Annotated in this window: 51 protein-coding genes and 6 tRNA genes (1 of these 57 only partly in view); 41 read left to right on the top strand and 16 right to left on the bottom strand. The window is 39.9% G+C overall.

All coding sequences use genetic code 11. The annotated features are described in order from the left end of the window. Positions 1-28: 28 nt before the first annotated feature. The 13 genes from ACT4_RS04585 to ACT4_RS04525 all read left to right on the top strand — a co-directional run bounded on the left by ACT4_RS04585 (position 29) and on the right by ACT4_RS04525 (position 14,404). Positions 29-104 (top strand) — tRNA-Gly (locus ACT4_RS04585). Between the two features lie 13 nt (positions 105-117). Continuing rightward, positions 118-192 (top strand) — tRNA-Thr (locus tag ACT4_RS04580). A gap of 164 nt (positions 193-356) precedes the next feature. After that, complete coding sequence (gene tuf, locus ACT4_RS04575; protein ID WP_004876408.1) at positions 357-1,547, top strand: elongation factor Tu; 1,191 nt, start codon at positions 357-359, stop codon at positions 1,545-1,547. A gap of 54 nt (positions 1,548-1,601) precedes the next feature. Beyond that, positions 1,602-1,677: transfer RNA gene (locus ACT4_RS04570), tRNA-Trp, on the top strand. A gap of 75 nt (positions 1,678-1,752) precedes the next feature. Then, positions 1,753-2,193 carry a preprotein translocase subunit SecE gene (gene secE / locus ACT4_RS04565; protein ID WP_004876411.1) on the top strand — a complete coding sequence of 147 codons (441 nt, stop codon included), beginning with the start codon at positions 1,753-1,755 and terminating at the stop codon, positions 2,191-2,193. 7 nt (positions 2,194-2,200) lie between these two features. Further along, positions 2,201-2,734: a transcription termination/antitermination protein NusG gene (nusG, locus tag ACT4_RS04560; protein ID WP_004876413.1), complete on the top strand. Its 534-nt coding sequence runs from the start codon at positions 2,201-2,203 to the stop codon at positions 2,732-2,734. Positions 2,735-2,846: 112 nt separating this feature from the next. Then, on the top strand, positions 2,847-3,275 hold the full coding sequence (gene rplK, locus ACT4_RS04555) for a 50S ribosomal protein L11 (protein WP_004637639.1): 429 nt from the start codon (positions 2,847-2,849) through the stop codon (positions 3,273-3,275). 3 nt (positions 3,276-3,278) lie between these two features. After that, entirely contained in the window at positions 3,279-3,974 is a 696-nt protein-coding gene (gene rplA / locus ACT4_RS04550; protein ID WP_004876415.1) for a 50S ribosomal protein L1, read from the top strand. Between the two features lie 245 nt (positions 3,975-4,219). Continuing rightward, positions 4,220-4,726: a 50S ribosomal protein L10 gene (rplJ, locus tag ACT4_RS04545; protein WP_004876417.1), complete on the top strand. Its 507-nt coding sequence runs from the start codon at positions 4,220-4,222 to the stop codon at positions 4,724-4,726. Between the two features lie 42 nt (positions 4,727-4,768). After that, positions 4,769-5,140, top strand: a complete 372-nt coding sequence (gene rplL, locus ACT4_RS04540) for a 50S ribosomal protein L7/L12 (RefSeq protein ID WP_004774018.1) — start codon at positions 4,769-4,771, stop codon at positions 5,138-5,140. A 309-nt stretch (positions 5,141-5,449) separates the two neighbouring features. After that, positions 5,450-9,538, top strand: coding sequence for a DNA-directed RNA polymerase subunit beta (gene rpoB, locus ACT4_RS04535; protein WP_007480163.1), 4,089 nt, complete (start codon positions 5,450-5,452; stop codon positions 9,536-9,538). A 142-nt stretch (positions 9,539-9,680) separates the two neighbouring features. Continuing rightward, positions 9,681-13,874: a DNA-directed RNA polymerase subunit beta' gene (gene rpoC, locus ACT4_RS04530; protein ID WP_007480162.1), complete on the top strand. Its 4,194-nt coding sequence runs from the start codon at positions 9,681-9,683 to the stop codon at positions 13,872-13,874. 173 nt (positions 13,875-14,047) lie between these two features. Next, the gene (locus tag ACT4_RS04525; RefSeq protein WP_007480161.1) at positions 14,048-14,404 is read left to right on the top strand and encodes a hypothetical protein; all 357 of its coding nucleotides are present in this window, start codon (positions 14,048-14,050) and stop codon (positions 14,402-14,404) included. Between the two features lie 45 nt (positions 14,405-14,449). Here ACT4_RS04525 and ACT4_RS04520 read toward each other — a convergent pair whose 3' ends face one another. Beyond that, positions 14,450-14,956: a DUF4442 domain-containing protein gene (locus ACT4_RS04520; protein WP_007480159.1), complete on the bottom strand. Its 507-nt coding sequence runs from the start codon at positions 14,954-14,956 to the stop codon at positions 14,450-14,452. A 92-nt stretch (positions 14,957-15,048) separates the two neighbouring features. Here ACT4_RS04520 and ACT4_RS04515 point away from each other — a divergent pair, with 92 nt between their 5' ends. From ACT4_RS04515 to htpG, 5 genes are all read left to right on the top strand, one after another. Continuing rightward, positions 15,049-15,921, top strand: a complete 873-nt coding sequence (locus ACT4_RS04515) for an alpha/beta fold hydrolase (protein WP_007480158.1) — start codon at positions 15,049-15,051, stop codon at positions 15,919-15,921. A gap of 76 nt (positions 15,922-15,997) precedes the next feature. Continuing rightward, the gene (locus ACT4_RS04510) at positions 15,998-17,362 is read left to right on the top strand and encodes a Na+/H+ antiporter family protein (RefSeq protein WP_007480157.1); all 1,365 of its coding nucleotides are present in this window, start codon (positions 15,998-16,000) and stop codon (positions 17,360-17,362) included. 458 nt (positions 17,363-17,820) lie between these two features. After that, positions 17,821-18,405 carry an OmpW family protein gene (locus ACT4_RS04505; protein ID WP_004876427.1) on the top strand — a complete coding sequence of 195 codons (585 nt, stop codon included), beginning with the start codon at positions 17,821-17,823 and terminating at the stop codon, positions 18,403-18,405. 127 nt (positions 18,406-18,532) lie between these two features. Continuing rightward, positions 18,533-18,886, top strand: coding sequence for a lysozyme inhibitor LprI family protein (locus ACT4_RS04500; RefSeq protein ID WP_007480156.1), 354 nt, complete (start codon positions 18,533-18,535; stop codon positions 18,884-18,886). A 112-nt stretch (positions 18,887-18,998) separates the two neighbouring features. Then, on the top strand, positions 18,999-20,918 hold the full coding sequence (gene htpG, locus ACT4_RS04495) for a molecular chaperone HtpG (RefSeq protein ID WP_007480155.1): 1,920 nt from the start codon (positions 18,999-19,001) through the stop codon (positions 20,916-20,918). An 82-nt stretch (positions 20,919-21,000) separates the two neighbouring features. On the opposite strand, the gene ACT4_RS04490 is transcribed toward htpG, so the two are convergent. From ACT4_RS04490 to ACT4_RS04470, 4 genes are all read right to left on the bottom strand, one after another. Then, positions 21,001-22,131: a hypothetical protein gene (locus ACT4_RS04490; RefSeq protein WP_007480154.1), complete on the bottom strand. Its 1,131-nt coding sequence runs from the start codon at positions 22,129-22,131 to the stop codon at positions 21,001-21,003. A 177-nt stretch (positions 22,132-22,308) separates the two neighbouring features. Next, complete coding sequence (locus tag ACT4_RS04480; RefSeq protein WP_007480152.1) at positions 22,309-23,724, bottom strand: hypothetical protein; 1,416 nt, start codon at positions 23,722-23,724, stop codon at positions 22,309-22,311. Between the two features lie 11 nt (positions 23,725-23,735). Beyond that, positions 23,736-23,921 carry a hypothetical protein gene (locus tag ACT4_RS04475; RefSeq protein ID WP_004876437.1) on the bottom strand — a complete coding sequence of 62 codons (186 nt, stop codon included), beginning with the start codon at positions 23,919-23,921 and terminating at the stop codon, positions 23,736-23,738. A 383-nt stretch (positions 23,922-24,304) separates the two neighbouring features. Next, positions 24,305-24,997: a DsbA family oxidoreductase gene (locus ACT4_RS04470; protein ID WP_007480151.1), complete on the bottom strand. Its 693-nt coding sequence runs from the start codon at positions 24,995-24,997 to the stop codon at positions 24,305-24,307. 175 nt (positions 24,998-25,172) lie between these two features. On the opposite strand from ACT4_RS04470, the gene ACT4_RS04465 reads away from it, so the two are divergent. Further along, positions 25,173-25,922, top strand: coding sequence for a hypothetical protein (locus ACT4_RS04465; protein WP_007480150.1), 750 nt, complete (start codon positions 25,173-25,175; stop codon positions 25,920-25,922). A 53-nt stretch (positions 25,923-25,975) separates the two neighbouring features. Here ACT4_RS04465 and ACT4_RS04460 read toward each other — a convergent pair whose 3' ends face one another. Beyond that, positions 25,976-26,674, bottom strand: coding sequence for a hypothetical protein (locus ACT4_RS04460; RefSeq protein ID WP_007480148.1), 699 nt, complete (start codon positions 26,672-26,674; stop codon positions 25,976-25,978). Positions 26,675-26,985: 311 nt separating this feature from the next. On the opposite strand from ACT4_RS04460, the gene ACT4_RS04455 reads away from it, so the two are divergent. Then, the gene (locus tag ACT4_RS04455) at positions 26,986-27,504 is read left to right on the top strand and encodes a hypothetical protein (RefSeq protein ID WP_007480146.1); all 519 of its coding nucleotides are present in this window, start codon (positions 26,986-26,988) and stop codon (positions 27,502-27,504) included. A gap of 62 nt (positions 27,505-27,566) precedes the next feature. Here the strand turns inward: ACT4_RS04455 and fadA are convergent, their stop codons facing one another. Continuing rightward, complete coding sequence (fadA, locus tag ACT4_RS04450) at positions 27,567-28,739, bottom strand: acetyl-CoA C-acyltransferase FadA (RefSeq protein WP_004876444.1); 1,173 nt, start codon at positions 28,737-28,739, stop codon at positions 27,567-27,569. 12 nt (positions 28,740-28,751) lie between these two features. After that, a complete protein-coding gene (fadB, locus tag ACT4_RS04445) occupies positions 28,752-30,905 on the bottom strand; it encodes a fatty acid oxidation complex subunit alpha FadB (RefSeq protein ID WP_004876445.1) in 2,154 nt (717 codons plus the stop codon). Positions 30,906-31,554: 649 nt separating this feature from the next. Between fadB and ACT4_RS04440 the strand changes: the two genes are divergently transcribed. The 8 genes from ACT4_RS04440 to ACT4_RS04405 all read left to right on the top strand — a co-directional run bounded on the left by ACT4_RS04440 (position 31,555) and on the right by ACT4_RS04405 (position 39,937). After that, a complete protein-coding gene (locus ACT4_RS04440; RefSeq protein WP_007480143.1) occupies positions 31,555-32,613 on the top strand; it encodes a diguanylate cyclase domain-containing protein in 1,059 nt (352 codons plus the stop codon). A gap of 150 nt (positions 32,614-32,763) precedes the next feature. Continuing rightward, positions 32,764-33,681 (top strand): lipid A hydroxylase LpxO, encoded by a 918-nt coding sequence (lpxO, locus tag ACT4_RS04435; protein WP_004876448.1) that lies wholly within the window; start codon positions 32,764-32,766, stop codon positions 33,679-33,681. A gap of 88 nt (positions 33,682-33,769) precedes the next feature. Further along, complete coding sequence (locus ACT4_RS04430) at positions 33,770-34,186, top strand: PH domain-containing protein (protein ID WP_004876449.1); 417 nt, start codon at positions 33,770-33,772, stop codon at positions 34,184-34,186. A 108-nt stretch (positions 34,187-34,294) separates the two neighbouring features. Further along, positions 34,295-35,158, top strand: coding sequence for a hypothetical protein (locus ACT4_RS04425; RefSeq protein WP_007480138.1), 864 nt, complete (start codon positions 34,295-34,297; stop codon positions 35,156-35,158). Positions 35,159-35,266: 108 nt separating this feature from the next. Continuing rightward, positions 35,267-37,066 (top strand): excinuclease ABC subunit UvrC, encoded by a 1,800-nt coding sequence (uvrC, locus tag ACT4_RS04420; protein WP_007480137.1) that lies wholly within the window; start codon positions 35,267-35,269, stop codon positions 37,064-37,066. A 104-nt stretch (positions 37,067-37,170) separates the two neighbouring features. Beyond that, the gene (locus ACT4_RS04415) at positions 37,171-37,968 is read left to right on the top strand and encodes a thioesterase family protein (protein WP_007480136.1); all 798 of its coding nucleotides are present in this window, start codon (positions 37,171-37,173) and stop codon (positions 37,966-37,968) included. 105 nt (positions 37,969-38,073) lie between these two features. After that, positions 38,074-38,661, top strand: a complete 588-nt coding sequence (pgsA, locus tag ACT4_RS04410) for a CDP-diacylglycerol--glycerol-3-phosphate 3-phosphatidyltransferase (RefSeq protein ID WP_004876453.1) — start codon at positions 38,074-38,076, stop codon at positions 38,659-38,661. A 115-nt stretch (positions 38,662-38,776) separates the two neighbouring features. Next, complete coding sequence (locus tag ACT4_RS04405; protein WP_007480132.1) at positions 38,777-39,937, top strand: hypothetical protein; 1,161 nt, start codon at positions 38,777-38,779, stop codon at positions 39,935-39,937. A 201-nt stretch (positions 39,938-40,138) separates the two neighbouring features. Here the strand turns inward: ACT4_RS04405 and ACT4_RS04400 are convergent, their stop codons facing one another. Continuing rightward, positions 40,139-40,918: an IclR family transcriptional regulator gene (locus ACT4_RS04400; RefSeq protein ID WP_007480130.1), complete on the bottom strand. Its 780-nt coding sequence runs from the start codon at positions 40,916-40,918 to the stop codon at positions 40,139-40,141. Between the two features lie 411 nt (positions 40,919-41,329). On the opposite strand from ACT4_RS04400, the gene ACT4_RS04395 reads away from it, so the two are divergent. The 3 genes from ACT4_RS04395 to ACT4_RS04385 all read left to right on the top strand — a co-directional run bounded on the left by ACT4_RS04395 (position 41,330) and on the right by ACT4_RS04385 (position 44,686). Then, positions 41,330-43,423 carry an FUSC family protein gene (locus tag ACT4_RS04395; protein WP_007480128.1) on the top strand — a complete coding sequence of 698 codons (2,094 nt, stop codon included), beginning with the start codon at positions 41,330-41,332 and terminating at the stop codon, positions 43,421-43,423. Beyond that, a complete protein-coding gene (locus ACT4_RS04390) occupies positions 43,416-43,622 on the top strand; it encodes a DUF1656 domain-containing protein (RefSeq protein ID WP_004876464.1) in 207 nt (68 codons plus the stop codon). The genes ACT4_RS04395 and ACT4_RS04390 overlap by 8 nt, the downstream gene beginning before the upstream one ends. 62 nt (positions 43,623-43,684) lie before the next feature. Further along, entirely contained in the window at positions 43,685-44,686 is a 1,002-nt protein-coding gene (locus ACT4_RS04385; protein ID WP_007480127.1) for an HlyD family secretion protein, read from the top strand. A 96-nt stretch (positions 44,687-44,782) separates the two neighbouring features. Here ACT4_RS04385 and ruvX read toward each other — a convergent pair whose 3' ends face one another. From ruvX to recN, 3 genes are all read right to left on the bottom strand, one after another. Next, positions 44,783-45,226, bottom strand: coding sequence for a Holliday junction resolvase RuvX (ruvX, locus tag ACT4_RS04380; protein ID WP_004876467.1), 444 nt, complete (start codon positions 45,224-45,226; stop codon positions 44,783-44,785). Next, complete coding sequence (locus ACT4_RS04375; protein WP_004876469.1) at positions 45,219-45,773, bottom strand: YqgE/AlgH family protein; 555 nt, start codon at positions 45,771-45,773, stop codon at positions 45,219-45,221. Before ACT4_RS04375 ends, ruvX begins: the two co-directional genes overlap by 8 nt. A gap of 114 nt (positions 45,774-45,887) precedes the next feature. After that, complete coding sequence (gene recN, locus ACT4_RS04370; protein WP_007480124.1) at positions 45,888-47,549, bottom strand: DNA repair protein RecN; 1,662 nt, start codon at positions 47,547-47,549, stop codon at positions 45,888-45,890. 587 nt (positions 47,550-48,136) lie between these two features. Between recN and ACT4_RS04365 the strand changes: the two genes are divergently transcribed. The 3 genes from ACT4_RS04365 to ACT4_RS04355 all read left to right on the top strand — a co-directional run bounded on the left by ACT4_RS04365 (position 48,137) and on the right by ACT4_RS04355 (position 50,324). Then, positions 48,137-48,463, top strand: coding sequence for a pyrimidine/purine nucleoside phosphorylase (locus ACT4_RS04365; RefSeq protein ID WP_004876475.1), 327 nt, complete (start codon positions 48,137-48,139; stop codon positions 48,461-48,463). 168 nt (positions 48,464-48,631) lie between these two features. After that, positions 48,632-49,381: a 23S rRNA (guanosine(2251)-2'-O)-methyltransferase RlmB gene (gene rlmB / locus ACT4_RS04360; RefSeq protein ID WP_004876476.1), complete on the top strand. Its 750-nt coding sequence runs from the start codon at positions 48,632-48,634 to the stop codon at positions 49,379-49,381. A 31-nt stretch (positions 49,382-49,412) separates the two neighbouring features. Then, the gene (locus tag ACT4_RS04355) at positions 49,413-50,324 is read left to right on the top strand and encodes a DMT family transporter (RefSeq protein WP_007480121.1); all 912 of its coding nucleotides are present in this window, start codon (positions 49,413-49,415) and stop codon (positions 50,322-50,324) included. Here the strand turns inward: ACT4_RS04355 and coaE are convergent. From coaE to pilB, 4 genes are read right to left on the bottom strand one after another with little or no spacing between them, the layout of a single operon-like run. Beyond that, complete coding sequence (coaE, locus tag ACT4_RS04350) at positions 50,321-50,926, bottom strand: dephospho-CoA kinase (RefSeq protein ID WP_007480119.1); 606 nt, start codon at positions 50,924-50,926, stop codon at positions 50,321-50,323. The two genes, ACT4_RS04355 and coaE, sit on opposite strands and share 4 nt — an antisense overlap. A 1-nt stretch (position 50,927) precedes the next feature. Then, a complete protein-coding gene (locus ACT4_RS17625; RefSeq protein ID WP_007480117.1) occupies positions 50,928-51,788 on the bottom strand; it encodes an A24 family peptidase in 861 nt (286 codons plus the stop codon). Between the two features lie 12 nt (positions 51,789-51,800). Continuing rightward, on the bottom strand, positions 51,801-53,030 hold the full coding sequence (locus ACT4_RS04340; RefSeq protein ID WP_004876482.1) for a type II secretion system F family protein: 1,230 nt from the start codon (positions 53,028-53,030) through the stop codon (positions 51,801-51,803). Between the two features lie 24 nt (positions 53,031-53,054). Next, positions 53,055-54,776 (bottom strand): type IV-A pilus assembly ATPase PilB, encoded by a 1,722-nt coding sequence (gene pilB / locus ACT4_RS04335; RefSeq protein ID WP_007480114.1) that lies wholly within the window; start codon positions 54,774-54,776, stop codon positions 53,055-53,057. Positions 54,777-55,132: 356 nt separating this feature from the next. On the opposite strand from pilB, the gene tpiA reads away from it, so the two are divergent. The 7 genes from tpiA to nusA all read left to right on the top strand — a co-directional run. Further along, positions 55,133-55,924 carry a triose-phosphate isomerase gene (tpiA, locus tag ACT4_RS04330; protein ID WP_007480112.1) on the top strand — a complete coding sequence of 264 codons (792 nt, stop codon included), beginning with the start codon at positions 55,133-55,135 and terminating at the stop codon, positions 55,922-55,924. Positions 55,925-55,936: 12 nt separating this feature from the next. Then, complete coding sequence (gene secG / locus ACT4_RS04325; RefSeq protein WP_004876490.1) at positions 55,937-56,266, top strand: preprotein translocase subunit SecG; 330 nt, start codon at positions 55,937-55,939, stop codon at positions 56,264-56,266. A 57-nt stretch (positions 56,267-56,323) separates the two neighbouring features. Continuing rightward, positions 56,324-56,408 (top strand) — tRNA-Leu (locus ACT4_RS04320). Positions 56,409-56,450: 42 nt separating this feature from the next. Next, positions 56,451-56,527, top strand: a tRNA-Met gene (locus ACT4_RS04315). Between the two features lie 85 nt (positions 56,528-56,612). Further along, a tRNA-Met gene (locus tag ACT4_RS04310) sits at positions 56,613-56,689 on the top strand. 197 nt (positions 56,690-56,886) lie between these two features. Then, complete coding sequence (rimP, locus tag ACT4_RS04305) at positions 56,887-57,411, top strand: ribosome maturation factor RimP (RefSeq protein ID WP_007480111.1); 525 nt, start codon at positions 56,887-56,889, stop codon at positions 57,409-57,411. Positions 57,412-57,448: 37 nt separating this feature from the next. Next, a protein-coding gene (gene nusA / locus ACT4_RS04300) for a transcription termination factor NusA (RefSeq protein WP_004876494.1) crosses the window boundary here: on the top strand, positions 57,449-57,671 show its beginning. The gene runs 1,262 nt beyond the window's last position; 223 of the gene's 1,485 nt are visible here — the first part of the coding sequence; its start codon is at positions 57,449-57,451; the stop codon falls past the right edge of the window.

Raw genomic sequence — 57,671 nt, 5'->3', positions numbered from 1 at the left:
CGAATGAAGTGGTTAATACCAATGTCGTGCGGGAGTAACTCAGTTGGTAGAGTGGCAGCCTTCCAAGCTGCATGTCGCGAGTTCGATCCTCGTCTCCCGCTCCATCGAAGGATAATCGCTCTTATAGCTCAGTGGTAGAGCACTCCCTTGGTAAGGGAGAGGTCTCGAGTTCAAATCTCGATAAGAGCTCCAGATATACAGCTTAGTAGAGTTTTCTACAGAATTTTAAAGAAGCAGGCTTTTATAGTCTGCTTTTCAAGTATTAGGTGTCTAGTTTTTTAGGCAAATGTCGATAAAGAAGGTTTTTCAGGGTTGTTTTTCTCTAAACTGGTGTCGACGTAAACGAGGAAAATCAAATGGCTAAGGCTAAGTTTGAACGTAATAAACCACACGTAAACGTGGGTACAATTGGTCACGTTGACCATGGTAAAACAACTTTAACTGCTGCGATTGCAACGATCTGTGCAAAAACTTACGGCGGTGAAGCTAAAGATTACGCAGCTATCGACTCTGCACCAGAAGAAAAAGCACGTGGTATTACAATTAATACTTCACACGTAGAATACGACTCTCCAACTCGTCACTACGCTCACGTAGACTGCCCGGGCCACGCCGATTATGTTAAAAACATGATTACTGGTGCTGCTCAGATGGACGGCGCGATCCTTGTATGTGCTGCGACTGATGGTCCAATGCCACAAACTCGTGAACACATCCTTCTTTCTCGTCAGGTTGGTGTACCTTACATTCTTGTATTCCTTAACAAGTGTGACCTTGTTGACGATGAAGAATTACTTGAATTAGTAGAAATGGAAGTTCGTGAACTTCTTTCTACTTACGACTTCCCAGGTGATGACACTCCAGTTATCCGTGGTTCTGCTCTTGCTGCGCTTAATGGCGACGCTGGTCAGTATGGTGAGTCTTCAGTTCTTGCTCTTGTTGAAGCGCTTGACTCTTACATCCCAGAACCAGAACGTGCTATCGACAAAGCATTCTTAATGCCAATCGAAGACGTATTCTCAATCTCTGGTCGTGGTACTGTTGTAACAGGCCGTGTAGAGTCTGGTATCGTTAAAGTAGGCGAAGAAGTTGAAATCGTTGGTATCAAAGATACAGTTAAAACAACTGTAACTGGCGTAGAAATGTTCCGTAAACTTCTAGACGAAGGTCGTGCGGGCGAGAACTGTGGTGTTCTTCTACGTGGTACTAAGCGTGAAGACGTACAACGTGGTCAAGTACTTGCTAAACCAGGTTCAATCAAGCCACACACTAAATTCGACGCAGAAGTATACGTACTTTCTAAAGAAGAAGGTGGTCGTCATACTCCATTCCTTAACGGTTACCGTCCACAGTTCTACTTCCGTACAACTGACGTAACTGGCGCAATCAAGTTACAAGACGGCGTTGAAATGGTAATGCCAGGTGACAACGTTGAAATGTCAGTAGAATTAATCCACCCAATCGCAATGGACCCAGGTCTACGTTTTGCGATCCGTGAAGGTGGTCGTACTGTAGGTGCTGGTGTTGTTGCTAAAGTAACTGCATAAGCCCAATACTGTGTTACACTCAAATCGGAAGCTTCGGCTTTCGATTTGCATAATAGGCTAGTAGTTCAATTGGTAGAGCGTCGGTCTCCAAAACCGAATGTTGGGGGTTCGAGTCCCTCCTGGCCTGCCACTTTTTTTTATAAAAAAGCTTAATTCTGGCTGAGTTGTCATATAATAAGTCGCGAATTCTACGACGAGTAAAAAAATGTCGAATGATAAATCGCGTGACGCATTAAGCGACGCGCCAATCCCTCAAAGAAATAATGCTGCGGAAGTTGTAAGTTCAGGTTCTCCACTTGATGCTGTTTTGTGGTTGATTGCTATAGCTTTATTCATCGGTTCAGCATTGGTAAATCAGCATTTACCAGCCTATTGGGCGCCTGCAAATGATATTTGGGTGCGCATTGGGGTAATTTTGGCTTGTATCGTCGTCGCTTTAGGTTTATTATACGCCACCCATCAAGGTAAAGGCTTTGTGCGCTTGTTGCAAGATGCACGAATTGAACTGCGTCGAGTGACTTGGCCTACAAAACAAGAGACGATCACGACATCGTGGCAGGTTCTTTTGGTTGTGGTTGTAGCATCATTAGTGTTGTGGTGCTTCGATTACGGGTTAGGTTGGTTTATTAAGTTAATTATCGGGTAAGAGCGCCATGAAACGTTGGTATATTATTCATGCCTATTCAGGTTTTGAAAAACAAGTGATGCGTTCACTTAATGAACGAATTCAACGTAGCACGGTAGCTGATAGCTTTGGTGAAGTCCTTGTTCCTACTGAAGAAGTAGTAGAAATGAAGGATGGGAAGAAGCGCAAATCTGAACGTAAATTCTTTCCAGGCTATGTATTAGTCGAAATGGAAATGAATGATGATACTTGGCACATTGTAAAAGAATGTCCAAAGGTTCTAGGTTTTATTGGTGGAACACCAGAGAAACCAGCACCAATTTCACAGCGTGAAGCAGATGCGATTCTTGCTCGTGTACGTAATACTGGTGAAGCACCTCGTCCTAAGACGATGTTTGAGCCAGGTGAAGAATTGCTCGTTATTGATGGTCCGTTCACAGACTTTAAAGGGGTCGTGGAGGAAGTACAATACGATAAGTCACGTTTAACGTTGACGATTAATGTATTTAATCGACCAACTCAAGTTGAACTCGAATTTCGTCAAGTCGAAAAAACGATTTAATTTGAATTGGTTGAAAAGCGCCCGATTTGATCGGGCATTGTTGTTCTAACACTTCGGTGTTGTTTAATTTTTTGGGGAGCCTAGCGGCGTCTGTACCCAGAGGAAATTTTCAATGGCTAAGAAGATTGACGGCTATATCAAGCTGCAAGTTCCAGCTGGTAAAGCAAATCCATCTCCACCAATTGGTCCTGCTTTAGGTCAACGTGGTGTAAACATCATGGCTTTCTGTAAAGAATTCAATGCTGCTACACAAAAACTTGAAGTTGGTTTGCCAATTCCTGTCGTGATCACTGTGTACAACGATAAGTCGTTCACTTTCATCATGAAAACTCCACCTGCATCTATTCTTCTTAAGAAAGCTGCTGGTATTCAAAAGGGTTCTTCTGTACCTAACAAAACTAAAGTTGGTAAGTTGACTCGTGCTCAATTAGAAGAAATAGCGACTACTAAAGAACCAGACTTAACTGGTGCTGATTTAGACGCTCGTGTTCGTACCATCGCTGGTTCTGCACGTTCTATGGGCTTGGAAGTGGAGCTATAAGACATGGCAAAGTTAACTAAACGTCAAAAAGCCATCGCTGCTGCTGTAGAAGCAAACAAAGTTTACACTTTGGAAGAAGCAGTACAAGTTCTTAACAGCCTTCCAGCTGCGAAGTTCAAAGAATCTTTAGACATCTCTGTAAACCTTGGTGTAGATCCACGTAAATCTGACCAAGTTGTTCGTGGTGCGACTACTTTACCTGCTGGTACTGGTAAAACTGTACGTGTTGCAGTATTTGCTCAAGGTGCTGCTGCTGAAGCTGCAAAAGAAGCTGGTGCTGACATCGTTGGTTTTGATGACCTTGCTGAAAGCATTCAAGGTGGAAATCTTGATTTCGACGTAGTGATTGCTGCTCCTGATGCAATGCGCGTTGTTGGTAAGTTAGGTACGATTCTTGGTCCACGTGGCTTAATGCCAAACCCTAAAGTGGGTACAGTAACTCCTGACGTTGCTGGTGCGGTTAAGAATGCTAAATCTGGTCAAGCACGTTACCGTGTAGACAAAGCGGGTATCATCCACGCTGCGATTGGTCAGTTAGGCTTCAGCGAAGATGCTGTTCGTCAAAACGTTGAAACTTTAATTGCAGATTTGAAACGTTTAAAACCTGCAACTTCTAAAGGTGTATACGTTAAAAAGATCACTTTGAGCTCAACTATGGGTCCTGGTCTTGCAATTGACGTAAACAACGTTTCTAAGTAATTAGAAAGAATTTTAAAGCCTCAGATTCTTTTATAAGAATCTGAGCAAACTTTGAATTGATAAATGAATATTTATCAGCGTCAAAGACCTCAGGCGAGAGATATTTTCGAATATTTTTCTTAATAAACCAGTCTGAGTAGACGTGGTGGTGTGATTTGTTCCTCCTCCACGTGTAGGTCGAAAGGCTTACGAATTGGGAGTGTACTCATATTTGAGTGCATAAATCACCGTTAGGAGGTTTTACAATGGCTCTTCTTATCGAAGACAAAAAACAGATCGTTGCAGAAGTAAACGAAGTTGCTTCTAAAGCGTTCTCTGCCGTTGTTGCTGACTACCAAGGCTTAACTGTAGAGCAATTAACAACACTTCGTGTTGAAGCTCGTAAGTTAGGTGTTACTACACGTATCGTGCGTAACACTTTGGCTAAGCGTTCATTCGAAGGTACTCAATTCGATATCTTGAATGACGACCTTGTTGGTCCAACAATTCTCGGTTTCTCTACTTCTGAAGACGACATGGGTGCAGCTGCACGCTTGTTCGAAGAATTTGCGAAAACTAACAAAGCATTTGAACTTAAAGCTGCTGCATTTGATGGCAAACTTTATAAAGGTGCAGAAGTTAGCGTTATTGCAAACCTTCCGAACCAAGAGAAAGCGCTTACTATGCTTGCCTCTGTTCTTCAAGCTCCTATTTCGAAATTGGGTCGCCTTATTACAGCACTCAAAGAGAAAAACGAGTCAGAAGCGGCTTAATCCTATTTTCACACCATTCAATATCCATTTGGAGTTATTCTCATGGCTTTAACTAACGAAGAAATCTTAAACGCAGTTGCTGAAAAAACAGTTCTTGAACTTGTTGAATTAATTTCTGCTTTCGAAGAAAAATTTAACGTATCTGCTGCTGCTGTAGCTGTTGCTGCTGCTCCAGGTGCTGGCGCTGCTGCTGCTGAAGAACAAACTGAATTCAACGTTGAGTTGACTTCTTTCGGTGCTAACAAAGTTGCTGTAATTAAAGCAGTTCGTGAAGCTACTGGTCTTGGTCTTAAAGAAGCTAAAGATATGGTTGAAGGCGCTCCTGCTGTTCTTAAAGAAGGCGTTTCTAAAGAAGAAGGCGAAGAACTTAAGAAGAAGCTTGAAGAAGCTGGTGCTACAGTTACACTTAAGTAATTCTGTAGGGAGTCGGTTTTTTGATAATCGGCTCCAAAAAATGGCTGATGGCTCTTGGGTCATCAGCCTTTTTGCGTTACAATAATCGGCTCGTTTTTTGTTAGTTTTGCTTGTAATACGTGCGTAATTAGAATAAACGACTGAATATCAAACGCTTACCAATATTTTTTTGCTTATAAAAATATTGTTAAGCGTTTTAATACCACTAAAAATTGCAGCATTTGTAAACAGTGGTGGCCATATCGGCCTGCGTAATTCCTTCCAAACCCGTTCTGCAGGCGGGTTTGGTTTACTTTCCGAGGACTCCAGATGGCATACTCATATACCGAAAAGAAACGGATCCGTAAGAATTTTGGTAAATTGCCCCAAGTAATGGATGCACCGTACTTGCTTTCGATTCAAGTCGATTCGTATCGTACATTCTTGCAAGACGGTAAAACTCCAAAAAATCGCGAAGATATCGGTCTCCAAGCCGCATTTCGTTCAGTTTTTCCTATTGAAAGTTATTCTGGCAATGCTGCTTTAGAATTTGTTGAGTATAGTCTTGGTAAGCCTGAGTTTGACGTACGTGAATGTATTTTGCGTGGTTCAACTTATGCAGCACCAATGCGCGTAAAAATTCGTTTGATCATCAAAGATCGTGAAACGAAATCAATTAAAGACGTTCGTGAACAAGAAGTTTACATGGGTGAAATGCCACTCATGACCGATAACGGTACATTCGTTATCAACGGTACAGAGCGTGTAATCGTATCTCAATTACACCGTTCACCAGGCGTATTCTTTGACCATGACAAAGGTAAAACCCACTCAAGCGGTAAAGTGTTGTATTCAGCACGTATTATTCCTTACCGTGGTTCATGGTTAGATTTTGAATTTGATGCTAAAGATTTAGTATTCGTACGTATTGACCGTCGTCGTAAATTGTTGGCGACTGTGATTTTACGTGCCTTGAATTATACCAATGAACAAATCTTGAATTTGTTTTACGAAAAAGTACCTGTATATCTAGATATGGGTAGCTATCAAATTGACCTCGTTCCAGATCGTTTACGTGGTGAAATGGCGCAATTTGATATCTTGGATAACGATGGTAAAACAATCGTAGAACAAGGCAAACGTATTAATGCACGTCACGTACGTCAAATGGAAGCTGCAAACTTAGCGAAGCTTTCTGTACCTGATGAATATTTATATGAGCGTATTACAGCTGAAGACATCACACTGAAAAACGGTGATGTGATTCCTGCAAATACGGTGCTTAGCCATGAAATCATGGTGAAGATCGCTGAAGGTGGTGTTAAGCAGTTTAACATTCTGTTTACAAATGACATCGACCGTGGTCCTTTCGTTGCGGATACATTACGTGCAGATACAACAACAGGTCGTGAAGAAGCACTTGTTGAAATCTATAAAGTAATGCGTCCAGGTGAACCACCGACGAAAGAAGCTGCTGAGAACTTATTCAATAACTTATTCTTCTCTTCTGAGCGCTATGATCTTTCTCCAGTAGGTCGTATGAAGTTTAACCGTCGTTTGGGTCGTCCTTACGAAGTGGGTACTGATCAGAAGTCACGTGAAGTTGAAGGAATTTTATCGCACGAAGATATCATTGATGTACTGCGTACATTGGTTGAAATTCGTAACGGTAAAGGTGAAGTTGATGATATCGATCACTTAGGTAACCGTCGTGTGCGTTCTGTTGGTGAAATGACAGAAAACCAATTCCGTGTTGGTTTAGTTCGTGTTGAACGTGCTGTTAAAGAACGTTTAAGCCAAGCAGAAACAGATAACTTGTCTCCGCAAGATTTAATCAACGCAAAACCAGTTGCTGCTGCAATCAAAGAATTCTTTGGTTCAAGCCAATTATCTCAGTTCATGGACCAAAACAACCCATTGTCTGAGATTACACACAAACGTCGTGTATCTGCGCTTGGTCCTGGTGGTTTGACTCGTGAACGTGCGGGCTTCGAAGTACGTGACGTACATCAAACTCACTATGGTCGTGTTTGTCCTATTGAAACGCCTGAAGGTCCAAACATTGGTTTGATCAACTCGCTTTCTGTATATGCTAAAGCAAACGACTTTGGCTTCTTGGAAACACCGTATCGTAAAGTTGTAGATGGTCGCGTAACTGACGATGTTGAATATTTATCTGCAATTGAAGAAGTGGGTACTGTCATTGCACAGGCCGATTCTGCTGTTGATAAAGATGGCAACTTGACTGAAGAAATGGTTTCTGTACGTCATCAAGGTGAATTCGTACGTATGTCGCCTGAGCGCGTAACTCATATGGACGTTTCTGCACAGCAGGTTGTTTCTGTTGCAGCATCATTGATTCCATTCCTTGAACACGATGATGCGAACCGTGCATTAATGGGTTCAAACATGCAACGTCAGGCTGTTCCAACTTTACGTGCTGACAAGCCGCTTGTTGGTACGGGTATGGAAGCAAACGTAGCACGTGATTCTGGTGTGTGTGTGATCGCCGATCGTGGTGGTGCAATTGAATATGTTGATGCATCTCGTATCGTTATTCGTGTAAACGAAGATGAAATGATCGCAGGTGAGGCGGGTGTAGATATCTATAACCTCATCAAATATACACGTTCAAACCAAAATACATGTATTAACCAAAATGTTATCGTGAAATTAGGCGACAAAGTTGCTCGTGGTGACATCTTGGCTGACGGTCCATCGACTGACATGGGTGAACTTGCGCTTGGTCAAAACATGCGTGTCGCGTTCATGACATGGAATGGTTATAACTACGAAGACTCGATCTTATTATCTGAGCGTGTACTTCAAGAAGACCGTTTAACGTCGATTCACATTCAAGAATTGTCATGTGTGGCACGTGATACTAAGTTAGGTGCAGAGGAAATTACTGCCGATATTCCTAACGTAGGTGAAGCTGCACTGTCTAAATTGGATGAGTCAGGTATCGTGTATATCGGTGCTGAAGTGACTGCGGGTGATATCCTTGTTGGTAAGGTAACGCCTAAAGGCGAAACTCAATTAACACCTGAAGAAAAATTACTTCGTGCAATCTTTGGTGAAAAAGCGGCTGACGTAAAAGACTCTTCTTTACGTGTTCCGTCTGGTACTAAAGGTACGGTTATCGACGTTCAAGTCTTCACTCGTGATGGTTTGGAAAAAGATGAACGTGCACAGGCAATTGAAAAAGCTCAGCTTGATGCATACCGTAAAGACTTGAAAGAAGAATACAAAATCTTCGAAGAAGCAGCACGTGAACGTATTGTTCGTTTGTTGAAAGGTCAAGAATCTAACGGTGGCGGTTCGACTAAACGTGGCGATAAACTTTCTGAAGATGTATTGTCTGGTTTAGAGCTTGTTGATTTACTTGAAATCCAGCCAAATGATGAAGCAATTGCTGAGCGTTTAACTCAAATTCAAGTGTTCTTGAAAGAGAAGAGCTACGAGATTGATGAGAAGTTTGCTGAGAAGAAACGTAAACTTTCTACAGGTGATGAATTAACAACTGGCGTATTGAAAGTTGTTAAGGTTTACCTTGCTGTTAAACGTCGTATCCAGCCTGGTGATAAGATGGCGGGTCGTCACGGTAACAAAGGTGTTGTATCAAACATCTTGCCAGTTGAAGACATGCCGCATGATGCAAATGGTGTACCCGTTGATATCGTGTTAAACCCATTGGGTGTACCGTCACGTATGAACGTGGGTCAGATTCTTGAAACTCACTTAGGTATGGCGGCGAAAGGCCTTGGCGATAAAATCGAGAAAATGTTGAAAGAACAGCGTACAGTGTTAGAACTACGTGATTTCTTAGACAAGATTTATAACAAGGTTGGTGGCGAACAAGAAGAGCTGAATAGCTTAACTGACGCAGAAATTTTAGCACTTTCAGGTAACTTGCGTGCTGGTGTTCCATTGGCAACACCTGTATTCGATGGTGCTGAAGAAAGTCAAATTAAAGACTTACTTGAATTGGCAGACATTTCGCGTACTGGTCAAACGGTATTGTTTGATGGACGCACAGGTGAGCAGTTTGATCGTCCTGTAACTGTAGGTTACATGTACATGCTCAAATTGAACCACTTGGTTGATGACAAAATGCATGCGCGTTCAACAGGTTCTTACTCGCTTGTTACACAGCAGCCGCTTGGTGGTAAAGCACAATTCGGTGGTCAGCGTTTCGGTGAGATGGAAGTATGGGCACTTGAAGCATACGGTGCAGCATATACACTCCAAGAAATGCTTACTGTTAAGTCGGATGACGTCGAAGGTCGTACACGCATCTATAAGAACATTGTAGATGGTAACCATTATATGGATCCGGGTATGCCTGAATCGTTCAACGTATTGACCAAAGAGATCCGTTCTTTAGGTATCAACATTGAACTGAAAAATGGTGACTAAAAAATCTCCGCTAACCCCTGTTTGAGAAAGAGGGGTAAAGTCCCCCTTTATGAAGGGGGATTCGAGATTTCCAAATTTCAGTAAAAACAATATTTGTGACCCAGTCGGGTGAGCGTAGCTTCCCGACACACGGAGAAAAAAATTGAAAGACTTGCTCGATATCATGCGTAAGAAAACGGATTCAGAAGGTCATGCACCTGTTGAATTTGACCGTATCCGTATTGGTCTTGCGTCACCAGAGATGATTAAGTCATGGTCTCACGGTGAAGTTAAAAAACCTGAAACCATTAACTACCGTACTTTTAAACCTGAACGTGACGGTTTGTTCTGTGCCAAAATTTTTGGTCCAGTAAAAGATTACGAATGCTTGTGTGGTAAATACAAGCGTATGAAATATAAAGGCGTCATTTGTGAAAAATGTGGCGTTGAAGTAACAACTGCAAAAGTTCGTCGTGAACGTATGGGTCACATCGAGCTTGCTTCTCCAGTTGCACACATCTGGTTCTTGAAATCATTACCGAGCCGTATCGGTTTACTTCTTGATATGACTTTACGTGATATCGAGCGCGTATTGTATTTCGAATCTTATGTTGTAACAGATCCTGGTATGACTCCGTTTGAAAAGTATCAACTTTTAACAGACGAAGAATACTACAATGCACTTGAAGAACACGGTGATGAATTCACTGCGAAAATGGGTGCAGAAGCAGTTCAGGATTTGTTAAAAGATATTGATCTTGAAGCAGAAATTTCACGTTTACGTGAAGAAATTCCACAAACAACGTCTGAAACGAAGCTTAAGAAAGCTTCTAAGCGTTTGAAATTGATGGAAGCTTTCAAAGATTCAAACAACAAGCCTGAATGGATGGTAATGAATGTACTTCCAGTACTTCCACCAGACTTACGTCCGCTTGTACCACTTGAAGGTGGTCGTTTCGCGACTTCAGACTTGAACGATTTATATCGTCGTGTGATCAACCGTAACAACCGTTTAAAGCGTCTTCTTGACCTTGCTGCACCAGACATCATCGTACGTAACGAAAAACGTATGTTACAAGAGTCTGTTGATGCATTACTTGATAACGGTCGTCGTGGTCGTGCGATTACAGGTTCGAACAAACGTCCATTGAAATCTTTGGCAGATATGATCAAAGGTAAACAAGGTCGTTTCCGTCAAAACTTGCTCGGTAAGCGTGTTGACTATTCAGGTCGTTCGGTAATTACCGTTGGTCCTACTTTACGCCTTCACCAGTGTGGTCTTCCGAAGAAAATGGCACTTGAATTATTCAAGCCATTCATTTTCGCAAAACTACAAGCTTCTGGCCAAGCAACAACCATTAAAGCTGCGAAGAAAATGGTTGAGCGTGAAACACCTGAAGTTTGGGACGTTTTAGCACACGTTATTCGTCAACATCCAGTCATGTTGAACCGTGCACCAACACTTCACCGTCTAGGTCTTCAAGCATTTGAACCTATCTTGATCGAAGGTAAGGCAATCCGTCTTCACCCACTCGTATGTGCTGCGTTCAACGCCGACTTCGATGGTGACCAAATGGCGGTACACGTTCCATTGACATTGGAAGCACAGTTAGAAGCTCGTGCGTTGATGATGTCAACGAATAACATCTTGTCGCCTGCAAACGGTGAGCCAATTATCGTTCCTTCTCAAGACGTTGTCTTGGGCCTTTACTACATCACGCGTGATGCGGTAAATGCCAAAGGTGAAGGCATGGTATTTGCGGATACTCACGAAGTTAACCGTGCGTTAGCGACTGGTAAAGTTGCAATCCATGCACGCGTAAAAGTACGTGTACACCAAACTGTGATTGACGAAAACGGTAACCGTGAAAAGCAAACCATTATTGTTGATACAACACCTGGCCGTTGCTTGTTATGGGAAGTTGTTCCACAAGGTCTAAGCTTTGAATCGATCAACCTTGAGATGACCAAGAAAAACATCTCTAAGTTAATTAACTCTTGCTACCGTAAACTTGGTTTGAAAGATACTGTTATCTTCGCTGACCAATTGATGTATTTGGGCTTCCGTCAAGCGACTCGCTCAGGTGTTTCTGTTGGTATGGAAGACATGCTTATTCCGCCAACTAAACATGCAATTATCGATAAAGCTGAAACAGAAGTTCGTGAAATCGAACAACAGTTTGAACAAGGTTTCGTAACTGCGGGCGAGCGTTATAACAAAGTTGTCGATATTTGGGCACGTACAAACGACCAAGTAGCGAAAGCGATGATGGATAACTTGTCTTATACACTTGTGAAAAACAAACAAGGTGAAGACGAGAAGCAAAAATCATTCAACTCGATTTATATGATGTCTGACTCGGGTGCCCGTGGTAGTGCGGCGCAGATTCGTCAGCTTGCTGGTATGCGTGGCTTGATGGCGAAGCCGGATGGCTCGATCATTGAGACACCAATTAAAGCAAACTTCCGTGAAGGTTTGACAGTACTTCAGTACTTCATCTCGACACACGGTGCACGTAAAGGTTTGGCCGATACTGCATTGAAAACTGCGAACTCTGGTTACTTGACACGTCGTCTTGTAGATGTAGCACAAGATTTGGTAATTACTGAATCTGACTGTGGTACAGCTGGTGGTCTAGTAATGACACCATTCATTCAAGGTGGTGACGTTATTGAACCATTACGTGACCGTGTATTAGGTCGTGTAACAGCTGAAGATGTACGTCGTGCATCTGATGATGAAGTGGTTCTTCCACGTGGTACGCTCATTGACGAGAAAATCGCTGCTCAGCTTGAAGAAGCAGGTGTCGATGAAGTTAAAGTCCGTTCTGTAATCGCATGTGAATCTACATTCGGTGTATGTGCGCGTTGTTATGGTCGTGACCTTGCACGTGGTCATTTGGTGAATCCAGGTGAATCAGTAGGTGTAATGGCTGCACAATCAATTGGTGAACCAGGTACACAGTTAACGATGCGTACCTTCCACGTTGGTGGTGCTGCGAGCCGAACTTCTGCTGCAAACAGTGTTCAAGTACGTAATAAAGGTACTGTACGTTTCCACAACGTGAAAACTGTACAACATGCCAAAGGTCACCAAGTATCTGTTTCACGTTCAGGTGAAATTGGTATTGCGGATGATTTAGGTCGTGAGCGCGAGCGTTATAAGCTTCCTTACGGTGCAAGCATCTTGTTGAAAGATGGTGAAGCTGTAGAAGCTGGCGGTATTGTAGCGACTTGGGATCCACATACACATCCACTTGTTACCGAAGTTGCTGGTAAAGCACGTTTCAGTCAGATTGCTGATGGTGTAACTGCAACATCTAAGACAGATGATGCAACGGGTATGACTACTGTTGAAATCTTGCCTGTAACAGCTCGTCCTGCTTCTGGTAAAGATTTACGTCCAGCGATCGTATTGGATACAACGGATGGTGGCGAACAGTTCTATTTCTTACCACAAAATACAATCGTAACCGTTCGTGATGGCGAAACGATTGGTGTGGGTGACGTCATTGGTCGTGTACCACAAGAAACTTCACGTACTCGTGATATTACCGGTGGTCTTCCGCGTGTAGCTGACTTGTTCGAAGCACGTAAGCCGAAAGAGCATGCGATCCTTGCAGAAGTATCAGGTGTTGTAAGCTTCGGTAAAGAGACCAAAGGTAAGAACCGTTTAGTGATTACGCCAGATGATGGTTCTGAGATCTACGAAGAATTGATTCCAAAATGGCGTCAAATCAACGTGTTCGAAGGTGAGCATGTAAACCGTGGTGAGACAATCTCTGATGGTCCACAAAACCCACATGACATCTTACGTTTGAAAGGCGAAGTAGCATTAACTAACTACATCGTGAACGAAGTTCAAGACGTTTACCGTCTCCAAGGTGTAAAAATCAACGATAAGCACATTGAAGTTGTTGTACGTCAAATGTTGCGTAAAGTTGATATCACTGATGGCGGTGATACAAGCTTCATCAAAGGTGAGCAAGTGGATTACATCCGTGTTGTTCAAGAGAACCAAGCTGTCTTGGCTCAGAACAAGTTCCCTGCGAAGTTTGAACGTCAATTGATGGGTATCACGAAAGCATCGCTTTCTACTGACTCGTTCATTTCTGCTGCATCGTTCCAAGAAACAACTCGTGTGTTAACTGAAGCGGCTGTAACAGGTAAAGAAGATGATTTACGTGGCTTGAAAGAAAACGTTGTTGTGGGTCGCTTGATCCCAGCGGGTACAGGTCTTGCGTATCACTTAGAGCGTCGTCGCCAAGAAGCAGAAGCTGCTGAATTTGAACTTCACAATGACTTTAGTGAAGTAGACCAAGCATTTAGTCAAGCATTGAACTCAGACCAGTTCTAAGTTCTCGCTGATCAAAAAGGCACCTTTGGGTGCCTTTTTTATTGAAAGCTTAAAATGAATACGTCTTTTACAAAACACTAAACGATTCAGTAAATGTAATAACAGAATGTGATCAAACTCCACATAAAAGAAGATTATGATTTTTAATAGAACATATAGGAGTGTATAGAGTCATGAAAAAAACAATTGGTTTAGTTTCAACTTTGATGTTATCGGTGGTGATGTTTACAGGTTGCCAAAATATGAGTGCTTCTGATCAACGAATTGGTGCAGCGGCTTTAGGTGGTGCTGTAGGCGGTGGTGTAGGTAACCATGTCGGTGGTGGTATTGGTGCGGGTGTGGGTGCAGCAGCAGGTGCGGGAGTTGGTTCAAACACACAAGGTGGTAGCCGTAATACTACGACAAGCAGCGCAATTGGTGCAGGTATCGGTTCCGTTGTCGGTAAGGCGCTTTTAGGTGGTGATTCTGGGGCTGCGATCGGTGGTGCGATTGGTGGTGGTGCTGGTGCAGCAATCCAAGAGAAGAAATAATCTTTTCACTTTATAAAATACCCCATTCATAATGTGGGTATTTTATTATGAGCTGGCTCTAGGTTTTTTACGGCGGATATATAGTATTTTTTCAACCTCAGCAATCCGAGTTCCAGACTCATCCACAATATTCAAGGTATAAGTGCGAAATACAGGTTCATGATTCTCTGCGAGTTGCTTAATTTCATTAATCTCAGCAGCACTCAGTTGAATATCTGCATAGACTGTATTTCGGCCTGGAGAAAGGAAGTTAATCGAGGCACTCTTGTCCCAGACAATATATTTATGACCCAAATGATGCATTAAAATCAGCATATAAAAGGGATCAACCATGGAGTAAAGGCTTCCTCCAAAATGAGTTCCAACAATATTACGATTCTTTCTTGTGAGTGGCATTTGGACGCGAATGTGGTAATGATCCAAATCAATTGTTTCAATCGAAATACCTGCTCCACGATAGGGCGAGTAGTGATTGAGGATAAATTTTGAAACAATCGGAATGGTTCGAATTTTTCTGAAAAAGTCTTTCATGGTCAATTTTTTTTCTTGCAACTCTATTCATACTCCATAAGTATCACTTTTATTGCACCGCTGGCAATGGTTGTTTCATGAACAGCCGATAGAAAACAAAATGGGAAAAAATTATGCAAGCACTAGTCAAAACAGTCACAACGTCAGATCAGCAAACACTGTGTGTGAAAACATGGGGAGATGAGAAAAAAACGCCTTTAGTTTTAGTGCATGGCTATCCAGATAATCAGGAAGTTTGGGAACCAATCATTGAAAAATTAGTCAATGATTATTACGTGGTGACTTATGACGTGCGTGGTGCAGGCTTATCTTCAATTCCTAAGCGTATTAAAGACTATCGTTTGCCACGCTTATCTTTAGACTTACAGGAAGTGGTTGATCAAGTGCTTCCGAATCGTAATTTCCATATGGCAGCCCATGATTGGGGTTCTTTGCAGTCATGGGAATCTGCAACTGAGCCTAAGTTAAAAGGTCGTCTATTGTCTTATACAACGATTTCAGGACCGTGCTTAGATCATGCATCATTGTATTTGCGTGAGAAATTTAAATCAGCTCCAAGCAATGTGCTGAAAATGCTGACCAAATCATGGTATATCGGTGCTTTCCATTTACCTTTGGTTGCTCCAACTGTATGGACATTTTTTAGTCCAGAAAAATGGGGCAAGATTTTAAGTGGTTTAGAGAAGAAACAAAACTTACCTTTAAATGCAAATATTGTTGCCGATGGTAAATATGGAATTAACTTATATCGAGCGAACTTTATTCCATCGCTGACTCAACCACGTCAACGTTATGCGCAGTGTCCGGTTCAGGCGATTGTATTACGTCGTGATGCCTTTGTAAGCCCAGAATACATCACTGAATCAATGCCAAAATGGGTTGAAAAATTTGAATATGTTGAGCTAGATGCAAATCACTGGGCAGTACTCAGTCAGCCTGAAAAAATTGCCGATTATATTCGCCAATTTATCGTGAAAAATGCATAAATAAAAATCAACTGACAGCAATCGCAGAATTTAAACTCTGTTAGAATGACGCCCTCGTTTCATTTAGTTCAAAGTTATGTTCGCGATTATTGCAGCGGTTGCTGTCATGTTCGGCCTTTCATTGGGGCGAGTTCCAGTTGTTTTTGCACTTGTAATTGGAGCTTTAACGGGAGGTTTGTTAGCAGGCCTAGGGGTACAAGGTACGTTAGACGCATTTAATAATGGTCTGGGCGGCGGTGCGCAAATTGCACTTGCTTATGGCGTGCTTGGTGCTTTTGCTTTGGCACTTGCTCGTTCTGGTTTACCTGATTTACTTGCTTATAAATTAGTTAAAAGTCTTAAAAATGATGCAGATATTCGTGCTCAGAAGAAGGTGAAATTTCTCATTTTTCTTACAGTTGGCGCGGCTGCGGTGGCATCGCAAAATGTCATTCCAGTACACATTGCATTTATTCCAGTTTTGATTCCACCGTTATTGATTGTTTTCAACCATCTACGTTTAGACCGTAGAGCGATTGCGTGTGTGCTAACTTTTGGCTTAGTTGCAACGTATATGTTCTTGCCTATGGGATTTGGTGCGATCTTCTTAAATGATATTTTAGCGCACAATATTAACCATTTTGGTCAAAGCTACGGTTTCCATATCAGCAACGATCAAATTCCTCGAGCAATGTTGATTCCTGTCTCTGGAATGTTCTTGGGGATGTTAACAGCGGTTTTTATTAGTTATCGTAAGCCGCGAGATTACCAAGACAAAGCATTGCATAACGTTGCTCGTAGCATCGTGGGTGAAATGACACAAGAACAACAAGCACCACAGATTGCAAAGTTCACGTTATTCATGGCTGCATTTGCGATTCTCGCTACGATTGTTGTACAGCTTTATTCAGATTCAATGATTGTCGCGGGCTTAGTTGGTGTAGCGATCTTGAGTTGTGCTGGAATCTTTAAATGGAAAGAAGCTGATGATGTGATCGTGACAGGTATGCGCATGATGGCACTGGTTGGTTTTACTATGATTGCTGCCCAAGGTTTTGCCACAGTTATTGAAGCAACCAATCAGGTTCCTGAGCTTGTGAAAGCTACAGCTGGCTGGATTGGGGATAGTAAAGCCTTAGCTGCTTTTGTCATGCTTTTGGTCGGTCTGTTGATCACACTCGGTATTGGCTCTTCATTTTCTACTGTACCGATCTTAGCCATCATGTATGTGCCATTATGTTTGCAGTTTGGTTTTAGTCCAATGGCAACGATTGCAATCATCGGAACTGCTGCTGCATTGGGTGATGCAGGCTCTCCAGCTTCAGATTCAACTCTTGGGCCAACATCGGGTTTGAATATGGATGGTCAGCATGATCATATGAGGGATAGCGTTGTACCTACCTTTTTGCATTTCAACATACCCCTGATCATTTTTGGTTGGATTGCTGCAATGGTTTTATAAAAAATTAAAACTGTATTTAGGCTCTATTTATAGGGCCTTTTTTATTGATTGAGAAATACATCACAGAAAAATATTTTTTAATAATCTGTATATCAAAATAAAAATATAGGTTGTGACATTTTTTGTCTGTTTATTGGGTTATTTGTATAATGCTGTCATTTTATTATTTTAAGATTAAATTATATTTTTAAGTAATTTTAAAATGTATTATTTAAAATAACTTTACTATTTTAGTTGGATATTTAAAGTATACAAAAAAGCTAGGTTTTATAGTAATTTAACTTTACTTAACTTGTCGGAATTATTAATTATTACATAATTTTACAAATATAAATTTATATTATTCAATATTTTATAAAAATAAATAAAATGGTCGGAATTTATGTGTATTGCATAATGTAAAAATACATGTCTATTATTATGCACAAGATCAATAATTTGTTAATGAGGTTGTTTAAATGTTAAAGAAAGCGCTCGTTATTGCTTTGCTGGGATTATCTTCAACTGCTTTTGCAGGTGGTTTTCAAGTTAAGGTCGGTGCAAGTTTAATTGATCCAACAGCGGATACTACACTTGCTCCTGGTGCAACTGTGAAAGGGGATCACGAGTTTGCATTTACGCCATCTGTTGAATATTTCTTCGGAGATACTCCTTTTTCTGCTGAGCTATTATTAGCTAATCCAATCAACCATGATGTACTTTTAAATGGTGATAAAGTTGCTAGTGTTCGTCAGTTACCACCAACAATTACAGCAAAATATAACTTCAAAAACTCAACTCGTTTTACACCTTATATTGGTGTAGGTGGTACGGCTTTTATTGCATGGCATGAGAAAGGCGTAGCCGATGATGTGAAAAATACCTACGGTTTTGCTGGTCAGCTTGGTTTCAACTTCCAGCCAGCAGATGCGAAAAATTGGGGCGTATATATGGATGTTCGTTATGCGGATATCAGTCCTGAAGTGAAGCTTGTAGATGGGACTAAATTTGATTTAGATCTTAATCCAGTCGTTTACACACTAGGTTATAGCTACAAATTCTAAGCTCAACCCAACCTTAAAAAAACCTCACGAAACGTGAGGTTTTTTCAATTTAAATATAAAAAGAAACAAGGAATCGTCATTGCGTTTTGTATGCTGAAAAGAATGAAAAGTCATTCAGGGAAAAGTGATGCTACAAAAAGTCATTTATTCAGCCACACTCTTGGTTTCTAGTTTATTGATGTCAAATACGCATGCTGCCAGCTTTTCGTGTAAGGCTGCAAAATTAAAAGCCGAACAGAAAATCTGCTATACGCTCGTTTTAAATGATGCAGATGTTCGACTTGCGACGACCTATCAGATTGTTTTACATGCTTTACCAATGGGCGGACGTGATGCAGAAAAAGATCAGCAATTTAAATGGTTAAAGCAAAGAAATGCTTGTGGTTCGAATACTCAATGTATTCAAAGAGCTTATCAACAGCGTCAGCAACAATTAGATCAGTTGTTACAGGAACGCGTACTAAGTCATGGTCCTTTTTGATTGATTCGATTGTTAAATGTTAAAAAATAAGCAAACAAGGATTGAAAAATCGTAGAGATACACCATTCATAAATCATTCTAATTTGATAAGTCTCAAAATAAGGAGTGATTTATGAGTGAACAAGCATCACAAAATTATAGTTTCCAAGCTGAAGTTGCTCAGTTATTGCATTTAGTGACGCATTCTCTCTATTCAAACCCTGAAATTTTCTTACGTGAATTAATCTCAAATGCCTCTGATGCATGTGACAAATTACGTTTTGAAGGAATTAATCATCCTGAATATTATGAAAATGATCCTGATTTACATGTACGGGTAACGCTAGATAAAGACAATAAAACACTGACCATTTCAGATAATGGGATTGGTTTAAGCCAGCAAGAAGCGATTGATAACCTTGGGACAATTGCGAAATCAGGCACCAAAGACTTTATGTCGAAATTAACAGGTGATCAAAAAGCAGATGCGCAATTGATTGGTCAGTTTGGTGTAGGTTTTTATTCTGGTTTTATTGTTGCTGACAAAATCACTGTTGAATCTCGTCGTGCGGGTGCAGATGCGGCTGAAGGTGTACGTTGGATTAGCGGTGGGACAGGTGAGTTTGAAGTCCAAACGATTGATAAAACCACACGTGGAACAGATATCATCCTCCATTTACGCGATGATGCGCTTGAGTATCTAGAATCGTGGAAAGTGAAGCAGATCATTAATAAATATTCTGACCATATTAGCTTGCCAATTGAAATGCAAAAAGAAGTTTGGCAAGAGGAAGAGGTTGCTGAGGGTGAAGAACCTAAAGGCGGTCAAATGGTCAAGACTGACGAATGGGAAGCGATTAACTCTGCGAGTGCGTTGTGGACACGCAGTAAAAATGAAATCACTGATGAGCAATATATCGAGTTCTACAAGAATTTAAGCCATGATTTTGCTGAGCCTTTGGCGTGGGCGCATAATCGTGTTGAAGGTAGTACTGAATATACTCAATTGCTTTATATTCCAAGCCAAGCGAAACAAGATTTGTTTACTCGTGAGGCGAAAGCAGGCATTAAGCTCTATGTGAAGCGTGTCTTCATCATGGACGAAGCAGATAACCTCATTCCAAACTATTTACGCTTTGTACAGGGTGTCGTGGATAGCGCTGACTTACCGCTGAACGTGAGCCGTGAATTGCTCCAAGAGAGCCGTGATGTTAAAACGATTCGTGAAGGAAATGCACGCCGTGTTTTGACCTTGATTGATGGTTTAGCTAAATCGGAAGATGAAAAAGACCAAGAGAAATTCAAAACGTTCTATAGTGAATTTGGCTCAGTCTTAAAAGAAGGCCTAGGTGAAGACTTTGGTAATCGTGAACGTATTTTAAAATTATTACGTTATGCAACATCTACCAATGATGAGATCAGCACATCTTTTGCTGAATATAAAGCGCGCATGAAAGAAGGGCAAAAAGCAATCTATTATGTGACTGCTGATAGTCTAACTGCTGCGAAGAACTCACCACAACTTGAACTATTCAAGAAAAAAGGTATTGAAGTGCTTTTAATGGCAGACCGAGTTGATGAATGGGCAATGAATTTTGTCAATGAATTTGACGGTACGCCATTACAAAACGTGTCAAAAGGTGCGGTTGATTTGGGAGACTTACAAGATGCTGATGAGAAAAAAGCACTTGAAGAAGCTGCTGAGCAATTCAAACCTGTTGTTGATCGTTTAACGACTTCATTGAAAGATAAAACCAAAGAAGTACGTGTAACCACGCGATTAGTTGATTCACCAGCGTGTTTGGTTACGAGTGAAGGTGAGTTATCGCCACAACTAATCCGTATGCTTAAGCAAGCTGGTCAGGCTGTACCAGAAATTAAACCGACTTTGGAAATCAACCCAGAGCATCCACTGGTGAAAAAATTGGAAAGCTCTACACAGTTTGATGATCTTGCAAATGTGATTTTTGATCAAGCTGTAATTGCAGAAGGTGGTTTGCCTGAAGATCCTGCAGCTTATGTGAAGCGCATTAATAGTTTATTGATGAAATAAATGATTAAAAAAACCTCTGATCCGTCAGAGGTTTTTCTTATGGATAAATTTAAAGTTATCCACAGTTTTGTTGCTTATTTCATCAGAACAATGTTTCCAAGCGGACAAATGTACTCACATAATGATTCCGATCTTCTCGGTGATCATTGAAATAATTTAAATCGCCTTGAACAAAAAACCATTCACGCCAAAGCGGTTGTCTCCAAGAAACAAAAGGCCCCCAACTGTTTAAGCGCAGGTCATTATTGTTGTAATAACCACCTGTATAGATACCATAGTTAAATTTGTTGTTGGCAAAGAATTGGTGCTGACGAAATATTCGGTTATCCCATCGTAAGTCATCATCTTGATCATCTGCATAGGTGAGGCTGAGTTGATCTGATAAAAAGGGTTCATTCGGACGAGCATGGATGAGTTCTAAATTGGTTCTAAGATAGTTTTCGCTTTGGCTGCCATAGCGATAGATTTGCTCAGCATTAAAACGGAAATCATTTTCTAAATCCCAATTTTTTTTCGCGCGTAAGCGTAAGTAAATGTCATCCCCTGAACGTATACCGATATCTGCATCTGTTTCAAACGGAAGTTTTTTCGAAAAGTTCGACCAACGTAAGGCAATTGATCCATTGTTATCACGTGTTTGTTTTGAATCAAATTTTTTGTCTGGGTCCTGATTTGGTTGGTTGTTGGTATTGGCAATATTATTATCAAATTCATCATCTAGTGAATCATCACCGAAGACCAAGCTAAATCTTTTCTCTAATGTGGGAAGCTTAATTTTTCCTCGAATACGAGGTTTGACTTCATAGCCATCATATTCGTTCCAATAGTTATCCAACATAAAACGAATCGTTGCAGAAGCAGGTTTATCAGGATCAACATCGCCAAACCAATCATCAATTTTCACAGAAGTGCGATCTGCCCAATTGCGAATATCTCGCTGTTTTCGATCTACCCAAGTTTTCTCCTCAGTCTCAGACATTGGTGGGACATTAGGTTGATTAGATTGTTCAGGGAGTATCGTTGGGGTTGCATCAACCCATTTGGGAATATAGTTCAGAACGCTTTCAGAGCTTTTATTCTGCGTCTCTTGAGTATCATTTTGCGAATCAGGAGTGGTTTCATCAGCAGCGTAAGTCACATTAATTGACCCAAGCGAAAGTGCCAAAATGCTGTAAAAAAGATGAGCAGATACCGTTTTTTGGAAAATATTCATAATGAAAACTTTTATATTGTTCTTAGTATCAATTTTGATTATTTCATCAATAAAATCAATACCAAGACACAAAAAGCAGCAATTCATTCATTTGGGTTTACAAGAAAAATGTATTCGCCAAAAAAGAAAAGTCATCAGCAAAATTTTGATGATGACTTAGGTATTATATTAAGTAGATCATGATAGATCTGAATTTTCTAAAGCTTGATATAAATCATTGACGGAAATAGGTTGAGCAAGGCGGCTAATGACTTGACGAATTAATTGCCATGTATAGCCATCAGTACGATCAAGCAATAGGTAAGGATAAGCTTGATCTTCGGCAGATAACTTAATCCGTTCTGCACCATGGATGACACGAATCTTTTGATGCTCTTTGAGTAAAATAATAGGAGTTAAAAAGTTCGCTGCTGTTTCCTCAAAAGGAATAAACTTTTTCGTGTTAATAAATGATGCTGGAATATATGGGTATGCTTCTTCATTACGTTGCCAAACTTGTGCTCCGTTCATAATGCATTCATTAAAAAGTGTTTCATGCTGATGATAAAATTTTTTAAATGTCGTCCAAGTGGTTTGATGAATTGAGCTTGTTCTAGTATGACGTTGATCTGTATATGCTTGTAGCACTGTAATCGCATAGTCGATACTATGCGTACCAATTAGAACCACATAATGTGAAAACTGACCTTGCTCGTAAAGTTGTTCCGCAATGAAAATTTGAGCGGTTCCCCAGTGTGGTTGCTCATCATTTTCTGCTTTTAAATAGAGCCAATCAATTTTGATATTTTGATTAATTTCATCATGTAGTTCTACACGATACAAGGACGGATATAATTTAGGATCTACGCGCTCTAGGCGGCATAATAGACCATCTAAATTAAAATCTTTGAGTGCAACAGGCTTCGCTTTATTAATATTTGCAACAGAAGGTGAGTTTTGTCTAAAGCTTGGTCTAGGACGTGTTGCCGTGACTGTGCCTGAATCACTTGAAGGCGTTACAGGTTGAATTTTTTCTTGAATAATCGCTTCGAGTTGTGACTCAAAGTTTGCAGTTTCTTTACGTAATAATGAGAGTTGTTCTTGAGCAGAAAGTGTTGTCGGTATTTCGTTATGAGCTTCTAAAACAGGGATGATGGTTTTTAATTCCTCATCAGTTCGAATAAATTCGCGACTATGCTTTTTTAACCATTCAAGTGCTTCTTGAGTTGAGGTCATCCATGGACTTTTTAAGAATGATAATGACGGACGAATGACCCATATTTGCCAATGCTGTGATTGACGTAGAGCAGCCCAACCCATATCTGCCGAAGCAAATAAGGCACTTTCAACTCTTCCCATAAAATTATAGGTTCCACGATAAGTCATTGAGAAACCATAATCTTCTAAATCTTGTTTTGAAAATTCTTCTTGTTGCATAAATTCTTTAAAAGCCGTTAGTTCATCCTGAAACAGTGGATCATTGCATGACGCACAGATATCTTTGATTCGTTGTTTCGATTTTGCAATTTCAAAAAGTGAAGCTTTATTATCATTGAGGCCAACGATCAAATGTTTGAGCTCGTCAACCAATAGTGCTTTCTCTAATACGTCCATTGCCTGTTTCCTTAGAGATAGGCTTGAGCCTGTTTTAAATAATGAATCAGTACTACATTTACAGCATTTTCGAGCAATTTATATTCAGTTGTAGTCGTCAGAGTATGCTGATGCGCCAATGCTACAAGCTGTTTTATACAAATATGTTCAGGCTGAACTTGACCACTCAATAAGGCTTGTAACTCTTGCATTTCCATAACAAAAGATTGTCACTTTATGACGATTATAGAAGAAATATAGGCAAAATCTAGAGAACGTCAATTGCTAGAGAATCTCATTTGAGGATTCTAAATCGAGATGTTGATCATGTTTTATTGGTAAAATAAAAACACTTTAAAACAATGAATCGGATAATTAGATGGTACTGCAAAAATACATCTATAAATTTATAAGCAGCTTGTGATTTCGTTCACAAATCAACTAGCTAAAAGTTGAGCAATAAGCTCATGAACTTTGTTACAGGATTTTTTGGCTGAGATAGGCGGTATTTTTTTAAAGATAATTGGTTTAAATCAACAGATTAAGTTCTATAAAGAATGAGTTCTATCTAACGATAAAACTCATCTGTAGGTTTAATTATTTAAGGTTTGATTTCGCAAGAGTCATCATTACATTGTGCAGCATCGGTCTGTTCAATATTTTGATCATCTGAATCTGCTTGCTGCAAAGCTTGTAAGAAAACTTCACGAGGTTGCGCCCCCGAAAGTGCGAGCTTTTGATCAAACACAAAAAATGGCACGCCAGTAACTTTAAGTTGCTCATGTGCAATTTTTTCATCATGACGAACAAAATCAGCGAGTTCATCTGAATCTAATACATATTCAACTTCAGCATTGTCTAAACCGATACGTGAAGCAATTTCCTCAACAACTTCACGCTCTCCAATCGCAAGACCTTCGGTCATATACGCGTGGAAGAACGCTTCTTTTGCTTCGTTTCCTAGTCCCTTACTTTGTGCAAGATGAATAATACGATGTGCATTAAAGCTATTACCTGAATTGGCTTTCTGCCATTGGAAGTCGATGCCTTCTGATGCTGCCATTGCTGCAACATTACGCTCCATCTCTTCCATTTCAGCGTAGCTTCGACCGTACTTTTTAGCTAAACGCTCTGTATTTGATGTGTCATGTTTTGCGGGTGCATTTGGATCAAGTTCAAAACTATGCCAATGGATTTCCAGCTCAATACCTGCTTCCTCAGCAACATGTTCTAAGCGTTTTTTACCGATATAACAAAAAGGGCAGACCACATCTGACCAAATATCTACACGCATGATTGATCTCTTTAATTAACATTAAACAGATAATAGGGACTGTGTACACGAATTTAAAGCGGTGTGAATGTAATGCAGCGTTACGTACACTGCAATAAAAACGATATACTATCTAAGTATTGTCTTGATTAAACTTAGATAAAACATAAAAAATATAATGAAATGAGGAGGCTTTATGCGCCGTGTATTAGTTTTGATCGGTGTGGTCGTGCTGTGTATCAGTTCATTTTTTTTCTACCAACATTACCAACAGCAGCGTGTTTTAAATAATCAAAAAATGTTCGATGTGGTTATGTCTGAAAAAATGCGTGCTCTTTATATGCAAGCACAGGATTGGTCTACCCCCGTACAGCTGGATATTCATGATGATCGTCTGTCAGGTGATTACAAAAAAATGTCAGAGTTTTTGCTGACTTATTGGATGCAAAATATTGAAGCGCGAAATCAATATTTACGTGAGTTAAAAGCTGCTAATTGGGATACATTTTTGGATGTTGAGCGTTTGGATCGTGATCGTAAGCAGGACTATGCAGAAACTGAAAAAATGCTTGCTGATGTAAGAAATATTTCCAATGAATATGGAAAACAACGTCTACAACTTCAATTGAGTTCATTGCAACAGGCAAAACAGTTGTCAATTGACGATGAAATGAAAACGTCATTATTGGCAAAAATTGAAAGCAATATCAATGCAGAAAATGCTGATGATATATTCGTTATAGAACAACAAATTATTGAAAAAGCACAGGCGATGTTTGATTTATTGAAAAAGGATCAGTGGCAGAAAAAAGGTAAGATGATTCTTTTCCCAGAAACAGCGCAAGTGAAAAAGTTTAATGCTTTATATCAAGATGTTTTAAAGCTAAATGCCAAAATGAATAACATCAAGAAAAACAATACTGAAGTTTTGGACGAGGAACTTTAAGTTTTAAAAAGACAATGATTTGATATTTAAGTCATTGTCTTTTTTAATGATCATCAATCGAAAATTTTCTCTGCCGCTTGGAAAGGTAGGCTAACGACATCAATTGCAACTGCAAAAGGTAGCAGCACCAGCTTCTCAAAAGGATTTAAGCTAGATTTTGATTGGTAACTTTCTTGCTTATTTGTGTAGATTGTAACTTGATAGGCCTTGCTGAGTGCTTTGAGTGAAGTGAGGTTGTTAGCAACAGGATACACCACACCAGCCAATTTAAGATCAAAACAGAATCGCTGTGCTTGCATACGTTCATCACTAGAACTTGAGCATTCTCTCGCACCATTTTCAATGAAAAACGCTAAGTCTTTTTTGCTTAAATCTTCTTTGAGCTTTACATAAGAAAGCGGCAGTGTGCCTGAGAAATGCCCGTCATTTTTTTCAGAATAAAAACTGAGGTCTCGCGTGATTTGGATATTTTTAGGATCAAGCTTGCTGATAAGAGTGAAGAACTGTGCACCTCCCTGAGTGAGGACATAGCTATTCTTTTGACCCGCAATCACAATGCTATCTTTAGGTAAATTTGCAGATAGTTGGGCAGGGCGACCAAAGGCAACAACATTATCTTCAACTAAAGTAACTTTGGTGGTTCGATTATAAGTTTTATGATCTTTTGTGATGAGCGTTTTGGTTGCACAGCCTGATAATAGTATCCCTGTCAGTGCGATCACACTTGTTATTTTCATTGAAGTGAACAACATCTAAGACTCCTAATGATTTGAATTTTAAAATCAAAAAAATGAATATTTATAAAACAATCAAAAGACCATAATAAAAAAAATGAGTTGAAGCTAGACGTTTTATGACTAATATGCTGATTTTTACAAAGATTACACATATTTTATAAGGGCGAATAATTTGCTATTTAGTACAAAATTTTAATGATATTTACCGTTTATCAGACCCATACTGAATCTATAACGACTTTGTTGTAACCTAATTTTATAGATTTTATTTATTCATCTTGAGCTGGTTGAAGTTTGCATATGGTGAATGATTTTTGGAGTAAGCGATGAACGTTTTAAAACGATCAGCCCTCATTTTTATTTTTTCTTCTATGATGGGCGTACCTGCTGTTTATGCTGAGGATGAAGTGGCTTCACTGCCTACGATCCGTCTCATGGCTGAATCTGAGTTACGTGAAGAAGTTGGGATTGTTCCATATCAAGAAGATAAAAATGTACGACAAGCCCTTCAACATTATCTCTATAAAGTCAATTTAGATATGCAAAATCAAGAAGTGAGTGAAAGTGTTGGAGGTCTTAATTACCAGCCTCAAGCTGCTCAACCTGATTTGTCATACGTTCCAGCGATATTACAACAATATATTTTGGCGGTGGCAAACGGTTTTCAGTCATCAGATCCAACGAATGGTGTTTTTAAAATGCTAGAACCATTGAATATCAATCGGGATAATGCAATTGATTTTCAGAATGGAACAATGAAAGTTGATCTTAGCGATCTTTTGAAATTACAACAGCAAATCCGAGATGGATTAAATCCTCCACCGAGTCCATTGTTTCCGCGTTAAAAATTTTATCCTAGCTATAAAAAATCCCCGCATATAGCGGGGATTTTTTATCTCAGTGTTGATTAAACACGTTCGATAATGGTCGCGATACCTTGACCAAGACCGATACACATGGTCGCAAGACCAATTTGCGTATCTTGTTGTTCCATCACGTTCAACAATGTTGTTGTGATACGTGCACCTGAACAACCCAATGGGTGACCCAATGCAATCGCACCACCATTCAGATTGATGATGTCTTGTTTGTCATAAACGCCTAAGCCTTTCATTACAGATAAGCCTTGAGCAGCAAATGCTTCGTTTAACTCAATCGTTTGGATATCAGCCATCGTCAAACCAGCACGTTTAAGTGCTTTTTGAGTTGCTGGAACTGGACCATAACCCATGATTGCAGCATCACAACCTGCAATTGCCATTGAACGAATTACAGCACGTGGTTTTAAACCCAATGCTTGAGCACGTTCAGCAGACATCAACAACATTGCAGATGCACCGTCAGAAAGAGCAGATGAAGTTGCAGCTGTTACTGAACCACCTTTAGGATCAAACACTGGTTTCAATGCTTGGAACGCTTCAAGGTTTGCATCTGGGCGAATTACTTCGTCGATGTCGCAAAGGATTTTGAAGCCATTGGCATCATGACCTTCTACACCAACGATTTCGTTTTTGAAACGACCTTCTTGAGTTGCAGCCCACGCACGACGGTGAGATTCAACACCAAATGCATCTTGCTCTTCACGAGAGATACCGTTCATGCGACCTAACATTTCAGCCGTTAAGCCCATCATGTTAGATGCTTTTGCATAGTGTTTAGATGCTTCAGGGTTCAGGTCGATACCATGCATCATACCGACGTGACCCATATGCTCAACACCACCAATGATGAATACATCACCTTGATTCGTCGCGATTTGAGCAGCAGCCGTATGGATTGCTTGCATAGAAGAACCACAAAGACGGTTTACTGTTTGACCACCAGCAGTTTTTGGAATATCAGCCAATAAACCAATGTTACGAGCAATGTTCATACCTTGCTCTAAAGTTTGGTTTACACAGCCCCAAATTACGTCTTCAACTTCATTGGTATCAAACTGGTTACGAGCAACAAGTGCACGTACTAATTCAGCAGATAAACTGTCGGCACGTACATTGCGGAACATACCGTTACGTGATTTGCCCATGGCAGAACGAACGCCATCAACAATCACAACGTCACGTGGATTTAAAGTAGCCATTCACGTCGCTCCTTAACCGTAGAATTTTGTGTTGTTAGCAGCCATGTCACGCAACATTTGTGGCGCTTCATAAGCCTTACCTAAGTGTGCATATTTGTCGCAAAGCGCAACGTATTCAGCAACACCAGTTTGGTCGATGTAACGGCATGGACCACCACGGAATGGAGGGAAACCTACACCCATGATCATCGCCATATCTGCTTCAGAAGCAGTTGCAACAATGTTGTCTTCTAAGCAACGAACGGTTTCGTTACAGAAAGCAAGCATCATACGATCAATGATTTCTTGGTTATCAAACTCGCGTTTTTCACCAGTAACGTAAGGAGCGATGATTTCGTATGCTGTTGGATCAACAGTTTTCGCTTTCTTACCTTTCTTATCTAACACGTATTTGTAGAAACCAACGTCATTCTTTTGACCAAGACGTTTTGCTTCATACATTGCTTCGATAGAACCTTTGTAGTCAGGCTTCATACGGTCAGGGAAACCTTCTGCCATCACTTCTGCACCATGAACACCCGTGTCGATACCAACAACGTCGATCAGGTATGCAGGACCCATCGGCCAGCCAAATTTCGCCATTACATTATCAACTTGCTGGAAGTCAGCACCGTCTTTAACAAGTAGGTCGAATGCACCGAAGTAAGGGAACAATACACGGTTTACTAAGAAGCCTGGGCAGTCGTTTACAACGATTGGTGTTTTACCCATTTTCTGAGCAAGAACAACAGTTGTTGCGATTGCTTCTTCAGAAGTTTTCTCACCACGAATGACTTCAACCAATGGCATCATGTGTACTGGGTTGAAGAAGTGCATACCAACGAAGTTTTCAGGACGTTGTAATGCTTTCGCCAAACGAGTAATCGAGATTGTAGATGTGTTAGAGGCAATGATCGTGTTTTCACGAACATGTTTTTCAGTATCAGCAAGTACGATTTCTTTAACTTTTGGATTTTCAGTTACCGCTTCGATCACGATATCCACTTCTTTAAACTCATCGTAGCTCAAAGTAGGACGGATGCGAGCAAGTGTTTCACCCATTTGCGCTGGTTTCATTTTCTTGCGTTCAACTTGCTTAGTGAGCAAGCCATTCGCTTCTTTCATACCGAGTGCAAGTTGTGGGTTACCAATGTCTTTCATGATGATTGGAGTGCCTTTGCTTGCCGCTTGGTAAGCAATACCACCACCCATGATACCCGCACCTAAAACAGCTGCTTGGTTTACAGGATGAGCACCTTTCTCATATTTTTTCGCAGTTTTCTTCACAACTTGATCGTTGATGAATAAACCGATTAATGCACCAGCTTGTGGTGTGATTGCTGCTTTAGCAAAACCTTGAGCTTCTGCTTTTAATGCATCATCACGTGTTGAGCTTGCGCCTGCTTGTAAAGAATCAAGTAATAATTTTGGAGCAGGGTACTGCGCAGGATTTGCTTTAGCAAGAACCGCACCTTTCGCTGTATTGAACGCCATCATTTGTTCAAGTGGGTTCAATTTAATTGCGTCTAATTTTTCTTGACGCTTTGCTTTCCAGTTCAAACGACCAGCAAGTGCTTGTTTAACTAAGTCAACAGCAGCTTCTTGGAGTTTGTCAGCAGCAACAACTGCATCTACAGCACCATCTTTAAGCGCAGCAGCTGGTTTCTTCGGATTCGCCATTGCCATCCATTCAACGGCATTGTCGATACCGATGACACGGCTTAAACGTACGCTACCACCAAAACCAGGATAGATACCCAATTTGATTTCTGGTAAGCCAACTTGAGCTTGCTCAGACATGACACGGTAGTCACACACTAAGCACATTTCAAAGCCACCGCCAAGTGCCATGCCATTGATCGCAGCTACTTTAGGGATATCTAAATCTTCAAAACTGTTGAAGATTTCGTGTACAGGCATAAGCCAATCAATGATTGCTTGTTCACCAGCAGCGAAATTGTCGCCAAATTCAGTAATGTCAGCACCAACGATAAATGTTGATTTGCCAGAAGTAACAACTAAGCCTTTAATATCGTTATTGGCTTTAACTGCAGCAATCGCTGCTTGGAAGTCTTCAATGGTCGCACGGTTAAATTTATTAACCGACTCACCTTGTAAGTCAAAGCGGAATTCTGCAATTCCGTCCGCAAGCATTTGGACGGTAATGGCATTGCCAGCGTGGATCATGCCTGATCTCCCTTGTTGTGGAGGATTCTGAGTTGATGTCATAAAGCCTGAGTGCAATTAAGTGCACAAAATGCTTCGCTAATCTTACGATAACTATATCCAAAAAGGACATAACAAGTTGTATCAAGCCGTGACGCTAGGGTCATCTATTCTTTTTAGGCTAAGATTTATCAGAATTACTTCATTATTATTTTTTAGAATTTTTATAAAAAACAATAATTAATGTTTTATTGTCGGTGGTCATTTATGGTGTGTTGAGGCCTTGTAAATGAAAATATAGCTCAAAACGAGCCTGAGATTGTCTTGTCAGTCATTAAACTTTTAGAAACTCTGTTTATTTCATCACTTTACGATATGTTTTTTGATGTAGTTGGCTTATTTGTTGCTTATTAATGATGTGTAGCGCTCAATTTTTATTTTAAGTTTTTGATTTGTATTTTTAAGTTGTTTTTTGAGTTGGAAAATGGATTTTTAGACTGACAAAAATTGTTAGTTATATCCATTTTTAAAGGGATTGTGAAAATGCTTGTGGCCTTGGTGTGGTAACTACAAATGTTTTGAAGGCTCAATCACTTTTTAATGTCGTCTGACTTGATTTATAGATGAAGTCGAAGACACATTCAATCAGTTTGAGCAAGGGTGGATACGGATGAAACCAACAGATCAAACATTGATGAAACAGATGCATATTTCCAGTGAGGAAATAGAGTACCGAAAATCATTACTTTCATTGACCAATAAAGAGTTAATGAGTCTCGTACAGCTTGGAATTATGTTGGAACCTTTGCTCGATCAAGTGGTTATCGAGTTTTATCAGCAACAAACGTCAGTGGTTGAAATCGCGACATTAATTGGTGATGTCGATACCTTGTCCCGATTGCAGCGTGCACAACGACAATATGTCACTGAATTATTTTCAGGAAGTTACGATGCAAATTATGTCAATAATCGTTTAAGAATCGGTTTGGTTCATAAGCGAATTGGTGTTGAACCTAAATTATATTTATCAGCGATTTATCATTTAAAAACGCGTTTGATGTCTTTGGTTTATGAGCAATTGGGGGATACTGAACAATTTCATGAGGTGAGTTGTACGCTGGAAAAACTATTTATGTTTGATATTTCACTGGTGGTCGAAACTTATGTATGGAGTCTCGTCAGTGAATTAAAAACATCAAAAGAAAAAATTGAACAATATGCCAATGTTTTAGAAGATCGTGCTCAACAAATGGAGGCACTGTCTCAGACAGATGCCTTGACGGGTTTATTAAATGTAAGACACCTCAATAGCATTTTGAATGCAACGATTTGTGCAGCAGAACATGCGCTTGAACCTGTTACAGTTGTTTTTATTGATATCAATGATTTTAAAGTGATAAATGATAGTTTTGGGCATCCACGCGGAGATCAAATTCTAAAAATTGTTGCCGATGGAATACGCTTTGTTGCGCGGTTGGATGATCATTGCTTTCGGTGTGGAGGAGATGAGTTTTGTATTATTTTTCCTCGTTGTACCGAATTACAAGCGACAGAAAGTTTTGTTCCGCGATTATTGCAATATATTCAGCAAATTGAACCCACCATTACCCTGAGTATTGGCATAAAACAAACAGATCATGTTGAGGGCTATCTTGAAGCAGCAGCTTTGCTTCATGAAGCAGATGCTCGTATGTACCAAGCAAAGAAACAATTAAAGGTGAAAAGTTAAAAAGCAGATAAACTTTTGTATCATAAGATTTTGATATTTAATGATTAATATTTTTATGTATTTGCAGGGAAGAGGAATTCATCAAAAGCGTATAGAAATTATAGGCGATGGTGTTAAAATTTGGCGATTAATTTTTTTGTGCCGATTTCAATGATTAAATGGATCATATTAGCGATCTTTATCATATCAGCGCTTTATATTCAGCGTCGTGGTAAAGTGAAGCACTCGTTTTATCGTCAATTCTTTGACCATTCAACGATTTTAGCGCCGATCAATTTCTTGATGTACATGTTCTCAAAAGTGCCGAATCAGCCTTATATTGATACTCAACATTTTAAGGACTTAAAAGTTCTAGATGAAAATTGGGAAATGATTCGAGACGAAGCAAAAGCATTGTATGAAAAAGGAGGAATTAAAGCCTCAAGTACTTACGATGACTTAGGTTTCAACTCGTTCTTTAAAACAGGTTGGAAGCGTTTCTATTTGAAATGGTATGACTCGGCTCATCCATCTGCGGCTGAACTCTGCCCTAAAACAACGGCTTTATTGAAAACACTCCCAACAATTAAAGCAGCGATGTTTACTGAGCTTGCACCTGATAGCCGTTTGGTTCGTCATCGTGACCCTTATGCAGGCTCATTACGTTATCACTTGGGTTTGATTACACCCAATGATGATCGTTGCTTTATTGATGTCGATGGTGAGCGTTATTCATGGCGTGATGGTGAAAGTGTGGTCTTTGATGAGACTTATATTCATTATGCTGAAAATAAGACTGATCAAAATCGTATTATCTTTTTCGCTGATGTGGAACGTCCTTTAAAAACACGTTTGATGGAAAAATTTAATCACTGGTTTGGCAAAAGCGTGATGACCGCTGCGAGTTCTCCGAATGAAGCAGGTGATCAAACAGGTGGTCTAAACAAAGTCTTTGGTTATGTTTATCAGATTCGTATTAAAGCGAAAGCATTAAAGAAATCGAACCGTCAGCTTTATTACTTTTTGAAGTGGTTCATTATGCTGGGATTATTTTTCCTTATTTTTATAAGACCTTATGTGTTTAAATAAGTGAAAATATAAGGCGCCCTTGAAGGGCGTTTTTTATACTTTGTTTATAAAATATTTTTAATTTCTAAAATTAAGCATAGGAAAAAATATGCAAACCTTTCGTTCAAAAATAGATTGGTGGTTCTGGGGCGTGGTGATCGCAACAACAGGCCTATTATTGCAATTTTTATGGACGATGTATGTGAAAGGAACAATGCAAGAATATCCTGAACATGCTGCTGTTTACTTATTCACGATAGTTTTGCTTTGGTGGCCGATCTTCAATACACGTTATATCGTGACAGAGAATGATTTAATCATTCATTCAATGCTATTTAAATGGAAAATAAATAAGGCTGATATTATAAAAATAAGTGCATCGAATCATTTAATTTCTTCGCCTGCTTTGTCTTTAGATCGTTTACGCATTGATTATGCAAAAAATGGCAATGTGACACATATTTTGGTTTCACCTAAAGATCAAAAAGCTTTCTGTCTTGCATTAGAACACGATTTGACTAAGTAATTATCAGGCTGTTCATTTTGCTGTATCTCTAATAATTTTATATTTTTAATTATATCAAGTGGTATAATTTTGATGGTATTTAATTCATTTTAACCACGAGAAAACATAATGAAAAAACAATTATTGATTAGTTTAAGTCTTTTAAGCTTAGTTGCTTGTAGCGATGAAAATGATGATATCTATGGAACTGTTGATCCAAAGAATAAAGCCTTTTATAGTTATGATATTGCGACGGCAAACACCTCAAATAAACTCACTAAAAAATCATATCAAGTTGATAAAAATAATGATCTTTTAATTAGTTATACAGAAACACCGAAGTTACAGACTGAAGCACTGCGTAATTTTATAACCAACAATGGAATATCAACGATATTTCCACCACAGAATACAAATGCTGCTTATATTGTGGGTCGTAAAGCAACATTTAGTGATACTGTGTTGGAATATGAACCTAGTAATTTAGAGCAAAGAACAAGTTTTAAATTGACCTATCAACTAAAGAAAATTGATTTATCTGGTTTAGATGTTTCTGATTATGTGAATTACTTTTTAACTCAAGCATCAGCTTCATCTTCGATTAGTGATGCAACCTTACAAATTATTCAGGCCTTATTATTATCGACTCAAGATAAGTTCCCGTCAGGCGCAACGTGTTGGCAAAAACAAGTTCAGTTGAGTACTCAAGATTATATTGAATCTTATCCAACACAAAATCTGTCGCATGTCAGTACCAATAGTAATATTCAAAATCAAGGAATTTGGCAAAATGCCGCGTGGACAGCATTTCAACCGAATACTGAGATGAATTTAGCTGATACCCGAATTCGCCATCAATCTCGGGAGTATTGGGGTTTTTATCACAATACAAGAGAAGTAAATGCTGTATCACCAGCAAATGAACTGGCATGTGAGTTCTTTAATGAATCGGCCTTCAAGAGTGTAGATAGAGTGTTAAGTAAAGTCTTTTGATTTGACCATGTCTTGAGTGATTCAATAAATGGATTTCAACTCAATTGACTTGAAATTCATCTATTCAGACTACATCATCAAAAGCATTACTGATAATGAAAGTCTGCTGTGAACTCAAACGCTCGTGAACACATTGAAAAAATACTTGCTCATATGACCCAATTGCCCGGCGTTTATAAAATGCTAGGCAAGGATGGCGAGCTATTGTATGTTGGCAAGGCAAAAAATTTAAAAAATCGTGTTTCGAGCTATTTTGTAAAAACCATTGAGCATCCTAAAACACAAGCATTGGTTGCTCGAATTTATGATATTGAATCGCTGGTGGTTCGTTCTGAAACCGAAGCCTTATTACTTGAACAAAACCTAATTAAACTACATCGTCCGCCATATAACATTATGTTGCGGGATGATAAGTCCTATGTATATATCTTTGTCTCAGCCGATAAACCTTTTCCACGAATTGCCAGTGGACGTGGCAAGGGCAAACATCAAATTGGTAAGTTCTTTGGTCCCTATCCAAGTGCATATAGTGCAAGAGATACCTTGCTGGTTTTACAAAAGCTATTTAATGTCAGGCAGTGTGAAAATAGCTATTTCTCACAACGAAAACGACCATGTCTTCAGTATCAAATCAAACGTTGTACTGCCCCTTGTGTTGGGTTGATTAGTCCTGAAGAATACAAAGAGGATGTTGATAACTCGATCCGCTTTTTGCAAGGTGATACGAAAGAGTTAAACCAAGAGTTGATTGGGAAAATGGAGCAGGCTGCCGCAGAGCTAGAATTTGAGAAAGCCGTTTTTTATCGTGATCGTCTCGCATTATTACGCGAGGTACAGGCACAGCAAGCTGTATTTAAAATTAAAGGTGAAGCCGATATTTTAGCAATCGCTTATCAGGCTGGTGTGACTTGCGTGCAAATTATGTATGTCCGTAATGGGCGGATGTTAGGCGGTAAGAGCTATTTCCCAGATATGTTGGGTGATGATTTAGGACAGATGTTAAGCGACTTTATTGCCAATTTTTATTTTCAGGTTGCGGATGAGGTTCCGACTGAGTTGATTGTGAATGTTGAAGTGCCTGATCGAGTACAATTAGAAGAAGCCTTACAACAAACCTTTAATAAAAAAGTTCAAATTAAGCATAAAGTGCGTGAGACCCGAGCTGAGTGGCAAGAGCTGGCGCAAATGAATGTTCAGCATGCAATTAAAGGCAAACTCAGTAATCACTTAGAGTTAAATGAGCGTTTTCATCAGCTTGAGCAAGTGGTAGGAAGACCAATTGATCGAATCGAGTGTTTTGATATTAGCCATACGATGGGTGAAGCACCAATTGCTTCCTGTGTTGTATTCGATCAGGGCGGAGCACGAAAACGCGATTATCGCCAATTTGCCATTCAAGATATTACAGGTGGCGATGACTATGCAGCGATGCGTCAAGCATTAATCCGTCGTTATAAGAAGAATATGTTGCCTGACTTGCTTCTGATTGATGGCGGTAAAGGTCAGCTGCATATGGCAATGGACGTGATGCAAGAGCTTGAGTTAGATGTATTTATGATTGGAGTATCAAAAGGTGAAGGGCGGAAACCCGGCTTAGAGACGCTTCACTTTACTGATGGTACGAAGATTCAATTGTCTGAAGATCATAAAGCATTGCATTTGATTCAGCAGGTCCGAGATGAGGCGCACCGTTTTGCGATCACGAAGCACCGCGCAAAGCGGGATAAACGTCGCAGTAGTTCCGTATTAGAGGCGATTCCTGGACTGGGTCCGAAACGCCGCCGAGATTTACTCACGCATTTTGGTGGCATTCAAGGTGTATTAAAAGCATCTGAAAAAGAACTGATGTTGGTGCCAGGCTTGGGGGAAGTCATGGCTAGGACAATTTATAAAATTTTGCATGAATAATTTGACCGATTGACCAAATTATTCACTGACTGATAAGTTAATGACCATTCACAAATCAACCAAAACATTCAAAGATAGGATGTTTTGACAGTTAAGGAAAAACAATGTCATTGCTTTCTCTTTATCAACAAATTGAACAACAAGAATGGATTGATATCCCCGCGGGATGGCTACAGGGGCGTACTGTCTTTGGTGGCTTAGTTGCTGGACTATTGGTCCAAAAAGCAATTTGTGCAGTGAATGATCCTGAAAAGCAGTTATTGAGCTGTAATGTCACTTTTGTTGGGCCTGTACAGCAGGGGCAAGCGAAATTGACAGCTGAAATTCTTCGAAAAGGTAAATCTGTTACCAGCTTAGAGGTTCGTTTATGGCAGGATGATGCGGTACAAAGTATTTTAGTTGCGAGCTTTGGTCTCCGTCGAGAATCTCGTATTGTTGTCAATCATCAGCCGCAAGTTCCAGATTACCCAATGCCAGATCAGCTCGAAAAAATGGTCTATCTAGAAGGATTAATGCCTGAATGCTTACAACAGTTTGAATTGTGTTGGGCGGAAGGAAGCTATCCGATGGCAGGGAGTAAAGTTCCAGACTTTGGTGGGTGGAGTCGTTTCTCACCTCAGCAACATTCAAATCGTGAAATGTATTTGGCTGATTTATTTGCATTGATGGACGTATGGCCACCAGGCGTCTTGCCGATGTTTAAAACGCCTGCACCTGCAAGTTCTTTAACATGGCATATTACTTATCTTGATCCGATTGCGAATCAAATCCAAGATTGGTTCAAATACAAAGTCGTGACACAAGTTGCTGAGCATGGTTATTCAACTGAGTATGCCTATGTCTGGGATAGTCAAAACCGTTTAATTGCGGTGCTCCGACAGACAGTTGCTGTCTTTGCCTAGTCGACACTGCGCAGCATTTCGTATAAAGTTGCTTACAGTTGGATACAATCTCGGCACATCCTTTGTGCGACATGCATATTTGATGCGAACAACATGGCGGTGTTTATGAGTACAGGGCGAATCCTGAACATTCCGAATATTTTGACTTTGGCGCGCATTGCCCTTATTCCTGTTTTTTTGGTGATTGCTTATTGGCCACCAGCGATTGGAATTGCTGAGCATCATGGGGGAATGATGCGGCATATGGTGCTGACAGCCATTTTTGTGCTTGCAGCAGTGACAGATTGGTTTGATGGTTATCTTGCAAGAACTCTTAATCAGACATCTGCTTTTGGACGTTTTCTAGATCCAGTTGCTGATAAGTTAATGGTCGCAGCAGCGTTAATTGTACTGGTGCAATGGCAACCCACCATTTCGATGGCATTTGCTGCAATCGTGATTATTTCTCGTGAAATTACCGTATCGGCTTTACGTGAGTGGATGGCAGAGCTTGGTGCGCGTACCAGTGTTGCGGTATCAACCGTGGGGAAATACAAAACAGCATTTCAAATGATTGCAATTAGTGTGTTTTTACTTAATTGGAAGCCATTGGAAATGTGGGCTTATGCTTTATTATACGCCGCAGTAATTTTGACTCTGTGGTCGATGTTCATTTATATGAAAGCAGCATGGCCGTATTTGAAACAACCGTAAATGTTGTACTCGATATACTTTAATTAGAAACTTAAAATATTAATAAAATCATAGCATTCACTTGGTCTGATTTGATCATGTGAATGCTAAAAATGATGAATCAGGAAATAAATTAATGTCATCTCTACTTTATTTATCTAATCAATCGTTATATCAACTGCAAAATCAGCAATCACAAAGTATTGATTGTCATGCGGTGAGCCAATATAAGAAAAATTTGCAAGAAATTAAGCAACGTAAGCAATGGAAAACCACTGGTACAGGTGCGCAATTCATGGGCTTGCGTAATTATGATGATCCTGATGAGCTAGCGCATATTTTTCCTGTAGATGCGGTGTTGACGAATGAACAGCAGATAATTTATGCAGCTCGATTGCAGGACGGCTGTGCGATTTATATCAAATCATTAGCAGCCCTAGAACAGCCTGAATCTTTGGTACTGCGTAATAATGAGTTTATTGTTCATCATCTTGATTATGATACGCAGAATCAACGCTTAATTTTATCTGCAAGCAAGGGGTATGCTTTTGAACGTCATCTATGCGTTCTGGGTTTAGATTCAAGTCGTATTCAATATATTACCGAGGGGGATTGTCAGGATGAGCATCCATGTTTTGATCCTGAAAATCCCAATGTTGTTTATTACGATAGCTGTGGTTTTGCCTATGATCATCAGGGTAATGTAAGTATTGGCCCTAAAGAAATTTGCCGTTTGGATCTCAAAACAGGGGAACTTGAAACAATCCTAAGTGACCCACGTTATGATTTTTATAAACCAAAGGTGGGCAAGAATGGGCAGTTATATTATTTAAAACGACCATATCAAGGTCAAAATTATAGTGGTAGCTCTATAAAAGATATTTTGATGGCGCCGTTTAAAATTTTACGCGCTATTTTTGGTTGGTTAGATTTTTTCACACAACGCTATACAGGTGAATCTTTAAAATCGACCTCTGGTGCCAACCCTGCTAAGGCAAGACAAAAATCTGAAGAAGAATTATTTGTCGAAGGTAACCTAATCAAAGCACAGAAGACATTACAGCAAAATCAAAATGCAGGGGAAAAGTTTGCAGGAGTGATTCCACGTAATTGGGAATTAGTTCAGCAATCTGCATCAGGTGAGCAAAAGGTTTTGAAGAAAGGGGTACTCAGTTATGCGCTTGGTGCGGATGATTCAGTGTATTACTCCAATGGTAAGTACCTAATGTCAATCAATGCGGATCAAACTGAACAGATGTTAGTTGAAGCTAAATTGATTCATAAAATCATGTGCTAAATATTAACTATGATCTTGAGGCCTTCTTTTTAGAAGGCTTTTTTATTTTTAGATGGCAAGAAAAAAGCCCATAACAACGATGAGCTTAGTTCTCTGAGGAAAGTCATGCTCTTTTGGGAGAGTATGCTGAAGAACATAATCATAATATGAGAATATGTTGATATTTACAACGGTGAAAAATGTAAATATTTTTTAATATTCTCAAATATAATTAATTTGGTTCTCTGAAAGTGTTGCAAACTTATGCTCAATTTGTGCTGCATTGTTTTGTAAGATTTCAATTAACTTCTGAATATTTAGAAAATCGAAACGGTTTTTAGAGGCCACCAACGTGAGCGCAATCGGGGCTTCTTTATTCGAGAAGCGAATAGGTACGGAAAGACCACAAACAAGAGGGTCAATCTCACCTTGTGATAAATAGAAGCCTTGCTTTTTAATTTTTCGCATTTGTTGAGTGAATTCATCTAAGTTATTGGCAAAGCCAACTTGAGCCAACTCTTGAGTGAACTGTTGGTAATAAGCTTGTATCCGTTGCTTGGTGAGGTGTGCGATCACAATCTTAGGCGAAGCACCCACATATACAGGACGTGGACAACCACGACCATAAGAGATCAGCTCAGCCTCTTTGAACGTCTCATGATGTAGGTCAATGCAGTAATCATGATTTAAATAAGTGAGTAAGCAACATAATTCTGTGCGCTCAACGATATCACGCATAAAAGGGATGCTGATTTGTACCAGCGGATCAGTACTATGCGAAATATAGTCTAAAACTGCAATCTTAGACCCTAAAGTGTAATCACCAGAAGTTCCACTAATACGCTTCAACATATCACTAGAAACAAGTTCTTTGAGATAACGATAGGCCGTTGGTTTGGATAGACCAAGCTCATCACAAATGATATCGACATTGATAATCGGACGTGACACTGAAAAGAGATCCAGTACAGTGAGAATTTTACCAAAACTCGAAATTGCCATGATGGGTTGTCTACTCCTAAAAAAACGTGAAACTCGAACTTTTATTGCTTTATAACAGAAAAGCAGAACAGCGTGTGTGGACTTTTAAAACTGATCATTTTTAATCAATAGATTTCGGTTGAAATTGAGAAAAAAGATAAATTTTATAAGGTTTATTCTAGATTAAATTTAAGAATTATCAAATAGTGATAATTTATCTTGACTATTCTGCTTTGTTTTGAAAAAATCAACAACACAATGTCTTATTTGGATAATTATTTTGAAGCAAATTGTCCAAACATTGTGTATCACTCCAAATAATTAGTTCTCTATCACGTTGATTTGAAGTCTTTCGAATCAACAAGCGTGTTTGCATTTCATTATTTTGATAAGGAAATGTGCAAGAGGCTAATTCAGCATTGAGAATAGTTCATGATCCTTAAGCAGTTGTTGGCTTTTAGACCGAGCCAGCTCGACATCATTTTTGCGTGCAAAATTTTTGTGGCAGGTATGCTGGCGCTGTTTATTTCATTTGAACTTGATTTGATTAATCCAATGTGGTCGATTGGAACGGTCATGATTATTGCAAGTCCATACTCAGGTATGGTGTCTTCAAAATGTGTTTATCGCTTAGTAGGCACAGTTGCGGGCGCGATCATTGCTTTATTATTGACACCTCATTTTATTAATACGCCGTGGTTATTCACGATCATTTTATCTTTATGGGTAGGATTTGCCTTATACGTGTCCCTATTAGACCGTACCCCTCGCAGTTATGTGTTCATGCTGGCGGGTTATTCAACGGCAATGATTGTCTATAACGCGATTACTTATATTGATACCTATAACATTTTTGATATTGCGCTTGCACGCGTACTCGAAATTTCAGTTGGTGTCATTTCTACAGCGGTTGTTTCTGCAACACTTTTCCCTGTGCATATTGGCACGATGATTAAACAGCGTCTTAATAAAACACTGAATGATTTAGAAAGTACTTTTGAAAAGTTGATCACTGCGCAAGCGTCTTCAGAAAATTACACGCAAATTTTGTCTGTGATTACTCGAGATGCATCAGATATTCATGCACTAGCAGTGCATTTGAATTATGAAAAAGGTGAGCTTAAAGGCATGACTAAGCCGTTGCAGGAAATGCTGCATCAGGTTTCATTAGTGGTTGCAAATCTGGTGGCTTTGTCTCAACGAGTCAAACAGCTTGAACAAATGCAGTTGATGAATTTAATGCCGCATCTCAATCTGATTCGACAACATACCTTGGCCTTCCTCAAGCAGGATAGAACATTAACACCAAATGACTTACTGACACTGCCAGTAGATTTTGAACATGATTTTTCTGAACTTATGCATTTAGCAACACCTGAGCAACAAATTGTGTTGGGTGCGTTAAAAATGGATGTGCGTCATTTTATTAGCAATACCTTAGCTGTGAAATTGTTATGGCAACAGATTCAACAAGGGAAAAAAGAAATTCCTGCTGAAATCACTGCAATTACCACTAAATATCCAAGTTTGCATCGTGATCATGGTATTGCAATTCGCGGTGGGATTAGTGCGGTATTGATTACTTTTATTGTGACTGGGGCATGGATTTTATCTGGCTGGAAGGCCGGTTTTATGATGGCGCAAATGGGCGCGATCACGGCTTGTATTTTGACCGCACTGGATAATCCTGTGCCTGTACTGCGTATTTTTATTTGGGGCAGTATTGTTTCTGCTGGTCTGGTGTTTTTATACGCTTTTGGAGTATTTCCACATATTACCCACTTTTGGCAGTTGGCGTTGGTTTTATTTCCAGTGTTTCTTGTTGCAGTCAGTATGATGGCAAATCAGATGTTAATGCCTGTTGGGATGGTGCTTGGGATTAACACCATGATGGGGTTGAATCTCCACAATAAATACACGATGGATGCGGTGTCCTATCTAGATAGTTCATTCGCGATGATCTTGGGTGTGTTGGTTTCGTTAATTGTAATTGACTTGGTTCGTGCGGTTTCTCCAGATGCCAGCGCAACACGTATTTTGGCTCTGCATTATCAAGCGATGCGACAAGCGCTGCACATGCCTTATGGTAGTGACTTTAAAATTCATCTACGCAGTATGTTAGATCGGGTTGGTGTGCTGAATACTAAGATGGTACAGAATCCTGAAATTAAGGCTGCAATTCAAAATGCATTGATCGAAAGTAGTTCAATCGTTGACTTAGTTCGTTTACAAGAGATTAGTCAAAAGTTACCGCAACTTGTGGAGTTGCAGCATGAAGTGACCGTTTTACAAAACCAGCTTGCTGCGTATTTCCACTCACAAGAAAAGCAAATATCAAGTTGGCATTTTCCTGTGCAAATCGTACAACAAGTGAATCAATTACAGCAGGTCGCTCAGCAGATCGAAGATGATGAGCTCCGTCAAAGATTACTAATTTCTTTAAATAATATTTGTAAAAGTATTGGGCATGTTTCTGCTGAAGATATGCACGCAGAAACGTCTAGTTTAGGTGTGTCTCATGGGTGAAATTAACGTTTATGGGATCTATTTCCCGATCCTATTGGTACAGGCTGTGATTGCTTATGTGCTGTTTAAACTTCTGACACCAGCAACAGATCGCCTAATTCAAAAAGGTTGGATCGCATTACCAAGTATTTTTAACTTATGTTTTTACTTGGGTCTCATGTTGTTGGTGCATTGGTTGTTTGTTTGGTTGTGGGTTTAAGGTCTGTTTAGACACTGTTCCTGAAATTAATGATTTAAAAATAAGTGGTAAAGGTGATGAACATGAATGCATTTGATGTGCGAAAGATCATACGTCCAATCGTATTGCTTGTTGCGGTTCTAATCGCAGTTTATACCATCGTGCATTTATGGAATTACTACAATGCCGCGCCTTGGACACGTGATGGTCGTGTCCGTGGTGATGTGATTCAAGTCGCTTCAGATATGAATGGCTTAGTCACAGAGGTGCTTGTTCAAGATAACCAGACGGTAAAAAAAGGTCAGGTTCTTTTTAAAATAGATGTTGCACGCCAAGCTTTGGATGTTGAGCAAGCAAAGTCAGACTTAGCAAAAGCAAAGGCTGGTTTGGCACAAGCACATGCAAATCTAGCAGGAGCTAAAGCCAGTTTGGTTAAAACTGAAGCCAATATGAAATTGGCTGAAAAGAATGCGGCTCGTTACGCTAGCTTAATGGACGGAGCAATTTCTAAACAAGAGCAAGATCAGGTGTTTGCAACACGTGATCAAGCACTGGCTGAGCGTGAGCAATTAACGGCAAGTATTGAACAGGCGAATGCGGCGATTCAACAGCAGCAAGCATTGATTGAGGTTGCCAATAGTAATTTACATTTGGCGCAGTTGAATTTACATCGTTCTGAAGTGGTTGCACCTGCTGATGGTACGTTATCGAATTTTGATTTACGTGTTGGTAATTATGTGAAAGTTGGACAAGCTGTTGCTGCTTTGCTCGATCGCCATCAGCTCTATGTTGTGGGATATTTTGAAGAAACTAAACTCGATCGTATTCATGTTGGTGATGCTGCAACGATTCAACTGATGGGTGATCGTCAAAAAATCCGCGGACATGTGCAAGGTGTTGCGACAGGGATTGAAGACCGAGAGCGTTCAGGTAGTTCCAATTTATTGGCCAACGTAAATCCGACATTTAGTTGGGTACGTTTGGCACAACGTGTACCTGTAAAGATTGTGTTAGATGAGCAGCCGAAGAATCCATTGGCTTTTGTTTCGGGTCGTACTGCGACAGTTAGAATTATTGAAAAATAATCAATGCATTTTTTAAGATAGACTCATTTGTTCAGAAATGAGTCTATAAATAGCGGCATCGAGTGCCGCTAAATGATAAAGCGTAAATTAATGCTTTTAAGGTGTAATCCCCGCGGGATCACGATACCAACTTTGAATCAGCAGGGCAGCAGCAAAACTATCTGCGGATAAGCGTCTTGCTTGTCCTTTATTTTGATAATACTCAAGCTCTTCTCGTGCTTCACGCGTGGTTAGACGTTCATCTACCATCCACGTTTCAATATTGGTTTGATGACGTAAACGACGTGCAAATTTTCGAGCACGCGCAGAAAGTTCTGACTCACTGTCATCCATATTTAAGGGTAGACCCACCAAAAACACATTAGGTTGCCATTCTTTGACTAGCTTGAGCAATTGATTCCAGTCAGGAATGCCATCTTTCATTACAAATAATGGAAGTGGATTGGCACTTTCAATGCTTGCTTGGCCAATCGCAATCCCCATTTTTTGTGTGCCGAAATCAAAGGCCATAATGGATTGAGATGATTGCATATCAGGCATGCCCAATCTCTGAAGCAAACCAAGTACGATCTACCCCGATTTTTTTATAGGCAGCGTCCCAACGATCGCCATAAGGTAAGTTGAAGATCAAATCCATATCAGAATCACAGATCAACCAATCGCCACGCGCAATCTCTTCTTCAAGCTGGTTTTTACTCCAGCTCGCATAGCCTAACGCAATTTGATAGCGTCCAACACCTTCATTATGTGCAATTGCATCTAAAATATCTTTACTAGTGGTGATACAGACATTTTCACCGACTGCAATAGAGGAATGCCAAGTCGGTTGACCTGTATGTAAGACAAAACCCGCTTCAGGGCGTAAAGGGCCGCCTTGTAAAACAGCATGAGGCTGTACGTTATCTGCATCGATCTCTAAATCATTGAGCAACTCTTTGATTTGCAGTTCAGAAGGGCGGTTGATAATAATGCCTTGAGCACCTTCTTCATCATGGCGAGCAACATAAATCACAGTATTTGCAAAAAAGTCATCTGCCATGTCTGGTGGAGCGATGAGACAACGGTGAGTTAAATATTGTTTCGTCACCTAGGCGGTTCTCCATCAAAGTGTTGTGCTGATCTATCTATATAGGTTCTTTTTATCAACATACAAGAGTTAATCGGATTTCGCCAATCATTTTCTGATATTTTGTCGCAAAGCTTAGCTTGATTGGAACTTGAGTTGGCGTAATTGTTTCGCGTGTTGCAAGGTTGTATCGTTAATTTCAACACCACCTGACATACGCGCCAATTCTAAGATCCGTTGTTCTTCACCTAACTCGATAATGGTGCTGCTGGCTGGATCTGTTTGTTGCTTTTTCACCAAGAGATGTTGATCAGACTGTGCTGCAACTTGAGCTTGGTGCGTAATACAAAGTAATTGTACATGTTGAGCAAGATCAGCCAGTAAACGTCCGACGACTTCAGCTGTGCCACCACTAATACCCACGTCGATTTCATCAAAGACTAATACTTCTGCATCTGTTTTTTCAGCATTCATTACTTGCATCACTAAGGCAATACGCGATAATTCACCGCCAGAGGCAACCCGTGCAAGTGGCTGTGGCGGAATGCCTTTGTTAGCTGTAAATAGCAGTTGAATGAAACTAAGACCCTCAGCATTTGCTGGTTCTAATGGCTCAAATTTAAACTCAAAATGTGCTTCAGGTAAGGCCAATGGTTTCACTTGCTCAGTCAATTGTTTGGCAAGTGGAATGGCCGCAGCACGACGGATTTCATCTAAATGTTGAGCTTTTTGCATAAAGTCTTGATGTGAGACTTCAACTTGTTCCGCTAAGGTTTCTGGATCTTCGAGTTGATGCAGTTGCTCTAGTTCTTGCTGCCAAACTTCATATTCTTGTTTAAGCAGTTCAGGCTGTGTACGATGTTTACGTGCCAAACGATGGAAGACTTCAAGCGTAGCATTTAACTGCTCCATCCGTTCAGGATCAAAGCTTTGACGATCAATAAACTGACGCAAGCTTGCGGTCGCATCCTCTATTTCACTTTGTGCATTTAATAAGGAATTATAAATATTACTCAGTTGTTCGCTACGACCTGCATGAGATTCCAGTCGACGGATGATTGAGGCAACTTCTTGCGTGATATTCTGTTCAGCTTCATCTAAAACATTTAAGCCATAACCGCAGTCTTGCATGATATGTTCATGATGACTGAGGCGATCAAACTCTTGTTCAATTTCACGATAATCAGTTTGCACAACATCTTCTAATTCTTCGATTTGTGATTCTAAGCTTTGTATTTTTTGAATACGAGTTGCTTGTGCATTTAAAGCGGCTTGATGTTGGCGAATATTATTTTGCCATGTGCTATAAGCTTCACGAACGGCATGAGCAGGATCAGCGAAGTTGTGATAACGATCCAGCCAATGCTTTGGATAAGGCGGTTCTAACAGCTGCTGTTGACTATGTTGACTATAGAGTTGAACGAGTAAACGTCCAATTTCTTTAAGTTCAGCCAGACTACTTGGTCGACCATTAATCCATGCCTTGCTACGACCCGTTGCGAAAATAACCCGTCTTAGGTGAATTTCACCTGAATCATCATCCAGTTCATGCTCTGTGAGCCAGTGAGCTTCAGCACTTTGAGGTTGATAACTAAATACCGCCGTCACATCGGCTTTATCTGCGCCATAACGAACGTAGTTGGTATCCGTTCGTTCGCCTAAGCATGCGGAAAGAGCATCTAACAATAATGATTTTCCTGCGCCTGTTTCACCCGTGAGAACATTAAACCCTTGTTCAATATCCAAAGCGAGATGGTCAGCAAGTGCAAAATTAATTAAAGTTAAATGGGTGAGCATAAACGCATCCAATGCACAGAATCTTTTGCTTAAAGATAGAGAAGTTTTAAATGGGCTACAAGAGTTGAATGTTGGATTTTCCTTATTTACTTGATAGATAGCTGAGTAGTGATCAGCATAATTTAAAGTTCTGGATGATTTTCTTGATTGATTTGTAGCGGAGCAACTTTTTTCTAAGTTTTAGTTGTTACGAAGGATTAAGTTTTTACTTTTCCAATTTGCCCACAGTAAATGAGCCATATATGGCACAAGGTCTAGTGCTGGGACAATATTCACTTTATTTTTCCTCTTAACTCACAGCACAGCTGTTCGTCTTGCGCCCAGACAAAGCTTTGCTTTGTTAATTCTCGTCACTTGTAGCATAGCTACTCGTCTTGCGCTCGGACAAAGTTTCACTTTGTTAATTTTCGCCACTCGTAGCATAGCTACTCATCTTGCGCTCAGGCAAAGTTTCACTTTGCTTATCTTCGCTCAGGTATGAAAATTGCTATGTTTAGCCCAGAAAATGGATTGATTAGTTGTCACGGCACAATTAAACTACGTCCAGCATAACTTAATATAAATGCGGCATTATTTGGAGAGTACGCATGAGTTCAGTACAGTTTGATCATGTAACGGTCATCAAGAAATCGAATGTGTATTTTGGTGGGGCATGCATCAGCCATACAGTACAATTTGAAGATGGTACAAAAAAGACTTTAGGTGTGATTTTACCTACTGAGCAACCTTTAACGTTTGAAACACATGTCCCAGAGCGTATGGAAATTATTTCTGGCGAATGTCGTGTAAAGATTGCAGATAGTACTGAGAGTGAACTATTTCGTGCTGGACAATCATTCTATGTTCCAGGCAATAGTACTTTCCTAATCGAAGCTGATGAAGTGCTCGATTATGTTTGCCATTTAGAAGGTTAACCTATTTCCTGCTAAATCTAGTACACTAGAGTCGATAGAAATCCTGTAAAGTCATTTTGCAGGATTTTTTTATTAAATACTTTTGCGGAGCTATAATCGCTCCTCGCCTGTAAAGTCACTTTGCAGGACTTTTATTTTTTGTTGAGATGAAATTGTTAGAGGTCGTTCATGGCAAAACCTGAATATTATTATGGCGTTCATTCGGTTGAGTCATTGTTGGAATTAGAGCCTGAACGTGTTTTAACTTTATTCACTTTAAAAGGTCGTGACGATCAACGTTTACAAAAAATATTACAACTCGCAGAGCCATTTGGAATTAGTGTTCAAAAGGCGAGTCGCGATAGTTTAGAAAAACTCGCTGGTTTACCTTTTCATCAGGGGGTGGTAGCTGCAGTAAGACCGCATCCAACTTTAAATGAAAAAGACTTAGATCAGTTAATGCAACAACATACTAATCCATTGTTATTGGCATTGGATCAAGTCACAGATCCACATAATTTAGGTGCATGTATCCGTACAGCTGCGGCCATGGGTGTTCAAGCAGTCATTGTGCCTCGTGATCGATCAGCAAGTTTAACGCCAACTGCGCGTAAAGTTGCAGCTGGTGGTGCTGAGAAAGTTAAATTCATTCAGGTCACCAATCTTGCCCGTACGCTAGCGCATTTAAAAGATACAACTCATACTCGTGTCATTGGCACAATGTTGGACGAAAAGGCTTTACCGATTCAACAGTGCGATTTTAATGGCTCAATCGTGATTGTTATGGGGGCTGAAGATACGGGATTAAGACCAATTACACAGTCACAATGTGATCAGACGGTTTATATTCCAATGATGGGTGATCTGCAAAGCTTGAATGTCAGTGTGGCAACTGGTATGGCACTTTATGAAGCTTGTCGTCAACGCAATAGTGTATAATTCACTTAATCTTCGTTTCACCTAATTTAAAATGACTGCTCGCTCACAAGGCTATTTATTTGTTCTGATTACAATGTGTATTTGGGGCGGGTTTACAATTTTTTCTCGGTTGAATGCGCATTGGCATGTGAGTGTTTGGGATCTGGTTGCAATGCGTTTTGCGATTGCCTCGATTATTTTACTTCCCGTTCTCATTTATAAAAAAGACTTTGCTTTTCTATGGGATCCAAAGCCGATTATATTGGCTTGTATTGGTGGCTTAGCATACTGCTTCACGGTCTATACCGCTTTTCTACATGCGCCCGCTGCACATGCTGCAATTTTCCTAAATGGCTGTATCCCATTATGTACCGCCGTCGCAGCTTACTTTTTATTTAAACAACCCTTTGATAAGCATACTTGGCTAAGTCTTGTAATTATGATCAGCGCATTAGTACTAATGAGCTATCTAATGTTACATGATCAAGCTTCAGCATTAGGATGGGGGGATCTACTGCTCTTCATCAGTGCAGTGTGGTGGGGCATTTTTACAGTTTTACTAAAACAATGGAAATTGTCGGCTTGGCATTCGACAGTTGGTGTTGTGATCTGGTCTGCTATCATTTACTTACCGATCTATCTTTTGTTTATTCCTAAACATTTTCATGATGCAGCACCAGTACATTTATTAATTCAAGGGCTTTTTCACGGGGTGTTGGTTGTGATTGTTGCGACACTTACTTATGTGGCTGCTATTGAGCGCTTAGGTGCATTTAAAACAGGTAGTATCGTGACGCTAGCTCCTTTTATTGCTGCATTGATTGCTGTGCCACTACTCAATGAACCATTAAATGCAGCAATTGCTTGTGGACTAGTAGGTATGGCAATAGGAGCATTGCAGCCTTGGCGATGGTTTAGAAAAGACACCTTGGCTACTCAATTGGCTCAGCAAAAGCAGGATTAAAAAGAGCGTTCAGCTTTCTGTAAATATTCTAAATGTAAGGGCTTTAGTTGAGCATGTAGATGCTCTAGTAGACCATCATTGAGAATAATGTCATTCGCTCGTTTTTGTTTCTCTGAGCGAGACATTTGTGCTGCAATAATTTTACGAATTTGCTCTTCACTTTGACCATCCCTCTGACTTGCACGATCTAGTTGAGTTTGTTCATCTGCATCAATAAGTAAAGTGTGCTGAACGAGTTCGTGCTGGTTCGTTTCAAAGAGTAGCGGAGAAACTAAAATGACATAAGGGCTTTGTGCTTGTTGAAGTTGTTTAACAATTGATTGGCGAATAGCAGGGTGGGTGATTTGCTCTAAGGTGTGACGTGCTTCTGGAAATTGAAAGATGTGTTCACGTAAAGCACGTCGATTTAGCGAGCGATTATTAGAAATTACCCAATCTCCAAAAGCTTCTTGAATCGCATCTAACGCAGACTGCCCCGGTTCAACCACTTCGCGAGCAACGATATCAGCATCAACCACGGTAATACCTTGGGACTCAAACCATTGGGTTGCAGCTGATTTACCACTACCAATGCCACCGGTGACGCCCAAAATAAAACCCATATTATCCACCTAAATATACCTTAATAATTTGATCACCCCATAAAAAGGCTATCCAACCTGCAATCGCAATATAGGGGCCAAATGCAAAAGGCTGATTTTCACCGCGCATTTTCATTAAAATAATACCGATAATGGCACCAACTGCTGAGGAAAGTAGGATGATGAGCGGTAACATCATTGGTCCCATCCAAGCCCCTAGGGCTGCAAGTAACTTAAAGTCACCGTACCCCATTCCCTCTTTACCTGTGATAAGTTTAAACAGGTAGTAAACAATCCATAAGCACAAGAAGCCAATTAAATAGCCCCAGATTGCAGAACTTGGAGATGTGTAAATTGCAAAAGTATTAATCCCTAAACCCAAAGCTGCAAGTGGCAGAGTAAATCTGTCGGGTAGCAATTGAGTGTCAAAATCTATAAACGTTAAGGTGATCAATACCCATGTCAATAATAGACCTAATAGCATTTGAATCGTTGCACCAAATACAACTGCAACGATTAATGAGCAGACCATTGTCAGTAATTCAATAAAAGGGTATCGAATACTAATCGGATTCTGGCAAGTACCGCATTTGCCACGCAATATAAGCCAACTGATGACTGGAATATTTTGGTACCAGTGAATACCTGAGTTACATTTTGGGCAAGTTGACGCGGGTTTACTCAGTGTTAGTTTGTCTTCATCAATGATAGGTTGCTCAGGATGTAAAAGCATTTGACATTCTTGATGCCATTCCTGTTCCATCATTTTTGGTGTTCGAAAAATAACGACGTTGAGAAAACTGCCGATACATAAACTAAGAAGCCCAACTGCAATATAGAGCGCAGTTGGGTCTTGTACTAGATAAGAAATAAGCTGTTGCATCTAATAACCTTATTAACCGACAACTGAACCCATTTGGAAAATTGGTAAATACATAGCAACGACTAAACCACCTACAAGAATACCTAAAATTGCCATAATTAATGGTTCCATCATGGAAGTCAAACCATCAACTGCATTATCGACTTCATTTTCATAATGAGTTGCGACTTTATCGAGCATGCTATCTAAAGCACCAGATTCTTCTCCAATTGCGACCATTTGAATAGCCATAGATGGAAAACGATTTGATACACGCATTGCGAATTGCAGTTGCTGACCAGTCGCAACATCTTCACGTATTTTCATTACAGCTTCTTCAAAGATTACATTATTCGTTGCACCAGCTGTGGATTCAAGCGCATCAATTAGTGGTACACCTGCTGCGAAAGTAGTTGCGAGTGTCCGGCTATATCGTGCGATGATTGCTTTATAGACTAGATCACCAAAAATAGGTGCTTTAAGGGCCATTTTATCTAAAAAATCTCGAAATTTTTTGCTACGTTTTTTTGCTTCTAAGAAAGCAGCAATTATTATGCCGATTACTATTATGAGAATAAACCAATATTCTTGCATCCAGTTCGACATATTAACAACCATTTTTGTAAAAGCTGGGAGATCGGCACCGAAAGAACTAAATAAGTCTTGGAAAACGGGTACAACTTTGACCATTAAGATAATGGTTACGATGACTGCAACTACAATTACAGTCGCAGGGTATTTCATTGCTTTTTTGATTTTTTGCTTTAATAATTCACTTTTTTCTTTATAAACAGCTACACGATCTAACATCGTTTCTAACGCGCCAGATTGCTCACCAGATTCAACTAAAGAACAAAACAAATTATCGAAATATTGTGGGTATTTTTTCAGCGCTCCAGCAAAGGTATTGCCACCTTCAACTTCATTTTTAATACCAAGTACAACTTCTCGCATTGCTGGGTTTTCTAAGCCTTCTGCAACAATTTCAAAACCTTGGACTAGAGGGACACCTGCTTTCATCATAGTCGCTAACTGACGAGTGAAAATTGTAATGTCTAGTGTCGTAACTTTCTTTTTCATGAATCCATCAAGAATATTCTTGCGTTTCTCTCGAATATTCTTGATGGTAACGCCTTGCTTACGTAAAGTGACTTTAGCTAAAGCCATATTGCGAGCAGGTAATTCCCCTTTGATCTTTACCCCTTTGCGATCAACCCCTTCATAAGCAAAAGTAGGCATCATTTGCGCTTTTTTAGCTGCCATGACCATTAATCCTTGTTATTAATTTTATTCACTAGTTACTCGATTTACTTCCTGTAAGGAAGTAATTCCTTGCATCACTTTTTTTAACCCAGAACGACGTAAGTTGTTAAAGCCTGCTTTTTCCGAAGCTGCTGCAATTTCTAGAGCGTTGCCATCTTCCATAATAATTTTAGAAATTTCAGGCGTCACTTTCATAACCTCATAAATACCAACACGACCCTTATAGCCTTCTCTACACTCTGAACAACCTACTGGTTGAAATAGTTTTAATTCTGGATCAGCAAGGTCGTGTTCGGTAAACCCTAATTCTAAAAGGCTCTGTTTAGGGATATCGACAGGTATTTTACATTGTCGGCATAGGCGGCGCGCTAGTCGCTGTGCAATAACTAGATTGACTGATGTCGCAATATTGAAAGATGGAACTCCCATATTACGTAAACGAGTCAATGTTTCTGGCGCACTGTTTGTATGTAAAGTAGACATTACCATATGACCAGTTTGCGCTGCTTTAATAGCAATTTCAGCAGTCTCAAGGTCACGAATCTCACCCACCATAATGACATCAGGGTCTTGACGTAAGAATGCTTTTAGTGCAGCAGAAAAGGTTAAACCTGTTTTTGGGTTGACGTTAACCTGATTAATACCTTCTAAGTTAATCTCTACGGGATCTTCCGCGGTAGAAATATTGGTATCTTCGGTATTGAGAATATTGAGGCCTGTATATAATGAGACTGTTTTACCAGACCCTGTAGGACCAGTAATGAGGAGCATCCCTTGCGGTTTTTCTAATGCTTCTAAGAATAACGCTTTCTGTTCATCTTCATAGCCCAGTGCTTCAATACCTAGCATCGCGCTCGATGGGTCAAGGATACGCAGAACGAGTTTTTCACCGAATAAGGTTGGAAGAGAGTTGACACGGAAGTCAATCGCCTTAGTTTTGGATAGTTTGAGTTTAATCCGGCCATCTTGTGGCATTCGTTTCTCAGAAATATCCATTTGTGACATTACTTTCAAACGTGAAGCTAATCGATTCGCCATTTGTAATGGTGGGTTCGCAATTTGCCTAAGGACTCCATCAACACGATAACGAACACGATACATTTTTTCATAAGGTTCAAAGTGTAAATCAGATGCACCCATGCGAATTGCATCAATTAATAATTTATTGATGTATTTAACAATTGGTGATTCATCACTTTGGGCGACGTCATCTTCATCTTCATCTTGAGATGTACCACTCTCAACATCAATACCTTCTAAGTCAAACTCTTCACCATCACCAAAATCAAAGCTACCAGTATCACCAAACTGTTGTTCAATCAGTTTTTCTAATTTGTTGTGTTCAACAATAATCGGTTCAATGTTAAGCTTAGTATTGAAGCGAATTGCATCTAAGGCATCAATATTGGTGGGATTACTGGTTGCTACATATAAGATTTGACCACGCTGTACCAAAGGTACAATTCGATGTCTCTGGATTAATTTTTGATCTGTAATTTCGCGAGGAAGAATAGCTGTATCGTAAACAGCTAAATCAAATAGTGGTTCACCAAACTCGAGTGAAATGCTTTCCGCAATTATTAGAGGTGATATTCGTTGGTGCTCAATCAGATGAGCAACAATATCTTGTTTAGCCTTTTTTGCAGCATCAATTGCAGTTTGCATATTTGCTGCTGTCAAATGACCATCATCGACTAAACGTCGAATAAACCCCGAAAATTTTGGAGACGTATGTAATCCTGACATCTGTCCGCCTTTATGACAATATGGTTATAATAGCTATATAACAAAATTATACTTTTGTTACGCAAAAATACTACTAGTGAAAGTGTTGTTTTTGACTTGGTTCACGCTGAAAACCTTGAACTAATCGAGTCTTTTGGGAATTAATTTTTATAATAAAAGCAATCAGAAAAAAATAAAAAAGTTACGCTTAGAAAATTTAATCTTTTTTTATATAGCTATCCTATTTCTTTTGTCATTTCGTAGCTTACAAATTTTTTCGTTGCTTTAACTTTACACATTATAAAAAAACTGAATTTTCTAAAAATACGTGTAAAATATGCAGCATTTTTTAGAAATTAACAGTAGGTGGGCGAAGTATGTCGAGTTCGACGATTACCCCTTGGGTTGTTGGTAATTGGAAATTAAATCCAATGCGTGCTGACGCTCTCCAATTAATAGAAGAATTTAAAGCTTTGTTGCAACAGCAGTCGATTTCTCCTGAGCACTGTCATATTGGCGTGGCGCCGACTGCAATCGCATTAACTGCGGTAAAAGCACAGTTGAATGATGCGAACCGAAAAATTTATACCGTTGCTCAAGACGTCTCTAGAATAGCTGGAACAGGTGCTTATACTGGCGAGGTAAGTGCTGAGCTCTTAAAAGATAGCCAAATTGAATTCGTTTTAATTGGTCATTCAGAGCGCCGTGAGTTATTTGGTGACAATGTCGAAATTCTAAAGATAAAGTTACAAAACGCTTTAAAAGCAGATTTAACTGTGATTTATTGTGTGGGTGAAAGTCTTGAGCAGCGTGAGCAAGGTCAAGCCGAACAAGTTGTTTTACAGCAGATTTGTGATATTGCATCCGTGGTTCAATCAGAGCAATGGCAGAATATTGTGATTGCTTACGAGCCGATTTGGGCAATTGGTACGGGTAAAACAGCCTCTCCAGCAGACGCACAAGCGATGCACGCTAAAATTCGTGAAGGCCTAAAACAAATTACGCCATTCGGAGAGGATATGGCGATCCTTTATGGTGGTAGTGTAAAAGCTGAAAATGCAGTTGAATTAGCGGCATGCCCAGACATTAATGGTGCTTTGGTTGGTGGTGCATCATTGAATGCTGAATCTTTTTACCAAATCGCAAAAGCATTTGCTCAAAGCAAATAACGAGGAATAGAGATGTATAGTTTTATACTCGTTGTACATATCATTTTAGCAATTTTGATCATTGCTTTGGTTCTAGTACAACAAGGTAAAGGTGCGGAAGCAGGGGCATCATTTGGCGGCGGCGGCGCGGCGACAGTTTTTGGTGCTTCAGGCGCTGGCAACTTTTTAACGCGTTTAACTGCAATTTTTACAGCTTTATTTTTTGCTACAAGTTTAACTTTAGCTGTATTTGCAAAAAAACAAACGACAGATGCGTATAGTCTAAAATCTGTACAAACCACAACGGAAGCACCAGCTACATCGTCTGAAACTTCATCAAACGCACCTAAAACGACTGAATAAGTTGAATTAAGACTTTCCTTTTTAGTTTTAAAGGAATAGAATGCGTCCCACAAAGCTGCGGTGGTGGTGGAATTGGTAGACACGCTACCTTGAGGTGGTAGTGCTTTCGGGCGTGGGGGTTCAAGTCCCCCCTTCCGCACCAAACTTAATAACCAGTAAGTTTGGTGTATGCAGTGATTGTTGATGCGGGATGGAGCAGTCTGGTAGCTCGTCGGGCTCATAACCCGAAGGTCGTTGGTTCAAATCCAGCTCCCGCTACCATTTGATTAAGGTGCAACTTAATCAAGCAAATATGAAAACTTAGATTGACTTTTTTTCATATTTGTATATAATTTTTGCACGTTGATGCGGGATGGAGCAGTCTGGTAGCTCGTCGGGCTCATAACCCGAAGGTCGTTGGTTCAAATCCAGCTCCCGCTACCAAGTTTCTAAAAAGAGGCTCACATAAGGTGGGCCTTTTTGCACAGTAGGCTATGCTTTTCTGTGTAGTATAGGGGCGATTATCGCCCTTTTTTATTGGTTGTTTAACTATCGTGTAGCGTTCGACATCAATTGGTCAAATAGTCGTGCTTCACTATACGGTTAAGATTGATTGGCTCGTAGAAGAGCGACGAGAGTAAATGAAATTATCAAATAAATCTCAAGCATTGCATGATCTTATCGCACCCGCTGTTGCGGCTTGTGGTGTAGATCTGTGGGGGATCGAATTCCTGCCACAAGGTAAACGTTCTTTACTGCGCATTTATATTGATAAAGCCGTTGATGAGAGCGCTGAACCTGTTATTAATGAAGATGGTGAAGTTGAACAAGGGCGTGGTATTGGCGTTCAAGATTGTGTTCTAGTAACGCAACAAGTCGGTGCAATGTTGGATGTTCATGATCCTATTTCCGGTGAATATGCATTAGAAGTATCATCGCCAGGCTGGGATCGTCCATTTTTCCAATTAGATCAATTGCCTGCATACATTGGGCAACAAGTAGCTTTACGATTAATTGCTGCTGTCGAAAATCGTCGAAAATTCCAAGCAAAATTACTTTCCGTAGACTTAGAAAATGAAATGATCCAAGTTGAAGTGGAAGGTAAGCATGTGCTTGAAATTGATAGTAATAATATTGATAAAGCAAATTTAATCTATCAAGACTAATATTAACTTAATTTTATAAGAAATCGGTAGGTGACTTATGGGCCGCGAAATTCTTACCGTTGCAGAAACGGTTAGTAATGAAAAAGGTGTTAGTCGTGAAGCGATCTTCGAAGCGTTAGAACAAGCCCTTGTTGCCGCGACGAAGAAAAAGTTTTACGAAGGTACACACTCTGAAGAAGCTCAACTGCGTGTTGAGATTGATCGTAAAACAGGTGATTACCGTACTTTCCGTCAATGGACTGTAGTTGCTGACGAAGATC

It is taken from the genome of Acinetobacter sp. NBRC 100985 (assembly GCF_000241225.1).
Lineage (GTDB): Bacteria > Pseudomonadota > Gammaproteobacteria > Pseudomonadales > Moraxellaceae > Acinetobacter > Acinetobacter venetianus.
Note: the sequence above shows the minus strand (reverse complement) of the source record. Positions and strands in the feature narration are given on the sequence as shown.

What these genes read in the sequence shown, in the direction of transcription:
- ACT4_RS04395 (WP_007480128.1), top strand. Translation starts at nt 41,330, where the DNA reads ATGATCCTTAAGCAGTTGTTGGCTTTTAGACCGAGCCAGCTCGACATC.
- coaE (WP_007480119.1), bottom strand. Translation starts at nt 50,926, where the DNA reads ATGGGTTTTATTTTGGGCGTCACCGGTGGCATTGGTAGTGGTAAATCA.
- ACT4_RS04355 (WP_007480121.1), top strand. Translation starts at nt 49,413, where the DNA reads ATGACTGCTCGCTCACAAGGCTATTTATTTGTTCTGATTACAATGTGT.
- rplL (WP_004774018.1), top strand. Translation starts at nt 4,769, where the DNA reads ATGGCTTTAACTAACGAAGAAATCTTAAACGCAGTTGCTGAAAAAACA.
- lpxO (WP_004876448.1), top strand. Translation starts at nt 32,764, where the DNA reads ATGATTAAATGGATCATATTAGCGATCTTTATCATATCAGCGCTTTAT.
- tuf (WP_004876408.1), top strand. Translation starts at nt 357, where the DNA reads ATGGCTAAGGCTAAGTTTGAACGTAATAAACCACACGTAAACGTGGGT.
- htpG (WP_007480155.1), top strand. Translation starts at nt 18,999, where the DNA reads ATGAGTGAACAAGCATCACAAAATTATAGTTTCCAAGCTGAAGTTGCT.
- pilB (WP_007480114.1), bottom strand. Translation starts at nt 54,776, where the DNA reads ATGTCAGGATTACATACGTCTCCAAAATTTTCGGGGTTTATTCGACGT.
- ACT4_RS04525 (WP_007480161.1), top strand. Translation starts at nt 14,048, where the DNA reads ATGAAAAAAACAATTGGTTTAGTTTCAACTTTGATGTTATCGGTGGTG.
- rlmB (WP_004876476.1), top strand. Translation starts at nt 48,632, where the DNA reads ATGGCAAAACCTGAATATTATTATGGCGTTCATTCGGTTGAGTCATTG.
- ACT4_RS04515 (WP_007480158.1), top strand. Translation starts at nt 15,049, where the DNA reads ATGCAAGCACTAGTCAAAACAGTCACAACGTCAGATCAGCAAACACTG.
- recN (WP_007480124.1), bottom strand. Translation starts at nt 47,549, where the DNA reads ATGCTCACCCATTTAACTTTAATTAATTTTGCACTTGCTGACCATCTC.
- fadB (WP_004876445.1), bottom strand. Translation starts at nt 30,905, where the DNA reads ATGATCCACGCTGGCAATGCCATTACCGTCCAAATGCTTGCGGACGGA.
- ACT4_RS04365 (WP_004876475.1), top strand. Translation starts at nt 48,137, where the DNA reads ATGAGTTCAGTACAGTTTGATCATGTAACGGTCATCAAGAAATCGAAT.
- nusG (WP_004876413.1), top strand. Translation starts at nt 2,201, where the DNA reads ATGAAACGTTGGTATATTATTCATGCCTATTCAGGTTTTGAAAAACAA.
- ACT4_RS04405 (WP_007480132.1), top strand. Translation starts at nt 38,777, where the DNA reads ATGTCATCTCTACTTTATTTATCTAATCAATCGTTATATCAACTGCAA.
- rpoB (WP_007480163.1), top strand. Translation starts at nt 5,450, where the DNA reads ATGGCATACTCATATACCGAAAAGAAACGGATCCGTAAGAATTTTGGT.
- secG (WP_004876490.1), top strand. Translation starts at nt 55,937, where the DNA reads ATGTATAGTTTTATACTCGTTGTACATATCATTTTAGCAATTTTGATC.
- tpiA (WP_007480112.1), top strand. Translation starts at nt 55,133, where the DNA reads ATGTCGAGTTCGACGATTACCCCTTGGGTTGTTGGTAATTGGAAATTA.
- secE (WP_004876411.1), top strand. Translation starts at nt 1,753, where the DNA reads ATGTCGAATGATAAATCGCGTGACGCATTAAGCGACGCGCCAATCCCT.
- pgsA (WP_004876453.1), top strand. Translation starts at nt 38,074, where the DNA reads ATGAGTACAGGGCGAATCCTGAACATTCCGAATATTTTGACTTTGGCG.
- ACT4_RS04475 (WP_004876437.1), bottom strand. Translation starts at nt 23,921, where the DNA reads ATGGAAATGCAAGAGTTACAAGCCTTATTGAGTGGTCAAGTTCAGCCT.
- ACT4_RS04510 (WP_007480157.1), top strand. Translation starts at nt 15,998, where the DNA reads ATGTTCGCGATTATTGCAGCGGTTGCTGTCATGTTCGGCCTTTCATTG.
- ACT4_RS04415 (WP_007480136.1), top strand. Translation starts at nt 37,171, where the DNA reads ATGTCATTGCTTTCTCTTTATCAACAAATTGAACAACAAGAATGGATT.
- rimP (WP_007480111.1), top strand. Translation starts at nt 56,887, where the DNA reads ATGAAATTATCAAATAAATCTCAAGCATTGCATGATCTTATCGCACCC.
- ACT4_RS04500 (WP_007480156.1), top strand. Translation starts at nt 18,533, where the DNA reads ATGCTACAAAAAGTCATTTATTCAGCCACACTCTTGGTTTCTAGTTTA.
- ACT4_RS04340 (WP_004876482.1), bottom strand. Translation starts at nt 53,030, where the DNA reads ATGGCAGCTAAAAAAGCGCAAATGATGCCTACTTTTGCTTATGAAGGG.
- ACT4_RS04430 (WP_004876449.1), top strand. Translation starts at nt 33,770, where the DNA reads ATGCAAACCTTTCGTTCAAAAATAGATTGGTGGTTCTGGGGCGTGGTG.
- ACT4_RS04480 (WP_007480152.1), bottom strand. Translation starts at nt 23,724, where the DNA reads ATGGACGTATTAGAGAAAGCACTATTGGTTGACGAGCTCAAACATTTG.
- ACT4_RS04455 (WP_007480146.1), top strand. Translation starts at nt 26,986, where the DNA reads ATGAACGTTTTAAAACGATCAGCCCTCATTTTTATTTTTTCTTCTATG.
- ACT4_RS17625 (WP_007480117.1), bottom strand. Translation starts at nt 51,788, where the DNA reads ATGCAACAGCTTATTTCTTATCTAGTACAAGACCCAACTGCGCTCTAT.
- ruvX (WP_004876467.1), bottom strand. Translation starts at nt 45,226, where the DNA reads ATGCCTGATATGCAATCATCTCAATCCATTATGGCCTTTGATTTCGGC.
- ACT4_RS04385 (WP_007480127.1), top strand. Translation starts at nt 43,685, where the DNA reads ATGAATGCATTTGATGTGCGAAAGATCATACGTCCAATCGTATTGCTT.
- ACT4_RS04465 (WP_007480150.1), top strand. Translation starts at nt 25,173, where the DNA reads ATGCGCCGTGTATTAGTTTTGATCGGTGTGGTCGTGCTGTGTATCAGT.
- ACT4_RS04390 (WP_004876464.1), top strand. Translation starts at nt 43,416, where the DNA reads ATGGGTGAAATTAACGTTTATGGGATCTATTTCCCGATCCTATTGGTA.
- ACT4_RS04460 (WP_007480148.1), bottom strand. Translation starts at nt 26,674, where the DNA reads ATGTTGTTCACTTCAATGAAAATAACAAGTGTGATCGCACTGACAGGG.
- rplK (WP_004637639.1), top strand. Translation starts at nt 2,847, where the DNA reads ATGGCTAAGAAGATTGACGGCTATATCAAGCTGCAAGTTCCAGCTGGT.
- ACT4_RS04400 (WP_007480130.1), bottom strand. Translation starts at nt 40,918, where the DNA reads ATGGCAATTTCGAGTTTTGGTAAAATTCTCACTGTACTGGATCTCTTT.
- ACT4_RS04505 (WP_004876427.1), top strand. Translation starts at nt 17,821, where the DNA reads ATGTTAAAGAAAGCGCTCGTTATTGCTTTGCTGGGATTATCTTCAACT.
- ACT4_RS04425 (WP_007480138.1), top strand. Translation starts at nt 34,295, where the DNA reads ATGAAAAAACAATTATTGATTAGTTTAAGTCTTTTAAGCTTAGTTGCT.
- fadA (WP_004876444.1), bottom strand. Translation starts at nt 28,739, where the DNA reads ATGGCTACTTTAAATCCACGTGACGTTGTGATTGTTGATGGCGTTCGT.
- ACT4_RS04440 (WP_007480143.1), top strand. Translation starts at nt 31,555, where the DNA reads ATGAAACCAACAGATCAAACATTGATGAAACAGATGCATATTTCCAGT.
- ACT4_RS04470 (WP_007480151.1), bottom strand. Translation starts at nt 24,997, where the DNA reads ATGCGTGTAGATATTTGGTCAGATGTGGTCTGCCCTTTTTGTTATATC.
- rplA (WP_004876415.1), top strand. Translation starts at nt 3,279, where the DNA reads ATGGCAAAGTTAACTAAACGTCAAAAAGCCATCGCTGCTGCTGTAGAA.
- rplJ (WP_004876417.1), top strand. Translation starts at nt 4,220, where the DNA reads ATGGCTCTTCTTATCGAAGACAAAAAACAGATCGTTGCAGAAGTAAAC.
- ACT4_RS04490 (WP_007480154.1), bottom strand. Translation starts at nt 22,131, where the DNA reads ATGAATATTTTCCAAAAAACGGTATCTGCTCATCTTTTTTACAGCATT.